Source organism: Mucilaginibacter flavus (assembly GCF_030409315.1).
GTDB lineage: Bacteria > Bacteroidota > Bacteroidia > Sphingobacteriales > Sphingobacteriaceae > Mucilaginibacter > Mucilaginibacter flavus.
The window spans coordinates 1-57,671 of sequence record NZ_JAUFPS010000024.1 but is presented as its reverse complement, the minus strand read 5'-3'; the positions used below and the strand labels follow the sequence as shown (position 1 = coordinate 57,671).

Below are 57,671 nucleotides of genomic sequence, written 5' to 3'. Positions count from 1 at the left end.
CGGCTGGCACAAAGTACGTACGCTAATGCGTTTTAATATTGATGTCGATAAAATACAGGATTTGCAGGTTATTGAACTGGCCGATAGATATTGATTGATTTTTTTTAATCGCTACCGCGAGTTTAGCGCAGCGTAACTCGTGGTATAAATAATTTAAGTTTCCAACTTAAATTATTTATAATCTGGTACACGAATTTTGTCCCTCCCTAAAACTAACCTCCTTATTATCCGTTGGATAATAACATGAAAAAGCTAATTGTTTTTGACCTGGATGGTACCCTTGCCGAAAGCAAGGCCGCTATCGATAAAGAAATGGCCCACCTATTTTCGGGGCTGTTGGAGGTGGCTAAAGTGGCTATTATATCCGGCGGGGATTGGCCTCAATTTGAAAAACAGGTAATAGCGCATCTCCCCAAGGATGCAAAACTATCCCGCCTTTCCATACTGCCAACCTGTGGTACCAAATATTATCAGTATAAAAATGCCCGTTGGAAAAAGATATATTCAGAAGATTTTACCGCGAATGAAAAGAAAAAGATCATCGATTCACTAAACCAGGCTGTAGAAAAATCGGGTTTTAAAGCTGACAAAACGTGGGGCGATCAAATTGAAGATCGCGACAGCCAGATCACCTTTTCGGCCCTTGGTCAGAAAGCCCCTCTCGAACCCAAAAAAGCCTGGGACCCCGATTTTAAAAAGCGTAAAAAGATAAAAGTGATCCTTGATAAACTCATCCCGGAGTTTGCCGTGCATTTAGGCGGGGCTACGTCAATAGATATTACCAAGCCCGGTATCGATAAAGCCTATGGTATGTACAAACTGCGAGACACGCTCAAAATAAAGATTAAGCAAATGCTATTTATGGGCGACGCCCTGTTTGATGGCGGTAACGATCAGCCCGCGCGCACCACGGGGGGCGACTGTATACAAGTACGCGACCCACAGGAAACCAAAAGGGTGATTGAAAGCGTAATTGCTTGTTTAAAGTAAAACAGGCTTGGTAAGTAGCATCTTGTGTTCCTTTGCAGGTGTTGTTATCAGCAAAGAATTTTCGAAGAGGCATTTTGATCGTTTTAGCTAAACGTGTTGATATGCGGTTGAGCGTTTTAACAAAGCAATTTGAACTTTACAGCAAAGTTGCCGGGCTTAAAGCTCCCGATATTTGTATCAACAAAAAGATAAAAACGACATGACAAAAATTTGGTTTATAACAGGCAGCTCCCGCGGATTAGGGCGCAGCCTTACAGCAGCAGTACTTGCAAAAGGCGATAAAGTAGCAGCAACAGCACGTAATACAGATCAGCTACAGGATTTTGTTGAGCAATATCCCAACCAGGTACTTCCAATTAAACTGGATGTTACCAAACAGGATGAAATCAACGACGCCGTTGAGGGCGCCATCAGGCATTTCGGCCGTATTGATGTGTTGGTTAACAACGCGGGGTTTGGCATAACCGGCGCCACCGAGGCGTTTACTGATGAACAGGTGCGCGATCAGTTAGAAACAAATTTGAACGCCCCAATTGCCATTACCCGCGCGGTAGTGCCTCATATGCGTAAACAACGTTCCGGGCATATTTTGCAAATCAGTTCAATTGGTGGCCGGGTTGGCAGCGGCGGGGTTACTATTTACCAGGCAGCTAAATTTGGTTTGAGCGGCTTTAGCGAAGGGCTGGCGCAAGAGCTTGCTCCCCTGGGCATCAAAGTAATCGTAATTGAACCGGGTGGCTTCCGTACCGACTGGGCCGGCGAGTCGATGACCTATGCCAAAACGGTTGAAGGTTATGAATCAACGGTTGAAAAAAGAGTCAAATACTTCCAAAGCGGGGAATTTAAACCATTGGGCGATCCGGATAAAGCCGCTAAAGTAATGCTTGATATTGTTGACCATCCGCAGCCGCCATTACACCTGGTATTGGGTAGCGAGGGCATAGCGATAGTAAGAGCATCAGAAACCGCTAAACTGGCCGAGCTGGAAAAATGGGCGCCGGTAAGTATTTCTACGGATCATGACGAAGCCCAAAACTTCTTTGAAACGGAACAGGGAAAATCATACCTCAACCTTAAAAAGTAATATTTGATTTTGATAAGCAGCATGGGCTATTGAATTGGCCTGTGCTGTTTTAATTTATAAATTTGCCCTGGCATGCTTAAGCAAGATAAAGAACCAGTACTACAACAAATTCATCATAATTGCTACCTCAGCAGGAGCAGGGAAGGAGAACAGTTTGTACCCGAGCATGTTTTTAGCTACCAGATCTCTGGTTCGCTTACCATTAATAATGGCAGCAAAACCTACCAGGTGCAACAGGGCGATTTTAGGCTAAGCAAACGGAATCAATTAATAAAATTTGTGAAACAACCGCCGCCAAACGGCGAATACAAAACGCTGTCCATATACCTTGATCAGCAAACTTTACGTGATTTTAGTTTAGAATACGGGTATAAAGCAGATAAGCATACCGATGAAGGACCGTTTATCACCTTAAAGCCAAATCCACTTTATAAAAGTTTCATGGAATCGTTGCTACCATACGCGCAAAGCGGGCATAGCATTAGCGGCGAGCTTCAGCGTTTAAAGCTCAGGGAAGCGATATTAATACTGCTACAGGCCAACCCCGAATTAAAGGATGTGCTTTTTGATTTCAGCGAACCGGGTAAAATAGACCTGGAGGGCTTTATGAACAAAAATTACCATTTTAATGTGCAGCTTAAAAGATTTGCGTACCTAACCGGGCGCAGTTTAGCTACGTTTAAGCGCGATTTTGAAAAGATCTTTCACCTAAGTCCAAGCAGATGGTTGCAGCAGCGCCGGTTGCAGGAGGGGCGCTATCTCATCAAAGAAAAGGGGCAGGCTCCCTCTGATGTTTACCTCGAATTGGGTTTTGAAGATCTATCTCATTTCTCGTTCGCTTTCAAAAAGACGTTTGGCGTTGCGCCATCAAAGATTTAATTTATCGGGAATTTGTGGTAAGGTATTCGTGGTTAAAGCGCCCCGATTTTCTCAATATGGGGTATTTTTTACACGAAGTGTTTCCCTCGTAAATCTTTGCGTAGGTCCTTAGGCTACAACCACTTGTTGTGTGTCTTTAAGAAATGAGTAGGCTTCCAGCTTTTGTAAAAACGATTGCACGTTGGCATCAATCAACTTCACCATATCAAGCGTTACAAGGCATGCCCTTAATATATTATCCTGTATGTATACAGTATAAAAGGCCTTCAATGTGGCTTGACCTTTATAGTTAAATTCAACCAAACCAATAGGGCTAAAACCTTCGGGATGATGAAAAGTAACCATACAGTTGTTGAAAAAATGGTTTTTTGCAGCTAATTCGTTAATAGCTTCGTTTTTTTGATCGGTTAGTTCAGGATCAGCTTCTGTCCTTAAAGCGTTATACAGAATAGTCATTTAAATGGGGTATGGTTAATAAATAAAATCAGTTATAACCCAACCATGCAACAAGAATACCAATAGATGTTCAAACGGTTATTCATTTTGTTCACTTTACACTAAGGGGTTTAAGTTAACAGTAGTATTCCTATAATTCCGGTTTGTAAGAAATTATTAAAAAAGCCATTATTTTATCGTAACTAATTAGCAATGAATATAATGGATAAATCTCCTTTTGTTTAAAAAACGTTACTTAAGGCATATCAAATTTAAAAATATGTACTTAGGCGGGATAAAAAACACAAAAGCAACAGATAAAATGATCCTGGAGCAAATAGCCAACAAGCTGTTTAATTACCCGGGCTTTTACGAAGGGGTGATGGAGGCTTCAAACTTGTATCAATTTAATAATCTCGATCAATTTGAAATAGCCTGGCGGGATATCCGGAAATTTCTAAAATATTATCAGTACTCGGCATCTACCGTATCAGATTATGGCGTTTGTGCAGAAACTATCTTCCCGTTTACCTCAAAGGAGGATGTTGAGTTAGTACGATTGATTATGATTAACTATTTGAAATGAGAATTATATTCTTTTTAGGAGTATTAAATAATATAGCACAATAAGCATTTGAGAATGTAACCATTACGCTTAGGTTGCCGTACAACAATATGTAAAAGTTAGTTAATTTATTGGTTTGAATTTGTTTAGAAACTCCCGGATTGCCAACCGGGAGTTTTCTATTTTGGGGGTAGAAAGATTCAAATGTAGAGACGCAATATCTTGCGTCTCCCGCGTGCAAATCAACCACGCAAATTAAATCGTCTTATATCTCATCAACTCGCCCTGTAAAGCGGGAGACGCAAGATATTGCGTCTATATATAAAATTCTCCCTTACAAATTCATACCACCAGATACCTCAATACGTTGCGCGTTAATCCAACGGGCATCATCGGTACATAAAAAGGCTACGACGCCGCCAATATCATCAGGTACGCCTACGCGACCTAAAGCGGTAACACCTGCAATGTATTTGTTCACCTGTTCGTTATCGCGTACCACGCCGCCGCCAAAATCGGTTTCAATAGCGCCGGGGGCAACCACGTTTACCACTATGCCACGCTTGCCAAGCTCTGCGGCCATGTAACGACTTAGAGTTTCAATGCCTCCCTTCATGGACGCATAGGCAGCGTAACCCGGAGAACTGAAACGTGCCAAACCACTTGATAAATTAATAATGCGACCGCCATCATTAATAATGGGCAAAGCTTTTTGTGTTAAAAAGAAAACGCCTTTAAAGTGGATGTTGAACAACATATCAAAATCTTCTTCTTTAGTTTCGGCAAAGGAAGCATGTACGCCAACGCCCGCGTTGTTGATCAAAAAGTCGAAATGTTCCGCATTAAAAGTTTCTTTCAAAACCACTTTCAGATCTACAAAAAACTGGTCGAAGGTTTTAACCTCGCCGGTATTCAACTGAAGCGCGGCGGCTTTAACGCGTGCTTTTTCAATTTCGGCTACTACAGCCTGGGCTTCATCCTGTTTGCTGTTATAAGTAAGTATTACGTTGATGCCTTTTTGAGCCAGGCTTAGGGCCATGTTTTTGCCCAAACCGCGGCTGCCACCGGTTACAAGGGCTATTTTATTTGTTGGTTCCATTTTGCTGTTTTAATTATAAAACAAAGGTAACGTGGCAGCAGGCTGTACTGTTTGCAAGCATCAATCCAATGTTTGCAAAAATCAATCTTTAGGTAAAAGGAGGTAAAAGGTTAAAGGCGAAAGGTAAAAGGTAAAAGGTAAAAGGTCTTTTAAGGGTTGCGAAGCGACCTTTCGCCTTTCGCCTTTCGCCTTTAACCTTTAACCTCCTTCAGCTTCTTCCTATACTCATTTGGCGAACTGCCCATAAGCTTAGTAAACATTCGTGAAAAGTAATATTGATCTTCAATGCCCAGGTTTAGGGCGATGTTTTTGATAGACATGGTGGTAAACGAAATGTATTGGCAAGCTTTCTGAACCTTCAACTGGTTAAAATATTCAATTGGCGAATACCCCGTTTTAGCCCTGAAGATAGCCGAGTAATGCGAGGTAGATAAACGGGCAAAGCTGCTAAGGTCATCCAGCCGGATCATGCTGTTAATATTATCCTGCATGTATTGTATCGTTTTTTCTACAATATCGTTATCGGCGGGTTGATCGTCAACATGGTTAAACTTATCCTCGTAAATAAGGGAGGATAAAAAATGAGAAAAAATCATGTTCACATAGCGTAAGGCGTCGCTGCTGTAGCCTTTCTCCAGGTTAAAACAGATATCCTCAAATAGTTTAATACGATCTTCATTGAAGGAAAGGTAAGGCTTGTAATTCTCGGAGTTTTTTAAAATTAAATCAACAATAAAGGCAGCAATTTCGCCTTTAAAGTGAATCCAGTATATCGTCCATGGTTTATCCATGTTGGCGGCATACTTATGCGGCGTATTAGCAGGTATGGCTATAAATTGTGAGGGTGATACTTCAATCTTTTTTTTGTTGATCTCCAGCCAGCCGTAACCTTCGGTACAATAAATAATAATGTGCTGGTTAATGCCATTGGGGCGCTCGGCGTAGTGGTGTTTGGCTTTGGGGTAGTAGCCAATATCGGTAATATAAATCTGTTTGGTAACCAGGTCTTTACTTAAAAAATTGGTGATGATCTTTTTGGGCAATACAATTAGTTTTTGCCCATCAAAACCGTCCCTGCGCCTTAAAACTGTGCTTTTAGCCATTTTTTATGAAGAAAGTGATTATAAAATACCCGGCAGGAGTAATTGGAAATTTCCGTAATACAAACATTGATAAAAAAAATTAAAATTTTATTATCCAATTGAAATAAGTTTCAAATTGGTGTCATAATATAGTCCATCATTTCCATAACATTACCTATTTTTTAATCTCATTTATTCCGTGAGATTTACATCGTAACCAATTAGCGATATCAGCAATATCAAACGCTTCCGGAAAATATCATTGTTAAGCAATTAACGGAACGGGCATGCCAAAGGTTGACCGGTTAGCTGTATAAAATAATACAGCTAACAACCGGGTAGCAATAAAAGACGGCGTTTATATTGAATTGTGAAGGGTTTTTAAAAAGTATAATTACACCAAATGCAGCATTTTTACGCAGTACTTAAAGGGAAAAAAATAAATGGCGTAAAGCTATCCGGCCTGGGCATTATGCTCAGCATTATGCATTTGGGCAATGCATCAACAGCCCAAATTACTCAGACTAAAACGGATCAAAGCATTTTTGGCAATGAATATGTGAAGATCACCGTTGATGGACATACCGGCCTGGTAGGTTACGCTTTTGCCAATGGCACTCATTTGTACAACACCGTGGCCTACGTTAATGATGTAAGAACCGGCCGCGTTACCAGTGCCGATTTTGCCAGCCATACAATTACTACCGAAGCAATTGACGATAAAATAGGCAAAGGCACAGCGCTGCTTATTAAGCACAGCGATAACAAGCATAAAATAGTATTAACGCAACGATTTACCGTTTATAAAGATCATCCTTATCTGCTCATCAATGTATCGGCTACCGCCGCGGGTATGCCTATAGAGACAAGAGATATCAGTCCGCTGGCTGTGTTGCCGCGGTATAAGGGGCAATTGGCTGTGCCCGGCAGCGAGCCACGGGTTTTAGATGTTCCTTTTGATAACGATGATTGGACGACAACCTTGGAAACAAGCTGGCCTAAAGCAAATGCGCCTGCTGTAAAAGGTATCAGTTATGAGTTTATGGCAGTGTACGATCAACTGAAAAACTCGGGCCTGGTAATAGGTAGTGTAAACCACGATTTTTGGAAAACGGGGCTTGCTTACCAAACCGGCAATAAATCGGGCGTGCTCGATTCCCTAAATGTTTTTGGTGGTGCGGCTACACCCGATAACCCGGCATTAAAATCGGCTTATGGCGGCCTGGATGGTACGCATGATCATGTAGAGCATGGCACCATGTTAGGTAAAACCGTTAACTCGGCCGATGTTTATTTATGCGCGTCAGATGATCTGCACGAGGCTTTTAAAGATTATGGCAGGGTTAACTCGGCCATCAATGGTAAACAAACCTGGGAAGGCGCAGCGCCGGTTTACTGGAATAGCTTTGGGGTTGAAGGCGTGTTGGGTTACGAAAAAGTGATGATGCCGCCTGCTGTAAACCAGATATCAGATTTTGTGCACTCCATGAAAAACTTTAGCGCCTACAGTAAACCCGTGCTGAGCATCGATTCGTACGATCAGGGTATTTACTCAACCGAAGTTTTAAAATCTATAGGCGAGTACGGCGCGAAAAACGGGCAGCAAATGGGCTTTTACTTTATTCCTTTTGCTATGTGGAGCTGGAAAGATGATATTAAAGGGCATAAACTACCCGGATCTGACTATTTGCTGCAGGATGTTTTGCTGCACGATAAAGCCGGTAAGCCCATTTTGTATAAGGAGGGCCAATGGGGTGCCTATGCTATGGACCCTACCCACCCGGCTATCCGTCTTTACATCATTCAGCAGTTAAAAAAGGCCAAAGCCATTAACGCTAAGTTTTTGAAAATAGATTTTTTAACGGCGGGTGCATTAGAAAGTACCAGCAGGTACGATGCTAAAACGCGCACAGGGATGCAGGCTTATAACTATGGAATGAAAACGCTTCGGTTCCTCGTCGATTCTATTATGGGGAAAGATATTTTTATTACCCAGGCCATTTCACCATTGTTTCCGCACCAGTACGCGCATACCCGGTTCGTATCTACCGATGTTTATTCGCACTTAAGGGACGATCAAAAAGGTTTTCCTAACTGGGGGAGTACGGAGTCGTCCTTAGCTACAGGGTCGCATATGAGCTGGGTACAGGGTACTTTGTTCCCATACACCAATTTGGATGTAAGCATCATGAAAAACTTTCAGCGCAATCCTGATCTAAACGAACGGGAAATAAAAGTGAGGTTATATGCTATGATGGTAATGGGCAGTATTTTGGGCGATGGATCTGACTATCGCAATCCCATAGCCGCTTACCGTGCGCAGGAGTTTTTGGATAATAAAAATATAGCGGAGTTCTTTAGCCATCCTAAAGCTTTCACTCCGTTAAAAACAGCCGATGGCGAAACTTACGATCAGCAAATGTCATTTTACCTGCCCGGCGATACCATTATGCTGGCGCTGTTCAATTTCGACCTGAAAAACAATTTTCAACAACAATTCAGCAGGCAAGCTTTACACCTCGATCCGCATAAAAAATATGAGTTTCATGATTTTATGACCGACGCGGTAATAGGTGAACTAAAGGCTGACGTGCAGACTTTTAGCATGGTAGCAGGCACCGGCGATACCCTATTAGTAAAATTAGTAGCGGTAAATTAATCACGTAAATAAATAGTAATATTATGCCACCAGTTAAAATATACAACCTAAAAAATGAGTAGTTCAAAAAACTTTAACAGCAGTTACATTATTGGCATTTCTTTTATTTCTGCATTGGGCGGGTACCTTTTCGGGTTCGATTTCGCGGTGATCTCCGGCGCTTTACCTTTTTTACGTACCCAGTTCTTGCTTACACCGGTATGGGAAGGGTTTTTAACTGGTTCGCTGGCTTTGGGATGTATTGTGGGCTGTTTATTTGCCGGCAATATAGCCGATAAATATGGCCGCAAACCAGGGTTGATCATCGCCGCGCTAATCTTCGCGGTTTCATCCATAGGGATTGCTTTTTCAGCATCGCTAACTTACTTTTTGTTGCTGCGCTTTGCGGCTGGAATAGGAGTAGGCATGGCATCTATGCTATGCCCTATGTACATAGCCGAGGTGTCACCAGCCGAAGTACGTGGCCGTAACGTGGCTATAAACCAGCTTACCGTAGTTATAGGGATATTGATTACCAATTTAGTTAATTACTTTTTAGCCGATCATGGTGCCGATTCATGGCGATGGATGTTTGGCCTGGGTGCTGTGCCATCGGCCATATTTTTAATTGGCGTTACCTGGTTGCCCGAAAGCCCAAGGTGGCTCATGAAATCGGGCCAAACAGATAAAGCGATGACCATCCTCAATAAAATTGGCTCAACGGATTTTGCCGAATCGACTTTTAAAGCGGTAAAAAAATCATTGGAAGGCGCAACCAAACAATCATATGCTATGGTGTTTGAGAAGGCCGTTCGCCCGGCTGTGGTGGTAGGCATTACGCTGGCGGTATTTCAACAGTTTTGCGGTATCAATGTGGTGTTTAATTACACCTCCACCATATTTGAATCGGTAGGGGCAAACCTAAACCGCCAGTTGTTTGAAACCGTAGCCATAGGCGTGGTAAACCTGGTATTTACATTATTGGCTATGTGGCAGGTTGATAAGCTTGGCCGTCGCCCGTTAATGTTATGGGGCGCGTTGGGTTTATCTATCCTGTATATTATACTGGCCTTTTTGTTGCAAAACCATTTCCCGGCAGGACTTGTTTCCATATTTGTGCTGCTGGCTATCAGTACTTATGCTATATCGTTGGCCCCGGTAACCTGGGTGCTCATCTCCGAGATTTTTCCTAATAAAATCCGCGGCGTAGCATCATCAGTAGCTATTGTATCATTATGGGGAGCCTACTTTATACTGGTATTTACCTTTCCGATACTGGCCAAGATATTGGGCGCTTACGGGCCATTTTACCTGTACGCCGGCATCTGTTTCCTGGGCTTTTTGTTTGTAAAAGCCAAAGTAAAAGAAACCAAGGGCCAAACCCTGGAAGAATTAGAAGATAATTTAATAAGACATTAATAACACCCAATATTTATGCAAAATTCAACTGTTTCCGTTTGGGAAGAGCAAGTAATTATCCCCACCTATAGAGTTGGTCAGCCCGATAAAAACCCTATGTTTTTTGAAAAACGGGTATACCAGGGCAGCAGTGGCGTGGTATATCCAAACCCTGTAATTGAAAAAATTGCCGATGAAAAAGAAGATAAAGCTTACACGGGTTTATTCCTCGAAAATAAATACCTGAAGGTGATGATATTGCCGCAATTGGGTGGCCGTATTCAAACCGCGTTTGATAAAATTAAACAGCGCCATTTCATATACCATAACCAGGTAATTAAACCTGCGCTGGTAGGTTTAACCGGTCCGTGGATTTCTGGTGGTATTGAATTTAACTGGCCGCAGCATCACCGCCCAAGCACTTTTGACCCGGTTGATTATAAGTTAGAGGAATATGCCGATGGCAGCAAAACCGTTTGGGTTAACGAGGTGGAGCGTATGTTTCATACCAAGGGTATGGCCGGTTTTACGCTACGCCCTGATACTGCCTATATCGAAATAAAAGCTAAACTGTTTAACCGTTCGGCTTTGCCGCAAACCTTTTTATGGTGGGCCAACCCGGCGGTGAAGGTGAATGATTATTACCAGTCGGTTTTCCCGCCGGATGTGAACGCTGTGTTTGACCATGGCAAGCGCGATGTATCCGATTTTCCTATCGCTACTGGTACTTATTACAAGGTTGATTATTCGCCGGGCACCGATATATCCATGTATAAAAACATCCCGGTGCCAACTTCGTACATGGCTATCAACTCCGACTATGATTTTGTGGGTGGCTATGAACACGATAGCGAAGCAGGTTTGCTGCACGTGGCCAATCACCATGTATCGCCCGGCAAAAAACAGTGGACCTGGGGGCACAGCGATTTTGGCCAGGCCTGGGACAGGAACCTGACCGACGAGGACGGCCCATACATCGAACTAATGACCGGCGTATTCACTGATAACCAGCCCGATTTTAGCTGGTTGATGCCTTACGAGGAAAAAACATTTACCCAATACTTTTTGCCTTACCGTGAGTTGGGGATGGTAAAAAATGCATCCAAAGATATTTTACTGGCCCTGAGCAAAACAGGCGACAAGGTTACGTTGAAGGTGCAGGTAACATCAGTTCAGCCTTCGCTAACCATTGATTTAAGTTACCGGGGGAAGCAATTGGTTAAAGAGACTGTAGATATCAGCCCCGAACATATTTTTGTAAAGGAAATAACTGTTGATGCCGGTTTGAATGGGAACGAAGTATTGCTTACCATAGCCAATAACAGCAGTCAGGAAGTACTGCGTTACGAGCCGGCCAAAAACAAAAAGAACGAAATGCCAACCGCCGCAAAACCGGCATTGGCACCAGCAGATGTGGAAAGTGTGGAGCAGTTGTTTTTAACAGCTCAGCACCTGGAGCAATATCGCCATGCTACTTATAGTCCGGTACCTTATTATGAAGAGGCCTTGCGCCGTGAACCTACAGACCTGCGCAGCAATAACGCGCTGGGTAAATGGTACATCCGCAAAGGGCAGTTTGCCAAAGCCGAACCATATTTAAGAACGGCGGTTGAAACAAGCATTGGTCGTAACCCCAACCCTTATGATAGCGAACCATATTACAACCTGGGCTTATGCTTAAAATACCTTGATCGTGCGGATGAGGCTTACACCGTGTTCTACAAATCAACCTGGAGCAATGCCTGGAAAGATACCGGCTTTTTCGCGGTGGCGCAGATTGATGCTGCCCGCGGTCATTTTGCTTTGGCGTTGGAACATATCAATCAATCGTTGGATAGAAATGCCAATAACAGCAAATCATACGTGATTAAAATGGCCGCTTTGCGCAAACTTAACCAGCCCGAAAAAGCGTTGAAAGTTGCCGGTGAAGCTTTGGAGCGTGATGGCTTTAACCTTGGGGTTATTTTTGAAAAGGTACAGGTTTATAAAAGTCTTGACGATTCCTTATTGGTAGCTAAGTGTATTGACGAACTGGTTGCCCTTTCAAGAAACGATGATCAAAACTTTTTAGAGTACTCCCTTGATTACGTTAACGCAGGCTTATATGAAGAGGCCGGTCAGTTATTGCAGCTCGCTTTAAAACAGGCTGGCAATAACCCAATGATTTATTATGCGCTGGGTTATATCGCCCATAAAAACGGATTATCGGATAATGCCACGTTGTGGTTCAAAAAAGCTGCCGCAGCTAATTCATACCTGTGTTTCCCTAATCGTTTGGATGAGGTTAAAGTTTTGCAGCTGGCTATACAGGTTAACCCTGCCGATGCTAAGGCTCCGTATTATTTAGGTAACCTTTTTTATGATAAACGCCAGTATGATGTAGCGGTTAATTATTGGGAACAATCTGTTAAGTTGGATGGAATTTTCCCTACGGTTTACCGCAACCTGGCTATAGCGCATTTCAATAAGCATAATGATCATACCAAAGCGTTAAGCTATTTTGAAAAGGCATTTGCCTTAGATAAAACTGATGCCCGAGTGCTGATGGAGCTTGATCAGCTTTATAAAAGACTAAACTATCCGGCGACCCAACGCCTGCAGTTCATTGAAAATAACCTGGAAGTTGCTTTGCAACGCGATGATGTTTACCTGGAAAGGGTAGCATTACACAATATGCTGGGCGATTATGAAAAAGCGCTAAGCTTATTAATGAACCGCCAGTTTCACCCATGGGAAGGTGGGGAAGGTAAAGCATCAGGTCAATATGTTTTTAGCCTGGTGCAATTGGCCAAAAAATATTTGGAAGAAGGTGATTACAGTAAAGCCATTACCAACCTAACAAATGCAAAAACTTATCCGCATAATTTGGGCGAAGGTAAACTCTACGGCACACAGGAAAACGATATTGATTACTGGCTGGGTCTTGCTTACGAAGGCTTAGACCAACAGGAAGTAGCACAAGGGTTTTATACGCAGGCAACCATAGGCTTAGATGAACCTTCGGCGGCGGTGTTTTATAACGATCAGCAGCCCGATAAGATCTTTTACCAGGGCCTGGGCTGGAAAAAACTGGGCGAGCAGGAAAAAGCAACGCAGATATTCAACAAACTGGTTAGCTACGGTAAGGCTCACGAAAACGACGAGGTGAAGATTGATTACTTCGCGGTATCATTACCCAACCTGTTGATCTTTGATGATGATTTAAACCTCCGCAATCGCATCCATACGTACTTTTTGCAGGGCCTTGGCCTGTTAGGTTTGCATGAGTTTGATGCTGCCCAAACTATGCTAAGTAAAGTTTTGGAGCTTGATGCTACCCACGCCGGCGCAAAAGCTCACCTGGAAATGACCCGGCAGCAACTGAATGTAAGTAACTACTGAAGAAGTTTTTACTGCAAATAAAATGAGTACCGATCATAAAATAAAGCGTGTAAAGGATGGTTTTGAAGGGCAGCGCATGTTTGTGCTGCCCCCTCATATCCGCCGTGCGGTTGCTGCCAACCCCATAAACCGCAATTTTTATGCCCCCGCTGTTGGCTATTATCCTAATGCCCTGGGGCATGAGCGTGAACGTAGGTATGGCAGCAGCGATTACATCCTCATTTATTGCGTAGCCGGTAGCGGCGAAATTAGCTTTAAAGGCTCAAAGTTAGCTTTAAAAGCAGGCAACTATTTCATTATCCCCCAGGGCTTACCGCATAAATACTGCAGTTCTGCAAGCGATCCGTGGAGTATTTACTGGATGCATTTTAACGGTGGCATGGCAGCCGAGCTTTTCGACAGATCGGGCCTGCGGGTGCATGAAGTTAGTTTTGATGAAGGCCGGGTTGCCGTTTTTCATAAACTATGTACCATTTTAAATCATAGCTACAGCAAGCGCGAAATGGAGATCAGCAACTTTAAAGCACTGCATTTTGTAACCTCGCTCATCTACCACCGCGAAATTGATCCTCAGGCTAATAACGTGGATGCTATCGACAGTTCCATCGCTTTTATGAAAGATAATATTGGTGTTAAGATTAGCTTAAAAGAGTTAGCCCAAAAACAAAACGTCTCCATTACCTATTACTCAAAAATGTTCAGGCAAAAAACGGGGAGTTCGCCGGTCAATTATTTTAATGAGTTGAAGATACAGCGGTCGTGCCAGGAGTTGTTTTTTACCGATAAAAGCATCAAGAAAATCTGTGCCGAATTGGGTTTTGAAGATCAATATTACTTTTCGCGCCTGTTTAGTAAGGTTACCGGTATTTCGCCATCTAAGTATAAACAATTACAAAAAAATAAGCCGGTTGATGCGGCATTGTCAAGCTAAAAAGTTTTAGCTTAATACTTGTACTTTTAACAATAATATAATCTATCTTGAACAATAAATTAAATGAAACCATGATTAAAGGCCAAATTACTATATCGCAACAGCATTGGGGCGATCATTTTGGCAAACCGGTATACTTGTTCAGGATAGAAAACACTTCCGGGGCTTATATAGAAATCACGGATTACGGTGCCACACTGGTAGCTGCTGTTATGCCCGATAATGCCGGTAATTTCGAAAACGTAATTCTTGGTTATGATTCTTTGGTAGGTTATGTTGCAGATGAATGTTACCTTGGTGCAACCATTGGCAGGTTTGCCAACAGGATAGGAGGGGCACAGTTTACCCTTGATGATAAAGCTTTTAAGCTGGATGCCAATGATGGAGAAAACTCCAATCATGGAGGCAGATCGGGGTTTAATACCCGGGTGTTTGATCACGAACTTGTGGAGGATGGCATAACTTTTACCCTCCAAAGCATGGCGGGAGATGGTGGTTTTCCTGGTAATTTAAATTTAACGGTTACCTATCGTTTTACATTCTATAATCAGCTAAGTATTACATATAGCGCGGATACAGACGAGGCCACTATAGCCAATTTTACCAATCATGCTTATTTCAATCTATCGGCAAAAGACGAGGGTGTTTTTGAACATTCACTGAAGGTTTACGCCGATGAATTATTGGATGTTGATGCTGCATATATTCCAACGGGGTTGATAAATGCGGTGGCCGATAAAGCTTTGGATGGTAGTGTATTACAGGGTAAATTAAAGTTTGCCGGGGATGAAATTACCGGTTTTAATGATTGTTTTTTGCTTCGCGATGCCGATGATAACCTAATGAAACCTGCCGCCAGGCTGGTACACGAAGCTTCCGGTCGTACCCTGGAAGTATCAACAAGTTATCCGGCAGTTTTGGTTTATACGGGCGATTATCTGCATAGCAAATCCAATGGAAGTTTTCAGCGCTCATTCAAACCCTTTGATGGATTATGCCTCGAATGCCAGTACTATCCCGATAGCCCGAATCATGCCCATTTTCCATCTACAACACTAAGGCCGGGGCAGGCTTATCACCAGGTTATCGTGTATAAATTTGGTGTTATTATTTAGTTTCTCTTCTCCGTTTCTTTATAACTGAAATTTTAAGGCGATAAATAGGTATCTTTTTGAAAGAGGTGGCTGTTTGTTGCCTTTTTTTCTTAAAAAAGTATTACAAGTGATTCGTTTTTGGCAACAGGCAATTGTTGTTGGTAAAAACGGTTAAGTGCTCTTTTCTCTTCGCTGAGCCCTAAAACGCGCAGCTTTTTTGCCAGATGGATGATTAATGGAGAAATCTGTTTTGATTGTTTAAAATCAGAAAATTATCCATCTTTTTTGAAAGTTTATCCATTTTTTGATGCACTATCTGCGCATACATTTACAATACCAATTATTAACCAAAACCCATAAATATGAAGCCATCCTGACTGTGGAGTGTAAAAGCATGTCAAATAATCGATTAAAATACGCATCCACGATAAGATTTATAGTAATGTATATACATTTATAGCAAACGTTATCCGGCGAAATAGTTTTTGAGTGTGTGGTAGTAAAAAACTGGTTGAATATGCTTCTTCCGAAACCCAATTCTATACGTTTCCTGCATCCCGGTAACCTATAACTGAATTGATCAACCCTAATTAACAACTAATAAATTATGAACCCAATTTTATGAAGCCACTTTACATTTTTAGTAAACTACTTTTAAAAAAAACTAAGCACATTCCGGCGGGCCGATATCTGCTGCTGTTTGTGTTTGCCCTGCTGTTTGGCAGCGCGCAGGCCCAAAACCGGGTTACTGTAACCGGTAAGGTAACAGATACCCTGGGCGTAAAAATACAAGGTGCTACCATCCTGGCCGAAAATACCAAAAGCAACATCTCTACCTCTACAGACGAGAATGGCCGCTTTGTGTTAGAGGTACCGGTAGGTACCACATTAAGGGTTACCTTCATCGGTTTTGTGGAGCAACGCCTAACCGTTACCGAAGACAAAAAAATCTTCAATGTAATCCTTAAGGAAAATAAACTGATAGCCGACGAGGTAGTAATTACAGCCTTTGGTAAAAAGGAGCGTAAGGAGGCCCTGGTAGGTTCGGTTACCAGTATTAAGCCCGGCGAGTTGAAGATACCGGCAAGTAACTTAACCAACGCGCTTGCAGGGCAGGCAGCGGGTATCATCGCCTACCAAAGGAGTGGTCAGCCGGGGCAGGATAATGCCTCGTTTTTTATCCGTGGCGTAACCACCTTCGGTTATAAACGCGATCCGCTGATTTTGATAGATAACGTGGAGTTATCAACCAATGATCTTGCCCGTTTAAACGTTGATGATATTGCCAGCTTCTCGATACTGAAGGACGCCAGCGCCACCGCGCTTTACGGTGCAAGGGGTGCAAACGGTGTAATTTTGGTGAGTACAAAAGAGGGTAAAGAAGGAGCGCCGAAAATCAATTTCCGCTCGGAGTATTCGTCTTCGCAATCAACCCAAACACTGCATTTGGTTGATCCTATTCAGTACATGAACCTGTATAACGAGGCCACGCTAACCCGCGACCCTACATTGCCATTGCCTTTCCCCGAAACCAAAATCAACAATACCAGAAACACTATCGCAGGTACACCCGGCAGTAACCAATATGTGTATCCGGCTGTTGACTGGCTTGGCCTTTTGTTTAAAAAACACGCCACTACCGAGCGTAATAACCTAAGTGTAAGCGGCGGCGGTAATATAGCACGCTACTACATTGCCGGTGCTTATAACGTTGATAACGGAGTATTGAAGAACGATATCCGCAACAATAACAACAACAACGTTAAGTTTAAAAATTACCAGCTACGGTCAAACATCAACGTAAACATGACTAAAACCACCGAGGTGGTGGTAAGATTATCGGGTACGTTTAGCGAATACAATGGTCCGGTTACTACCGATGGCTCTTTCGCGTCAGATTTATATAACGTAGCCATCCACACCAGCCCGGTATTATTCCCGGCCTATTTCCCGGCAGATTCTGCTAACCTTAACGCGCAGCACATTTTGTTTGGTAACGTAGGTTTAACAGGTGGTACAACCAGCAACAATATTTCTTACAATAACCCCTACGCGCAATTGTTAAGAGGGCATAAAAACTCTTCTGAATCGCGCATGTCGGCACAGTTGGAGCTAAACCAAAACCTGAAGTTTATAACCGACGGTTTAAAATTTAAAGGTATTTTTAACACCAACAGGTATTCTTATTTCGAATCTACATCGGCCTACTCGCCATTTTATTATAATGTAAATACCTATAATAAAGAAACCAACCAATATACCCTTACCTGGCTTAACCCGCAGCCAACAGGCTATAACGTGGCGCAGGAGTACCTTGGCTATTCGCCGGGAGCCACACAGGTAAATACCTTCCTTTATTTGCAAGCCGCTTTGGAGTATAACAAAGCCATAGGTAAAAGCAATATCAGCAGTACTATTATTGGTACCCAACAGCAAACGCTTTATGCCAATGCCGGCACTTTGTTAGCGGCATTACCATACCGTAACCTTGGTTTGGCCGGCAGGGCAACTTACTCATACATGAGCCGTTATTTTGCCGAGTTTAACTTTGGCTACAATGGGTCGGAACGTTTTTCGGCTAATCACCGTTACGGTTTTTTCCCAACCATCGGCGCATCATGGGTGGTATCAAACGAAAGCTTCTGGACACCTGGCTTTATCGATCGCTTAAAAATACGCGCCAGCTACGGTTTGGTGGGTAATGATGCCATTGGCTCTCAACGTTTCTTTTACCAGTCAGATGTGGCTTTTAACTCGGGCTATAACTATGCCCAGTTTGGTATCAACAACCAGTACGAGCGTAAAGGGGTTACCATTAACAACTATGAAAATACCGATGTAACCTGGGAAACTTCAAGGCAGCTTAACCTTGCTGTTGAAATGACGCTGGCCAAAAACTTTAACATTGTGGCCGAGTTTTATAAAAACCACCGCTACGATATTTTGCAACAGCGTACCAGCATCCCTGTAAGCGAAGGTTTGGAAGCCCCCATCAGCGCCAACTTAGGTGTGGTTGATTCAAAAGGTGTGGATTTATCGATGGATTACAAACAAAACTTCAGCAATGGGGCATGGGCGGCAATCCGCGGTAACTTTACTTACTCAAGCAACAAATACACTTATATTGAAGAGCCTGATTATAAAGAACCATGGCGCCATGCAATTGGTCAGCCTATTAGTAGGGGTTACGGCTACATTGCCGAGCGTTTATTTGTTGACGACCAGGAAGCAGCCAACTCACCAACCCAGATCTTTAACGGCAGCGGTATAAAACCACAGGGCGGCGATATCAAATACCGCGATGTAAATGGCGATGGTAAGATTGACGCGCTTGACGAGGTATACATGGGCTACCCCCAAACGCCCGAGATTGTTTATGGCTTTGGTTTTTCAACCGGTTATAAAGGCTTTGATCTTTCGGCATTTTTCCAGGGCCAGGCACGGGTATCGTTCTTTGTCGATCCAACGCGCGTTAGTCCGTTCATTCAAAGCCCGGATGCTTATGTGTATGGCAATACCCAGGTGTTGAAGGAGTTTGCCGATAACCACTGGAGCGAAGAAAACCAGAACTTATATGCTGCCTATCCGCGTTTAGGTACCAACTCAACCGTAATATCAAACAACCTGCAGCCAAGCACCTGGTGGCTGCGCGATGGTAGTTTTATGCGTTTAAAATCATTAGAGGTGGGTTATACTTTGCCTTCACGTATTTCAAAATCATTACGTGTAGCAAATCTGCGCATCTACTTTAACGGCTTAAACCTGGTAACCTGGAGCCCATTCAAATTATGGGACCCCGAGCAAGGCGGCAACGGCTTCGCGTACCCGATACAGAAAGTATTTAACGTAGGCTTAAACGTGAATTTATAATTAACAGAAAATATAAAGGATATGAAATCATCATATTATAAATTGATTTGTGTGATTGTGCTATGTTCTATGAGCCTTTCATGTAAAAAATACCTGGATGTTACGCCCGATAACGTGGGCACGCTTGAGTACGCGTTCCGTAATCGTAACGAGGCCGAAAACTACCTTTTCTCCTGCTACGCCACCATGACGCAGCTTAACAATGTAGTGAATGATCCGGGTTTTGTAACCTCGTCAGAAATTGTATACCCTAATACCTTAAATGACCACTACTTTAACGAGGTAGGTTTTAACCTCATCCGCGGGTTACAAACCAGTGCCAATCCCAGTCTTAACTATTGGGATGCTACCAATGGCGGTTCAAGCATGTTCCAGGCTTTGCGTAGGTGTAACATTATGCTCGAAAACATTGATAAACCTATCGATTTGAGCGCTTCAGAAAAAAAGAGATGGATAGCCGAGGTTAAGTTTTTAAAAGCCTACTACCACTACTTTATGATAAGGATGTACGGCCCAATGATATTGATTAAGGATAACAATGTGGTTAACGCCACTACCGACCAGGTAAAACGCAAAAGATCATCTGTTGATGATTCATTTGCCTATGTAATATCGCTTATGGATGAGGCCATCCCTGATTTGCCACCGGTTATTGAAAACCAGGCAACAGAGTTTGGGCGTATCACTAAGTTTATTGCTATGTCTGTTAAGGCCGAAATGCTGGTTACAGCTGCAAGCCCGCTGTTTAATGGCAACCCCGATTATGCCAATTATAAAGATAAAGACGGCAACGCTTTGTTTTCGGCAACTTATGACCCCAATAAGTGGAAGCTTGCTGCCGATGCCTGTAAAGCAGCCATCACCGAGTGCGAGGCGCAAGGTCTTAAGTTAAATACCACCGCTCCAACTGTTGGGATAGGCACTATATCTGATAATTTAAAAAAGGTTTTGACTTTGCAAAACACCATTACCGGTAAGTGGGAAGAAAGTCCCGAACTGATCTGGGCACTCAACTATACCTTCGGTTACCAGGGCTTTACTATCCCAAGGATGACGGATGCTTCAGAAAGCCTGGCTTCGACTTATCCATCCACATTCGCGGTTCCAATTTCAACTGCCGAATTGTATTACACCAATAACGGTGTACCCATAAATGAGGATAAAACCTTTGATTATGCCAACCGCTACACGCCGCAGGTTGGCGATGATGCCAACGGCTCGTACATCAAATCGGGCTATACTACTGCCAAAGGTCACTTTAACCGCGAACTGAGGTTTTACGCCAGCATTGGTTTTGATGGCGGTATTTGGTTTGGTAATGGTAAACGCGATGAAAGCAGCGCGTTTTATGTGCAGGCCCGAGGCCCTTACGCTTTAGCCGGCCCCAAGAGTTTAAGTGGTACCAATATTACCGGCATGTGGGCCAAAAAGCTGGCCAATTACTTATCTGTGTATGATAACGTTTTTACCTCTTCAGATTTTCATATGCCAAGGATGCGTTTATCGGGGCTTTATTTACTGTACGCCGAAGCGCTTAATGAATCGCAGGGACCGGTTGCCGAGGCTTACACTTATATTGATAAAGTACGGGCAAGGGCGGGGTTAGATGGTGTGCAGGCTTCATGGGCCAACTATTCTAAAAACCCTTCTAAACCAACTACTAAAGAAGGTTTGCGCCAGATTATACACCAGGAACGTAGGATTGAACTATGTTTTGAAGGGCAGGCCGGTTGGGATTTGCGCCGCTGGAAAGAGTTACAGGATGTTTTAAGCAGACCGATACAGGGTTGGAATATTAACGAAGGCGAGGCCGTAAATTACTATCGCCCGCAAACGGTAATTACACCGGTATTTGGCTTAAAAGATTATTTATGGCCTATTCAAACCAGTGATATTGTGGTTGATAATAACCTTAACCAAAACCCTTACTGGTAGTTTACCTGCGCCTTAACGTATTTCAAATGATTAATATTAAAATATAAATTATGAAAAAGATCACTAACCGTATAAAGCTAAGCTACTTGTTGCTGGCGCCGGTTTTACTGCTGATGTTTTTAAGCTCGTGCAAAAAAAATGAGTCGAACATTGAGGTGGTGTCAAACGATAAAACCAAGCCGGGTGTAGTTACTAATGTAGCCATACAAAACTTAAATGGCAGCGCCAGGATTACTTATACACTACCCAATTCAAAAAACCTGTTATACGTGTTGGCCAAATACGCCATAAATGATAACACCGTGCGCGAAACCAAGGCGAGCTATTATACCGATACTATTTTGGTTGATGGTTTTGCAAGGGCAAAGGAGTATGAGGTTACACTGTACGCGGTAAGCCGGGCCAACGTAATGTCAGATCCGGTTACTATTAAGGTAAACCCTTTAACTCCAAATTATCAGCTTATCAACGCGGCTCTGGCCGTTACGCCCGATTTTGGCGGTGCCAACTTCTTTGGCTTAAACCCCAATAAAGCACCTATAGCACTGCACGTACTATCGTTTAATACCAAAACCAATAAGTATGATGAGCAGGACCCTGAGTATATTAGTACCGATACGGTTAATTTTTCGGTGCGCGGCTTTAGCGCGGTATCTACCAAATTCGCGGTTTACACTACCGATAGGTTTGGCAATCATTCAGATACCCTAATTAAAACATTAACGCCGCTTTATGAAACCCTGTTAGACAAAAGCAAGTTTTTTGTATATCATCTGGCCAGCGATAGTCCTATAGGTTACGGCTGGGAGTTAAAATACCTGTTTGATGGTAGCACCAACGAGCCTGGCTGGCATACTTTAGGAGCGCCTACAAACCAATGTACCTTTGGCCTGGGCGTTACCGCCAAACTAAGCCGCTTTGTATTGTGGGAAAGGCTAAACAGTATTTACTCGTACCAAAATATTCAGAATTTTACTTTATGGGGCACTACGGTTGATAATCCGCAGGATTCTGTTTTGCCAAAAGGCTCGGCACCGGGTACCATATCTGGCGATTGGGTTAACCTGGGTAACTTTGTGTTTCCGCCGCCGCCATCTGGCTTACCAAACAACCAGGCCAACGCTTCAGATTTAGCCTTTGTGGCCGCGGGGGTTAGCTTTCCAATACCGTTCGCGTCGCCGGCAACTAAATTTATCAGGTTAGATGTTTCGCGCACGTTTGGCGGTTTAAACTATGTGAATGCTATTGAAGTATCACTGTATGGTAACCCTTTGTAAACAGTTTAATTAAAAAATCAACAAAATGAAAATCACTTTTAACATTGCTGTTTGCTTTTTGATAGGACTGGCTTTATCTGGCTGCAAAAAGTACGACACAGATTATAAATCTTATTTAGCTAATCACGAGGTAACTTATCCGGGCCTGGCAACCGGCGTTACCTACCATGCCGGCAATTTACGGGCAGTACTGGTTTGGCACCCCAGTCCAGATCCAAGTATAAAAAGCTATGTAGTTACCTGGAATAACGGCAGCGATTCGGTGGTAGTTGCGGCAACCAGCCATAGTCCGGCCGATTCTATTACCGTATCTATCCCAAATCTTAAAGAGTATGTTTACTCTTTTACCATTGTAGCGCATGATGGCGATGGCAATAAATCGGTGGGGCAGGATTTAAACAATGTACGCGTTTATGGCGCGACTTACATTAGCGGGCTTGCAAATCGGGCATACAATCAAGCCAATCCCTACCAGTTCAACGCCGATGGATCTTTAACGTTAAACTTCGCGCCAGCCGATACGGGCAATGTTTCCACAACTATTAAGTATACCAATAAACTGGGTGCAAGTGCCACGGCACAACTGGCTGCTAAAAGCAGCTCGGTAACGTTAACTGATTATAAGTTAGGCACCGATGTTAAATATCAATCATATTACATTCCTGAGAAAGGTTCTGTAGATCTGTTTAGTACTGGCACGGATGATAATTTTGCCAAAATTATTCATGTTGTTTTGTGCGATAAATCGTTATTTAAAGAATACAGGCTGCCAACAGATATTGAATCGGCCTATGGCTGGTATTTGCCATACATGTGGGATGGCAAAACAGACGAATCGCAAGGGCCGGGTTTCTATGCAAACTATCACGACTTCCCTACCTGGGTTACTATTGATATGGGGCAGCAGGCATCGTTATACAGTATGAAAATATGGCAACGAACTTCGGGGCTTTATGACCAGGGTAATCCAAAACGGTTTGAAATTTGGGGTAGCAATAACCCAAGCGCCAATGGCGACTTTAGTACCTGGGTAAAATTGTCAACCTTTAACTCGGTTAAACCATCGGGTTTACCAAGGGGGCAAAACAGCCAGGCCGATAAAGATTTTGCCGCTGCCGGCGAATCATTCACATTCCCTGCCGGTTTACAGCAATACCGTTACATCAGGATCAGCATGTTGGAAACATGGGGCGAAAGTAACTATTGGCATATGATGGAAATCAGCATGTATAAAGTAGATAACGGTAATTAAATAAGTTTATAAATTGGTTAAGTATAGCCGGTGACCGCAATGGTTGCCGGCTTTTTTTGTTTGGAGAAGGCAAGCCGGAGCTAAGACTGTTCATGACAGTTAAAGCAGCCCTGTCATGTAGTTTAGCCTTACATAAACCAATAAACAAAATTTCATAAGCCGTTATGTGTGGGCGATTAATCGTCCCGGCCGTATGATGCCTGTAAAGCTTGTATCTATGATAAAAAAGATTATCCTCCTTACTGCCATTTTCTTCGCGTTTATAAGGGTTAACGCTCAACAGGCATCTTTGCAGGATAGGTTTATTCACCCTGCCGATACCCTGCAAACCAGTGTTTACTGGTATTGGATGTCGGGCAATATTTCAAAGGAAGGGGTGATTAAAGATTTGCAGGCCATGAAACGCGTGGGGATTAACCGGGCATTTATTGGCAATATAGGTTACGATAGTACGCCCTACGGAAACGTAAAGCTGTTTAGCGATGAATGGTGGGATATTATGCACGCCGCGCTTAAAACCGCTACCGAACTTAATATTCAGATAGGGATTTTTAACGGACCGGGATGGAGCCAAAGTGGTGGCCCCTGGATAAAGCCGGAGCAATCCATGCGTTACCTGGCCTCATCAGAGGTTAGGGTAAAGGGTGGCAAAACTGTAAGCCTGCAACTCAAAAAGCCCGGTTCCGATTTTCAGGATGTTAGGGTCATAGCGTTTAAAGCGCCTAAGAGCTTTGGAACTTCTATTACCGATCAGAAACCGAAGATCAGCACTTCGGCTACTGTTGAAAATATTGGCAATATTACCGATGGAAACCTATCAACAGAAATAAAAATACCTGCCCAAAAGTCATTTTCCGTAGAGCTGGAAACCGTCCGGGATTTTACCGCAAGGAGTATCACCATATACCCCGCTCATAACAGGTTAAATGCAAAGGCCGAGATACTTGCAGAAGAAAATGGTACCTATAAAAGCATCAAAAACTTTGTTATCGACCGCGATAACGACGCCCTTAACGTAGGCTTTGATCCGTACGGACCAATTGCTGTGGCTTTACCTGCCACCACCGCCAAAAGGTTTAAAGTTATTTTTAGCGATGCCTCATCTGATTTTGGCGTTGCCGAGTTAAATATCTCTACCGCCCCGGTTGTAGAGCGTTATATTGAAAAAACATTAGCCAAAATGTTCCAAACACCGCTGCCGTACTGGAACGAATATCAATGGAAACCTGAGCCTGTTATCAACGATCAGCAAACAGTAATTGATCCTAACAGTATCATTGATATCAGTACCTCAATGACCGCCGATGGTACTTTAACCTGGAAAGCACCCGCAGGCGATTGGGTAATTATGCGCACCGGCATGTTACCTACAGGCGTAAAAAATGGCCCGGCAGCCCCCGAGGGTACCGGCTTTGAAGTTGATAAGATGAACAAGGATCATATTGAAGGGCATTTCAACGCTTTCCTGGGCGAAATCATGAAACGCGTACCGGCCGAAGATAGGAAAACCTGGAAGGTGGCCGTTGAAGACAGCTACGAAACCGGCGGCCAAAACTGGACGGATAACCTTGCTGCTAAATTTAAAGCCGTTTATGGTTATGATCCGTTACCTTACCTGCCTGCTTTGAAAGGCTACGTAGTCGGCAGTCAGGATCAAAGTGATCGGTTTTTATGGGATTTACGACGCTTTATTGCCGATAGGGTAGCCTATGATTACGTGGGCGGTCTGCGCGATGTAAGCCATCAACATGGGCTTACCACCTGGTTGGAAAACTATGGGCATTGGGGTTTCCCGGGCGAGTTTTTGCAGTATGGCGGCCAAAGCGACGAAGTTGGCGGCGAGTTTTGGAGTGAGGGTGATTTAGGAAATATTGAGAATAGGGCGGCTTCATCATCGGCGCATATTTATGGTAAAACCAAGGTATCGGCAGAATCGTTTACTGCCGGCGGGGGCCTTTACCTGCGCTATCCGTACCAGCTTAAAAAACGTGGCGACCGGTTCTTTACCGAAGGGATCAACAATACCTTGTTGCATGTTTTTATCTCGCAGCCATCTGATGATAAAATGCCCGGCATCAACGCCAATTTTGGCACCGAGTTTAACAGGCACAATACCTGGTTTAACTATATGGATTTGTTTACCGCTTATTTGAAACGTACCAACCTGATGCTGCAGCAAGGCAAATACGTTGCCGATGTAGCCTACTTTATTGGCGAGGACGCGCCAAAAATGACCGGTATAACCGATCCTAAACTGCCTTACAGCTATTCATACGATTATATCAATGCAGAAGTGATCAGGAATAGGGTGAAAGTGATTAATGGCAAAATAGTGTTGCCCGATGGCATGAGTTACAACCTGCTGGTACTCCCTAAACTGGAAACCATGAGGCCGGAATTATTGCAAAAGATTAAAGAACTGGTTGAAGAAGGAGCGAACATTTATGGCCCCGCGCCAGAACGTTCGCCAAGTTTACAAGGATACCCGGCTGCAGATGCTGAAGTAAAAAAACTGGCAGCCCAGCTTTGGGGCAAAGTTGACGGCACTACCACGCAACAGGCCACATTTGGCAAAGGGACTGTAATGGCGGGTATGGACTTGCAAGCCGCGCTGAATGCCCTGAATGTAGCGCCGGATTTTGAACTGAAAACAGATAAGCCGGTGTTGTACATTCACCGTACATTGCCGGATATGGAGATCTACTATGTGAGTAACCAAAGCGAGGAGACGATCAATATTTCGCCAGGTTTTAAAACTACAGGTAGGCAGCCCGAACTTTGGGATGCTGTAACAGGTGATACCAGGGTCTTGCCGGAATTTTCATCAACAGGTAAAACCACAACAGTACCGTTAACGTTGCAACCCTTACAAAGCTTGTTTATCGTATTCAGGAAGCCTGTGGGTGATATGGTTGCCAACGCTATAAACTTCCCTAAAGAACTTCCTGTAACCGAAGTTAAAGGCCCGTGGCAGGTAACATTTGATGCCAAAATGCGCGGCCCCAAACAGCCGGTAGTTTTTAATGAACTGACAGATTGGACGATATCAACAAACGATAGTATTAAATATTACGCCGGCACAGCGATTTATAAAAATACTATTAAACTACCCCAACCTGTTAAAGGGCAGCACCTGTACCTTAACCTTGGCGATGTTAAAATGATGGCTAAGGTAAAAGTAAACGGCGTGGACGTTGGCGGTGTTTGGACGTATCCATACAGAGTAGATATTACCAAGGCTGCAAAAAAAGGAGATAATACCGTAGAGGTATCGGTAGTAAATAACTGGGTGAACCGTTTAATAGGGGATAGCAAACTCCCGGCAGAGCAACGCAAAACCTGGACCAGTTACCCGATTTACGGTCCCGATACTAAATTGCAATCATCGGGCCTAATGGGGCCGGTTACTGTTACGGCTGTGCAGTATTAAATTTATTTTTATCCCAAATGCCAGTAAATGACAAAGAAAGGAAAGACTTACGAAGTTTTTAAAACTTCGTAAGTCTGGGTTCGGCAATTCGTATTACTAATTTCAGGAATGCAAAATTGTGGAATATTAGTTTGCCTTCTTGTCCTCAAAAAACCTTTTCTGCGCTTTCAAGGCCTCATCTAATGACTGTTGGATATAGGCTATGCCTTCTATCGCTTCAGGGGTAGTGGCTCTTTTTTCAAATTCTCCGGGTTGGGTAAAATCAATATCTTCAACGCGTTCGTTTATCCACCACAAATTGCCAAAGGGATCTAAAACCCGGCCAACTTTTTCGCCAAAATAAAGCCTGGTAATATTGGTTACCGGGGTAGCGCCAAGCTTTATCGCCTTTTGGTAAACGCTTTCAACATCGGCTACATATAAATTCAAAAAAGCCGGGGTAGATGCCCAGCCCGTTCTGGAATCAAAAAGCATCACCATCGCGTCGCCTATTTTTACCACTACGTGGATGATGATGCCATCCCGGTTGGTTATCCTGCTATTGGCAATTTCTTCGGCATTAAAAGCGGCCTTTAAAAACTCAATAAGCTTTGCCGAGGAAGGCGATATGATCCATGGCGTTACGGATGTATAATTTTCTGGTACGGTTTTGATTGTTTTCGCTTCGTTTTTCATGATCTCTTTTTTGAATACACGAAACTACCAGTGGCTGATGACAGCCCTATGTCAGGAGCGAATCCGATTATTTTTTTATTTTTTAATTGGCGAAACGCGCAGTTTTCGACAGTCATTATGCAGCGTTTTAATTAAGTTTGATAAAAACATTTTCATGAAAACTACTGTCCTTGTATCCCGGCTATTGCTTGGTTTTTTATACCTAACATTTGGCCTCGATTATTTTTTGCATTTTATTCCTTATCAGCCTTTGCATACCGGTGCGGCCGGGGCTTTTATAGCGGGTTTGAAGGGCACGGGGTACTTTTATCCTATTCAAAAGGTAATTCAAATTACAGGTGGGTTATCTTTATTAACCAATAGGTATGCGCCGTTTTCGGCGGTTGTACTTTTTCCCATCAGCTTAAATGTGTTGTTGTTCCATACATTCTTGGTGCCATCGGGCTGGTTAATGGGCGTTTTCCTGGTTTTGCCAAACCTGCTTTTGGGTGTGGGGTATTGGAAATATTATAGCCCTATGTTTGTTGCCAAGGCTGTAGCGTAAGTAAAATCCGACAATAAAAAAGGCGATGGTTTATTAAACTCATCGCCTTTTTATTTAAAACGAATACGCGGCTATTACGGTGCCGTCAACGTTTTCTGTTGCACCGTATGCACGCTAAAGTACCCCAGCGCCCCGCCTTGTATATTGCTTACCGGGTTTGATGGGGCGGCGTTATTGCCATCGCCATTGGCAGAAGAATTAAGACTAAAAAAGTACTTGTAAACAGCCGGATCAATACACTGCATCTCGATGGTTACTTTATTACCCGGGCGTATATCCCTCGCTGGGTTGTCGTTACTATTGGTAAAGTTTAACTGATCGTTCACTTCCTGCCCGTTGGTAAATTCATCATCGGATAACAATATCGATTCCTCCTTACGATCATTCACATATTGCACAAAGCGGTAGTAATTTTTGACGGCGGCAGGATCATGGTATTTAACGGTTACATACTTGCGTACCGTACCATCGGCATTATTGCCAAACGTGCTTTTTACCAGGTAAATGCTATCAAGCGCTACCTGTGCCTGCATGGCGCAGGTTGATGTAAATGTTTTACCGGCTACGGTAACATTCAGTTTGTAAATATGGGCGTACGCGCCTGTTAATGTAGCGTTTTGATAAATGCCGTTTCCAGCCGCGGTTAGCTGGTAGGTGTTGTTATCGTCGCTGATGCTTATCTGCGCGCCATCAATCCCAATAACATCATTATTATCGGTAAAGTTTTTGGTTTGGCTTAAGGTTACTTTACAGCCGCCTGCCTGGTTAGTTAATACACCTTCAATTACATATTGAGGAGTGGTATCACTTAGTTTTAAATTGATGGCTTTCTCGCATGAACATAACGTTGTGGCCATTAAAGCTATAGTAAGGTATTTTATAGTGCTGCGCATAGGTTAAAATTTAAAGTTGTAGCTTATAGATGGTACAAAGGTGAACAGCGTAGTACGCACCGCCTCGGTTCTGCTTGGATCATTCTTATTATCCCTGAAATAGATGCGATAAGCATTGTGGCTGCCATAAGCGTTGTACAAACTAAAAGTAAGGTCCGATTCAAACTTCGCGCTCTTTTTCAGCTGGTGGGTGGCACCCAAATCAAGCCTGTTATAAGCGGGTATCCTATCGGCATTGCGGCTGGTATAGTAGTAATAGGTACTGCCATCAACCTGGTATTTACCGCTTGGATAAGTTACAGCATCGCCGGTGTAGTAAACAAAATTGGCAGAAAATGTCCATTTTTCTGAAGCCTTATACATGGCCACAACGGCTATATCATGTGTGCGGTCCTGCCGGGCGTTGTACCATTGGTCATTGTTAATCCCGTCTATTTTACGTTCGGTTTTTGAAAGCGTATAACTTATCCAGCCGGTAAGCCGACCGGTTTTTTTCTTTAACAGAAACTCGGCACCATAAGCGCGACCGATACCGTAAAGCAGTTGGGTTTCTATAGGCTGATTGGTAAACACGTTGGCCCCATTGCGGTAATCAACCTGGTTTTGCATCTTTTTATAATAGGTTTCAATCGTAAATTCATACTGGTGATCTTTCAAATCGCGGTAGTATCCAACTGAAAGCTGATCGGCCAGTTCGGGTTTAATGAGGTTGGTACTGGCTACCCATTTATCAGTTGGCGAACCCGAGTTGGAGTTTGATATCAGGTGCAGGTTTTGGGCATTACGCGCGTACGATGCCTTAAGCGAGCTGAAATCATTTAGCGAATACGCTGCCGCGATCCTTGGCTCAGCATTAACGTAGGTTTTAACCGCCTGGCCGGCTGTGTAATGTTGTGTGCCGGTAATATTGCCATCGGCATCAAGGGTATAATAATCGCCCTCGCCAAGAATAGTAAATGCAGATACACGTAAGCCATAGGTTAAACTAAACCTATCTGTAGCTTTCCAGGTATTGGTAGCGTAGGCGGCGTTTTCTAAAGCATACCTGTTTTGCAGGTTTTGCGATTGAATACCCGAGTTACCAGTTGATGAAATTTCGCCGGGTTTTATGGTGTGATAAACAGCGTTTACCCCAAAGCTAATGGTGTTTTTATCACCGGCGTAGTATTGCAAATCTTCCTTAAAGTTAAGATCACGAATTTGTGAGTAGATGTTAAACTCGTTTACATCCTGCTTAATGTTTATCTTATAATCATAGTTGCTGTAAATGAGCGAAGTGTTGGAGAACAACTGGCTGTTAAAAATATGGTTCCAGCGTAGGGTAGCGGTGGTGTTGCCCCAGTTAATGCCCGCTATATCGGATGCCTTTAACACATCTTTGCCAAAATAGCCCGAGATGTACAAGCGGTCTTTATCGCCTAAAATATAATTGGCTTTGGCGTTTATGTCATAAAAATAAAGCTTACTCTTTTTGGCGATGGTATCTTTTGAAAGCGCCAGGAAAGCATCGGCATAAGTGCGCCTTGCCGAGATCAGGAACGATGATTTATTTTTTTGGATGGGCCCCTCTACGTTAATCCGGGCGGCTATCAAGCCAACGCCACCGCTTACGCCAAATTTTTGATTATTACCATCATTCATTTTAACATCCAATACAGATGATAGCCTGCCGCCATACTGGGCCGGCATATCGCCTTTATAAATGCTGATGTTTTTGATAGCATCAGAGTTAAAGGTGGAGAAGAAACCCAGCATGTGCGATGCATTGTAAACCGGTGCTTCATCCAGCAGGATAAGGTTTTGATCGGCCGCGCCGCCGCGTACATAAAAACCACCGCTACCTTCACCTGCCGATTTGATACCCGGCAGGAGTTGTATGGTTTTGATAATATCCCGCTCGCCCAATAACACCGGAATGTTTTTGGTTTCCTGGATGCTTAGGTGCTCAACGCCCATTTGTGGGTTACTCAAATCGCGCGTGCCGGGTGCTTTGGCGGTAATGGTTACTTCCTGTATAGATTGCTCGTTATTATTCATATTGATGGCGAGCTGCTGATTTTTTTGTAATGAGATGGGTATCAGCACGCTTTTTTGCCCCACTGCGCTTATGGCTAACTGGTGATCGCCGGCGGGTAAGGTAAGCGAGTAAAAACCATATTCGTTACTTGATGTGCCTTGGTTTACATCGGTTACCCTGATGCTTGCGCCAATTACCGTTTCACCGGTTTGCTTTGATCTAACGGTACCGCTTATGGTGTATTTGCCGCCGGCTGACTGGGCGGCTGCCGGCTTTTTTATTTTATCGGGATCGTATTTTACCATAATATCCTGGTCAAGTACCGAATAGCTGAACGGCAAAGCGGTAAATGCCTTTTTCAGTACATCGCCCAGTGGTTGATTGTTAGCCGTAATGTTGATGATCGTGGTGCTTTTGGCAACGGTTTCGTTGTAAGTGAAGGTTACGCCGCTGGCAACCGTTAACTTATCTAAGGCCTGTTTAAGCGGTTCGTTATTAATGCTGATGGTTACCGGTTTGTCAAGCAGCGATTGTGCTTTAGCGCCAGCCGATAAGCTTAACGCCAATGCAATGCAAAGCGCCGTTCGTAAACCAGCCGGGATTCGCATAAATTGGACTATCAGCATGGGTAAACCAGCCGGGTAATTGTTTTTCATTTGATGATTTTGGGGGTGATGATCTGTGTGAGCGGTGTTGATTTAAAAAAATTAATTTTTGGCTGCAATTGGCTCCAGGTAATACTGGTTGTTTGCTTTGTGCCATTGGGCATCCATAACCGCGCTTAGCTTATTAAAAGTTTGTGCTGCAGGTTGATTAGTATTTAAATGCCCGTAAAAGCCTTTTTGGGCGAGTGCAGCATCTACAGTAATACGGATACCATATTGCCGGGCCAGGTTATCTGCCACGTTTTGTACCGGTTGCCCGTTAAAGTTGAATAAGCCATTACGCTGGTCAAGAAACCGGGCCGCATCCGGGAAATCCTGTTTTACAAGTAAGCCGTTGGTTTTGTTAAACACAACCCGCTGATTAGGTGTCATAATTTGCCGATTTTTATCTGCCGCTACCGCAACCTTACCAGTCACCACAGTAACTTCGGTAACAGGAGCATCGGCGTAGGCATTTACATTAAAACTGGTGCCTAATACCGCGGTTTTGATAGCACCCGATTGAATGATAAACGGATGCGTGGCATCGTGTTTCACGTCAAAAAAAGCTTCGCCGGTTAACGTTACCAACCGTTGTTCGCCTCTGAAATTATCCGGGTAGCTTATCCGTGTAGACGGGCTTAGCCAAACCTGTGTACCATCGGGCAAAACAAAGTGCCTGTGCTGGCCTGCCGCACTATTTAGCTCCAACTGTTTAACCGGGTCTATCACATTTAAAACACTGTCCCTGTAAAATGCAGCGAAGCAAATGAGTGCTATTACAGCCGCTGCGGCAGCTATGCCGCGCCATAAAGTGATCACTTTGCGTTTAGGCTGCACCGGCGCTTCCATCTGCGCAGCAATACGATTAAAAATGCTATTCCTGAGTTCATCAGCAGACGAGTGTACAGCCGCTGAAAGCAATACTTCTTCATCATTGAACCCGGCATACCATTGCTCAAACCAGGCCAGTTCCCGGGCAGTAATGCTGCCTTGTTCCAGTTTATGGGCAAGCTCTTTAGGATCGTACGCGTTGTTTTCCATGTTAAACTATTTCAACCTTTACACATATAGTCAGCGGTTGAGATAAACACCCTTAGTGGAAAATGAAAATTATTTTTAACTCGCTACTTTCTTCGTTGATAACATGTTATGGATTACCTATTTTTAGAGGATCAACAGCACATTCAGTAAACCAGTACAATCGCAAAATGACAACCGACGCATTTAAAATAACGATACATATGGTTGCAAGTCTTGATGGCATCATCGCCAAAAAAGATAACAGCATTTCGTGGTTTGATACCGGCGATCATTATGAGGAGGGAGTCGTGCTTAGTGAGGAGGATACCGTAAAATTCCTCAAAACAATAGATTGTTACGTGATGGGTGCCAGCACCTATGAGCATGCTTTAGCGCTTTCAAAAGATTATGGCTGGGCCTATGGCGATATCCCCACCATTGTATTAACTCACCACGATCTGCCCATTAAAAGGCCGAACATTGAAACCTATGCCGGCGATTTAAATAAACTGGTAAATGAACGGCTGAAACCAAACTATAAAAACGTTTGGCTGGTTGGCGGGGCGGTACTTGCCAATGATTTTTTGAATTTGAAACTGGCTGACGAAATAAGGCTATCCATTATGCCGGTTATTTTAGGCGATGGCACGCTATTTTTTAAAGATATAGCAGCAGAACAAGCTTTACACCTCAAAAACGTAACGGCTTACAAAAGCGGCATGGTTGAGTTGCATTACGAGGTGAAAAAGTAACAGGTATGTTGGTTAACAATTTAGGCAATGAGTAACGTTTGATAATCAAATTATTCCGCTGTCTTTTAAGCGAGCTAAAACAGTTGCTACATCAACGGTATCATATTCGCTTTTTAAATAGATTTCAGACAAGTAAACTATTTCATTTAAGAAAATAATAAAAGTAATAATCCGCGCGCCCCCGGATTTTCCTTTATTCGTACCCGAAATAGGCAGTCGGATCTTAAATACATTTTGACCAAGATCAGTGCCCATAGTAGGGTTATCACTTAATTGATCAACTAAATGTGTTAAATCTCGTAAAATTTGTTTGTGTTTTTTTGCAATCTGTTTTAAGTCTCTCTTAAAACCAGGCGTTAGTACAACTTTAAAAGCCATCAGTCTTTAAGTGACGCTTCAATTTCTGCTAAAGCTTCTTTTGCATTTTGAAGTTCGATCTTACCTTCCTGGTGTAGTTTGATTTGCTCGAATGAGTTTTTTAAGTTTTTATAAACTCTTTGCTCAGCTTTGTTCAATGGCCGTTTGGTAGTTTCTGCGTGCTGCTCCAGCTCGTAATTTAATCCAAGTGCTTCCAAAACAGCTTTTACCGCCTTTTCAGATTTTTTGTTATTGATATCAACGGTAAGCCTTGTCATACTCAAAGATAAATAATTGTTACAAAAAGTGTAAGTATAATGCTTACAAAAAGCAATCAGCATTTGTACACAGCAAAATCAGCACACAGCCCGAAACCCCCATTGTTGCCCGTAATGTTGCCAGGGCTTTGCTCATGTGTGCCTCTACTGTTTTTGTGGAAATATTGAGTTGGGCCGCTATTTCGGTGTAGGTTTTATTTTCATCCCGGCTGAGCAAAAAAACAATGCGGCATTTTTCGGGCAGCTGGTTAATGCTGTGGTCAAGCAATTTGCGCAGCTCTTTTTCGGCAAGCCAGTTGGCTGTGGTATCTTCGGTTTGGGTGGGGTTAAGGCTTAGCTCATCAATATGCTGCTGCCTGCGGTGTTGTTTGGCCAGGTGATTGATCACTTTGTATTTAACCGCCGTTGAAAGATAGGTAGCTACGGCATGCGTTAGTTCGATATTGGCGCGGCGCTGCCAGATGCTTAAAAACACCTCCTGTACCACCTCTTCGGCCTCGTGTTCATCACCAAGGCGATGTAAGGCCACGGCAAAAGTTTTATCCCAATAGCGGTTATATAGTTGGGTGAAGGCCTCGCGATCATCATAACGCATGCGCTCCAGAAGTTGCTGATCGGTAAGCGGGTTTTGCGGGTTCAATACAGGCATATTTACGCTGTAGGTCATAAAAGCATTCTTAAATATGTCTCGGCTTAGTTTTGACAAACTTATTTATCGAATGTTACACAGCGCAAAAAAACAATAAATTTATCAACTTCATAACGTAGCATTAACCGATACCGTATTTTTATCGCATTGAAAATTTTTGATTGATATGATAGACCAACAATTTGCCAATACTTTCGCAGCGGAGTGGATTGACTGCTGGAATACCCGAAACCTTGACCGCCTGATGCAGCACTACACCGATGATTTTACCATCGAAACCCCATACGCGCTGAAAATCTATCCCGATTGTGGCGGAATCATAGCCGGTAAAGCACAGGTGCGGGAGTATTGGGAAACCGCTTTAAGCAAATTGTCGGCCCTGCATTTTGAACTGCTGGAAGTGCTCACCGGCGTAAACGTGGTCGCTATTTACTACCATAATACGGTTAGCGGAAAAAATGCCGTTGAAAATTTATTTTTTGATACGGATGGAATGGTGAAGCGGGTAGTGGTTACTTATAGCAATTGAAAGGTTATCCTCAATCGTTACCCATGACGTTTTGTAAAAAATGTTTGTCATCCTGAGGAACGAAGGATCTTCTTCGCCATGCTAATTGCAGACTTTTATAGCGAAGAAGATTCTTCGTGCCTCAGAATGACAGGGTGTAGAAGGTAGTTCTTACGTCATCTCCTCATTCAAAGTCCGCCGGATTTTATACCTCGCAATTACTTTGAGGATAAAGTAGTTTTTTAATTGTTTTTAAACAGCTGCTTAGAGTCTGATAGTTAATCTCACAAATTGCAGATTTATTGTCTCGATAAATAGTACATTGGCTTTAAACATTCTGCTTTTAGCTTCAATTTAGCAACTTTCACTCTTAATAAATGATAGTCACCGACCCACTCAACACCTGTTTAGATCCTTTTGCGCTAATTACATAATAATAAACACCCGCAGGTAGCTTTTGACCTTTGTAGCTGCCGTTCCACGGAGTGGAGTAGCCTTGCGATATAAATATCTGGCTTCCCAGGCGATTGTAAACTTTTACGGTGGTACTTAAATCGCCTTCCAGGCCCGCAATTACCCAGGTATCGTTATGCCCGTCGCCATTGGGCGAAAAGGCGTTAGGTACGTGGATGTCATCGCAATGGCTGCTGATCGTAATAGTTTGCGTAGCCCTGCAGCCGTTGTTATCGGTAACGGTTAAACTTACCTGTCCTAATTTATCGGTAGTAAAGGTAGTACTGCCTGCTTGTCCGTTCCATTCATATTTTACAAAGCCTGCCGGGGCAGTAAGCGTAATGCTTTCTTTGGTGTACTGGCAAAGTGTGGCATCGGGCACATTAAGCGTAGGGTTTGGCAAAAACTGTACTGTTGATGTAGTTACAACCGTGCAACCCGCAGGCGTTGTTACGGTAGCCTGGTATGTGCCGGAACTTTTAACGCTGATCTTATCCGTAGTTTCGCCGGTAGACCATTTGATGGTGCCGCTGGTATAGGAAGCCTTTAAATCCACCGTTTCGCCGCTACATAAACTTGAGTTCACAAACTGCTGGATGCTTAGGGTTGGTGGCGGTGTAAAGGTAAGGTTGTACGATGCCGAACTGATTTGGCACTGCTTTGTATTATCGAAAAGATTAACCACGTAGGTTCCGGGTTGGTTGGTGGTAACATTGGTTTTGTTTTGGGCATCGGTAAGTATCGCGCCATCCTTAAACCATATGATGTTTGTGGTAAATGGATCAAAGCTGATGTTGGTGTTTAGTTGCGCGTTATCACCAATGCAATAAGCGGCTTTATCGGCAGTGATAAGGGGTTTATCTAATTTTGCAAAATCAACCTGTAACTCGGCCGACGATACCGAACCAGAGCATCCCGATACTACCACTTTATATTTACCCGGCTGGCCTACTTTTATTGATGGCACGCTGCCAATTATAGGGCTGCCATCCTTAAACCAGCTATACTGATAACCCGTCCAGTTAATAATGTTTGAACCATCAATAGGAACACTTGCCGATAGTACAGCCAGATCGCCATCGCAATAGCTCGTCTTATCAGTAGTTAACACCGGCGTAGGTATCGAAATAAAATTTATCTGCACTTCCTTTGAGGCTACCCAGCTGCTTTCACATGCACTTACTTCTATCTTGTATTTGCCTGTTTCGGTAATGTTATCCTGTGTAGCTGTAGTGTTGCCATTCAATACGCCATCTTTATACCAGCGGTATTGGTAGTTAGGTTTATCATCGGTTTTTAGTTGTGCCGATGTGCCTGCGCAATAGTTTACTACGTCGGGGTAGTTGAAGGTGAAAACTGGGGCAGCAATTTGGGTTACAGTTAAATGATTGGTTTGCAGATGCAATGCCGAACAAGGATCATACAACAAAGCATAATAATCTCCCGGGGAGTTAATGGTTAGGGCGGTTTTGCTCTCACCTGGCAACTCTGTCCCGTTTTTATACCATTGTATAAGGCTGCCCGAATAAATATAGTTATTTACCGTTGCCTTTATGGTTGTGCCGTTGCAAATATTGTAGTTACTTACATCAGCATCTTGCCCGTCAAATTGTACCGCTTTAATTTGATTAGTGGTGTTAACATACTTTCCGTAATCAGGTTTTATCAGGTACAGGCCATCGGCCGCTCCAATCCATATGCCGTCTTCGCAAACCGGGCTGGTGTAACTGGTAGCATTTACGCATATATCATTGATAGTTTTATTACCCAATTCATCGTAATGAAAAAACTGGTATTTTGTAAGTTGGGCTTTTTTATAGTTGGAATTTGAAAAGTAGAGACCATTGTTGGTAGCAATCAATAAATTTTCGTGCGTAAGTTGGTCGTTAAAATCTGTAAGTCCCACCATCGATGTAATATAATTGATTGTTTGACCTTTTAAATAATGATTATGAGGGTATTGAGAACCGTAAGATTGCGACCATTTTAATTGGAACAAGCCATTTTCTGTAGCCCAAAAAATGTTGGCATAATATTCAAAATCGGTGTCATAATAAGTGTTACTGCTGTAACGGTTATAAAATGCCGATAACACATGTTTGCCAAACGAGTTTCCGCCAAGCCATACGTAACCTCCAAAAGTGGTGAATTGGCTACTGGTGGTTACGTTGTAATAATTTACAGTATCGCCATAATTAAGCGGATAGCCATAACCCGACATCCTGTTGCGATACGTGTGCTGGTAAAAACGCACGTTAGTGGTATCAACATTAGTTGGGGTTAAGGTATTTTCTTTAATAGCATAATACAAAAAACGTTTAGTGGTTGCGATGGCCAGTAAATCAGTATAAGGATAAAAAGGCGAGGATGGGAAACTGCCGGTCATGTTTTCAACGCCAATGCCTTGTACTTTGCCGCCGTTATTGTCATCAACATTAAAGGTTTTGACAGTGTTATTGGCATTGATAATAAGTGTGTTGGTATTGGTTGATATAACTACCGTATCCTTGCTGATGCCGGCAAGGTCTGTAAATTGTAAATTATGATAGGCATTAAAACTGCCGCTGTAATCATCAATGCTTTTAGTAATGCTATTTATGCGATAAACCTGATGGTTTTGCGCTAAAACCCACAAATACGGATCACGAAAATCGCGCTTTACCTTAAGGATATTTTTACCCGGAAAGAAGCTGTCATTTAAATGCAGATCTACATCCTGCTGAGCGTGAGCGGTAAACAAAAAAGTAGTAAATAATAACAGTAACCAATAGCGCAGCAGGTACATGACAGGGTTTTAGCCCCGGAAAGATAAGGCAAATATTAAAAATATTAAAGTGCTATTCTTTCCGGCTGTTGCTATACCCCATAAATGTTATGATTTAAAAAAGCGTTTCTGAATTTACCATGCGGGTCATAATCGTCAACTACTTTTTTAAACGCGGCTATCTTTTCGTACCGTGATGCCAATACTTTTGGATCAAGCGTAAATACTTTGCCCCAATGTGGCCGGGCGTTGAAAGGAGCAAGCGCTTTTTCAATAGTGGGCAGCAGTTTGGTAACTGCCTCGGTTTCTGGCTTCCAGGTAAAGTGGATGGTGACCGATTGCTGGTTGTGGCAGGGGCTCATCCAAAGGCTATCGGCCGCTATAGTTCTGATCTCGGTGATAAACAAATGCGGGCCCACTTGTTTACCCAGTTTAGCTATCGCTTCAATAGCCTCTACAGCGTGTTGCATCGGCACAAAATATTCTGACTGCAGCTCTTTACCGCTGCTTGGCGTAAACCCCATTTTAAAATGCGGCAGACGCTCATACCAAGGACCGGGTACCCCTAACTGATCGGTGCAGCTTTCGGCCGGATGATCATATATGGGATGCAGGTTTTTGGTAGCTGCTTTGGCACCGTAAAATTCGGGGCCGTCGTGGTCTTTTTCTTCCATGCGGCTTTTTATCCAAACCTCGTTTACGTAATCGTTTTGCCAATCGGTAAACAGGCTTACACTATATCCCGCAGATACTATGGCTTCAAAATGTTGTTTAACCTGCGCCATCGGCATTTTTAAAAATACGCGCTGGCGCATTATATAAGTAGGTTCAATAGCAAGGGTAACTTTAGTAATTACACCAATAGCACCCAAACCAACAACCACAGCGTTAAATTTTTCAGGGTCGGCAGCTTTTGAAAAGTGAACGATGCTGCCATCGGCTACAATAACTTCCAATGCCCGTACCGCGCTGGCCAGGTTACCATTTTTAACACCGCTGCCGTGAGTAGCAGTGGTGATAGATCCCGCTACAGAAATATGCGGCAGCGATGCCAGGTTATGCAACGCGTAACCTTCTTTATGCAGGTAGGGGGCAAGCTCGCCATATTTAATGCCACCTTCAACAATGACTGTCATGTCTTTTTTATCTATGGCGATAACTTTATTGAGTTCTTTGGTAGATAGCAGGTCGTCCTTACTATCGGCTATACGGTTAAAGCAATGCCGTGTGCCCAGGGCTTTAAGTTTGCCATGTTTTTTAACCAGCTGCTGTACTTCGGCCACCGATTTAGGGTACTGCACATTGGCCGTGCTATAAGTAAGATTGCCTGCCCAGTTTTGTAAAGGTGCCTGGCCTGCCAGGGATATGATAGGAGATAACAAAGGTGTAGCCATAAGTGTGCCGCCTAAACGGATAAAGGTTTTTCTTTTCATAACTAATTGGTTAATACAAGGTAGTATTTTAGTTTGGAGAAAAAGAAACAAATAAAGCTCTTCTATAAGGAAGAGCTTTATTAATATCGAACATCCAATATCGAATAATGAAGTGAAAATTCGATATTCAAAATTCATTATTCGATATTTGTTTTTCTCAAACCTTAATTCGCTGTCAGTGCCACCGGTGCCAGCTGCCTTGGTGAGCCATCGGGCCCTACGGCTATAATGTTATCAAAAATAACCCTTGCGCCGGGTTTAATGCTGCTTAGCGACGCCGTCATGGCATCATTAAGCGTATTGCCCGACCCTGTTTGTACCGATGCCGTTTCCCTAGGGTTGGCAATAATGAGGCTGAAACGGGTTATTTTAAACCTCGCGTCAAAATCAAAATTATCCAGCATGGCAAAAATGGCATTCTGGGCTTTTAAGGCCACAGTTGGTACATTCCCGCTTGATTTTCCCGAAAAGCGGGCAACAGGATCGGGGATACGCTTAGCTCTGAAAAGGGTATTGCTTAATACCTGGGTTTTTCCCGGCGAAATCTCGGCAGATACTGAAACCGTTACCGTGCCCGGACTATTTACCCTTGCTACATATTTTCCTTCGGAGCCACTGAGTGTACCCGCCGAAATCCCTATCCGGATGTTTTTGGATGGAATGCCCGGCACAGATACCGAAACCGGGTTATCTACACCGATATACAGCACATTCATTTTATCGGGCGATACTACGGCCGACGGCCTCGAAACAATATACCGCTGCTCTGGCGTGGTATAGGTTTTAACAGTGCCATCGGTTTGTTTTACGCTGATGGTTCCCCGCCAGTTAAATACACCTTCGCGACTGGTATTTGCGCTGTAAACTCCACGGCCATCCTTTACCGCTATGGTACTGCCGCCAACCTGTACCGTTGGGGTCGACCGCGAGTCATAGGCTGTTAAAAATACCTGGGCGGTGTAGGGTTGACCCTGTATCAGGTACGATGTAGGTGCAACCGCTACAGCCTCAAACTTATCCAGGTTCACCACGGCCTGGTCCATTTTACCCAGAATTTTTTTAACCACTTCCGATTCGGCATTTTTATTATCAGCCTGTATGCGCGATAATATCGTGAACGTGGCCGTTAAGGGGACACCCTCACCAAAGTTTAACTCCTCCCAATTACGGTGATTGGCACTTTGGCCTGTAGGGTCGTCGGCCTTCAGGGTGAACGATACCGTTTTACTATCCTGAGGACCCAACAGCGTGATCAACCGCTCGCGGGTGTCATTGATCTTTTGCTTAAGCGCTTTTGCCCGTTTTTTGTTGATCATTACATCAAAGCCTATATCGAGGTTGTCGCGCTGTTTAAGGTCGCCGGTTTGGATATCGTACCCGTTACTTTGATTGGTAAGCTCCAATTTAATGTCCCTGATGTAGTTATCCAGATCCTCGCTTGCTTCCCGGGCTTGTTTAGCCTTTTCATAAACGGGTTTTGCCCGCTCCGGCGATTCTTTAAGCCGGGTTTGCTCAAACGTGCTGAATAACTGCTGTACCGACGTCCCTACATTGGTTGCCGACGCGGTTAAGCTATCGTTGATGGTTTTAAAGGCATCCAATATGGTTTCTGATACATTGAGGGCCAGCATTGCTAACAAAACCAGGTACATGATATTGATCATTTTTTGCCTGGTGGTTTCTTTTCCTGCAGCCATTTTTTTAAATTTTTAATTTATGGTTTCATTAATGTATTATCTGTCATGCCGTCAGTTAGCCAACTGATCGGCACCCCACGTGCTGAGTATACTTCATGTGGATGACACTATATTTTGGGGTGCTGAAATAAGTTACTTATGACGTATCAATTGAACGTTGGTGACGACTCACCCCGGCAACGCTTCGCTGGCCGACCCTCTCTCCGGCTAAAGCCGCATAGAGGGTGAACTACATTTTCTTATTTTCCCGCCCCTCTATGCGACGCAGTCGGAGAGAGGGGCAAACGGGCGTAGCCTCGTTGGGGTGAGTCGTCTGCGCACATGTGATCTACGTTATTCAATCTACCTACTTCACTCAGTGACTGAATCCTATTGCTACCCCCGCTGTTGATTCATAGCCGATAACATATTAGCGTAGTAAACATTTAACGATGATATATTTTGCACCAGCTTATTCACCTCATCCTTAAACACCCTGGTTTCACCAGCCGACTCATGCAAACTGCTTAGTGTTCCATTTAGGCCATTGTAAAACTGGTTAATGCGGCGCAGGTTGGTATCTGCTCCGTGCAGTTCAGTTTCATACAGGGAGTTTAAATGCGCCAGGTTATGGGTAAGCTTTAACACCTGCTGCTGATAGGCCAAAGCATCATCGCGGCTATCGCTTATGGTAGCAAAGCCTGCCGATGCTTTCTCAAACATCATACCCAACAAATCAAATTTTGACGCTGCGTTTTTTAGTTTGGCCGAAAATTCGTCGGTATCTAATGAGGCATCGGCTGTGGCGTTGATGCGACTCATTTTATCCGAAAACTGTTTCAACCCTTCGCCCAGGTTGTTGATTTTTTCGGGGCTTAGGTCGGCTTGCGTTAACAGGCCATCCAGTGCGGCTGTGGTACCGGTGTTGACATGCACTTTTCGCAGGCCTTTGGGAGCGGGTTCGCCATCGTAATCAACGGCCAGTTCGGGGTAAACCTTTTCCCATTCCGGCTCTTCGGCGGGCGGGAAAAAGCCTAGGGTAAAAAACAGCATAGCCTCTACAGATAGGCCAAGCCCTATCATATAGGTACCCAGCTGACCGCCCCAGTGATTAATTTTAAACATAGCGCCAAGGATCACGATACTGGCACCCCATGATATGGCTATATGCAGCCAGTTGATTTTCTTTTTCTTTAACATGATATTTAATTTTTAATGGTTTTACAGATATACGTTTTGCAGTTTTTTAGTATTCCCTCCCTTGGGAGGGGCGCGACAGGAAACTTGCGCAAAGGCAGGGAGGGGTTTCTAAAAACGACGCCAATCATGCTAATGAATAGCTGATTTAACCCCTACCTCCTCCTTCCCCAAGGAAGGAATCGCACAATCCCGAGCTCTTTTTTATCCCGACGACTTAAATTTCAGACAACTAAAACTTTACATAAATGGTAACCGCCGAATTAAGCCCCGGCAACAACCCGCGCAGGCCGTTGCTTACCTTGCTTGCCTTGTCATCATAAGTTGATGTGGCCGAACTTGTAGGGATATACCAGCCCAGATCGGTACGCATACCTATGTTTTTAAACAAATGGATATTGCCCAGGCCCGTACCTATATAAGGCCGAACTTTCGACATGTAGATGGTGTAATTGGGCAGGCTACCTATACCTTCACGATATAAATTATTTGAAAAATAATAACCTACCCCTGTGCTGATGTACCACTTGCGCGCCAGCCATTCGCCTTGCCCGTACAGGGGCTGCCAATCGGCAATGGCGTATACAGATGTGCGGTTAAGCTGCAAATCGCGACCGTTGTATTTGATGTTAACATTGGGTACGGTATTGAACCCAACCCTGGCGTTAAACTGGTTCCAAAAGCTGTAGGAACCCTGCAATCCAATACCCTGGGTGCCCAGCTGAACGCCGAATGACGATGAGGGGAACGCGCTATACTCTGGCAGTACCTGGGCGCTCGCTTTGCCGCAGCAAAACAGCAGGCCGGAAATTAATAGCATCCATAAAAATTCCCGTAATAAATTCAATTGCGTTCTCATGGTTTATCCTCCTTTTTTTGATCAACTTTTACCAAATTCTTTTCATTTACCCCTTTGGGGTTTTGCCAGATATGCTTTTTCAAATCGGTTAACTTTTGTTCCAGCATCAGGGCTTCGGGGCTACCCGGATCAAGTTGCCCGGTTTGCACACCGCCCGGCGATGACTGCTTTACCAAATAGGCCGAAAACTTGTGCTGCATAAAAACATCATCCATGGTAAAATCAAAAATGCCTTTATCGGGGTTGCTCACATCCTCCTGCACCAGCGTGTATCGCAACTGCGGAAAGTACAGCCAAAAGGCAGGCGCGTACGCCAGGTTTTGCGGTAAGTCGGCCGAGGATAGGATCGACATCATGGGCGCTATGGCAACTATGCGGGTATCAACACGGCCGCGTTGCCTGTCAAAAAACACATCCTCCTTAATCCTGAACCGCCTGATCTTATCAGGGTTAAATTCATTGAGTGCCATGCGCGAGCCGGTTTGGTTGCCATCCTTATCAAAAATGGGGATCAGTACCGAGTCGGCAAACCGCAGTTCACCCTCTTTGGCGGTCATTTTCTTTTTAAAATCGTCGCGTTCATAGGGGGTAAGCTTGCCCAGTTTTATGCCCTTCATCACATCCTCCATTAATGATTTACCGGGGATGGTGAGTATGCTGTTGGCCGTATCGGTAAGGTCAATATCCCGCCACACCTGGGCGTAAAGCCTGATGCTGGCCTGGTTTATTTTAGGATAAGGGAACGGCCGGGCTTTACCCAAATCGGCCTGTTTAATGAAGTTATCGTAAGCCGGCAGGGTATCTGTTAATGTACTATCGGTTTGCATAGCTTGTGCAAAGCCCGCACTTCTGCCAAAACCCATCAGCAAAAGGGTTTCAATAATGATGATTATCTTTTTCATGAGTTTTATCGTTTAGCGTATTTTCTTGTTTTTACCTGTTCGCCGGGGAGTTCAAAGGCCGCCATTACGCAGCGGAAGCCAATGTAGGAGTGGGCGTTGCCCTGGTCTTCAAAACTGCGGGTATCGCTGTTCAGCATTTCGCCGTTATCTTTCCAGGACCCACCGCGCACTACCTTTCGTTTTAACAGGGGCGAATCTTTATCGGTGGCATCGTACAGCAATGCCGGGTTAAGGTCGTTTACCAGCTGCGATGCCGACGGGCTAAAAGCATCCAATGTCCATTCGCTTACATTGCCGGCCATATTGTAAATGCCAAACGCGTTGGGGGTATAAGAGGTAACGGGCAAGGTAAAAGTTGATCCATCGCTGGCATAAGCGCCTTCGCCCTGTTTAAAGTTGAGCGAGAGTTTTTCTTTACCGGTGGTTTTATCAACTATGGTTTTTACCGTACGCTCAACCGTATCTGCCGGGTCAAGTTTCGCTTCGGCAGCATATTGCCATTGGGCCTCGGTTGGCAGGCTAAAACTTAGTTTAAAGTTTTTGAGGTTGGGATTATTCCTGATGAGTATTTTAAGCTGGGTGCCGCGCCAGTCGGCATAAGCGCGGGCCTGTTTCCAGGTAACACCCACAACCGGGTTATACTCATAAATTTTATTGCCAAAGTAATTGGCATCCATCACCGTCATTTGGGCATTAGGGAAATCGGCCGACCATACATGCTCGTTGGGATATACCCCAACCGTATCCATCACATACTGGTTGTTTTTTTCGCCATCCATCCGCACGTAATAAAAACGGTAGTTCATTTGCGCTGGGTCTGGCACTCGTTGCCCGTTAATCATGGTCATCATGCCTGCTAACTTTTCCTTTACATCAGCCGGTGCTTTTTTCCATAAGGGCGAAATTTTGTTCACCTTATCCCAATCTATCAGCCTTACTTCTTTGCCGCTTTTGCCAACGGTGGCTCCGGTAGCAGGCAGGTAAAAAGCATCATCGTGCAGGTAATCGGTAATGGCAACAGAATCGGCCACCCAGTTTGTAAAGGCCTGGTATTGTTTATTGGTTACTTCGGTTTTATCAATAAAAAAGGCGCTTACACTAACGTTGCGTTTTTCGGCCTTATCATCATCTAATAATTTATACTGAAAAGTACCGGATGGAATGTAAACCATCCCCACCGGTGGGATGAGCCGTTTTGCCGACACTGCCCGTGTGGCCGGGGTGTTGTATAATTTGGATTGGCAGGAGCTGAACACTATTAACAGCAGGCCTGTAATTTGAATTGAGGATCTCATATTGACTTTCGGGATTTAGTGAAAAAAATAGTCGATGTGAGCTCATAGCGTTTTTTTTGAGTGGTGAAACAATGAGTCAAATATGAGCGGGATTGCATGCAAAGGCTCATTATGTGCCGACGAACGCACCAAATAAACCGACAAAGAATTATTAATTTTTGATGAAGATTTATTGTTGGGTGCTAATGTAATAATTGGTTATTGTTGAGCGTTTTAGCGCGGAAAAATGCGGTTTGGCGGGAGTAAGGCAGATAAGACGAGGCGTTGTTGCATTTATTTTTCTTGTATGGAAAGGGATTCATTTAGCCCTTACTACCCCCTCTGTATGCCGGCGACGACTCACCCCGGCAACGCTTCGCTGGCCGACCCTCTCTCCGGCAAGCCGCAAAGAGGGTTAGAAAAAATAAAAAATCTTTTAGCCCCTCTATGCGGCTTTAGCCGGAGAGAGGGGCAGAACGAGCGCAGCGATGTTCGGGGTGAGTCGTCCCTTGGTTAGTTTAAACTATGCAATCCCTCATAAATCAACAAAGGCCCCGCACATAGCGAGGCCTCCTGCATTGGATAGATTTAGGAAAAATATCGTTTATTTTTGAAAGATGCTGGCCGCGTAGCCTACCTCGGCACGCTCTGGCGCACGGTTGATGTAAAAAGACCTGTCTTGCGGTGCCCAGGTGCCAAGCCCATCTACGTAGCGGTTAAACATGCAGAACGAGGCTGCAATGAGTACCGTATCGTGAATTTCTTTATCCGTAGCGCCTTCGTTACGGGCGGCTTCAACTTGTTCGGTTGTAACGTGTTTGCCGCCTTTTTGTACGCTGCCTGCAATGGTTAATAAAGCTTTCATTTTGGGCGATAGGTTGGCCGAGTTGAAATCGGCTTTAATGGCATCTATCTGCTCCATGTTGCAGCTAAGGTAATGGCCTGCAATAGCGCCGTGCACGTTTTGGCAAAAAAAGCAGTCGTTTAAGTAAGATACATAGGTGCCTATCAATTCCCGGTCGCCCCGGCTTAAAGTGTTGTTGTCATCGCGAAGCAAAAGTTCCGCAAGGGCGTTTAGTGGGGCTTCCGTTTCGGGGCTGTAATACATTAAACCCCTTATGCCGGGCATTTCGTTATTCAATTCTATATGTGCCATAATGCGTTTATTTAATGGTGAATAATTTAAGGTTGAGGCACAGGCTGTGCCGGTAAAATATACCCCTTGGCCATACGTACCCCCATTTCGGCATAAGCTTCCGGTTCTGTTGGGGTAAGGCTGGCCAGGCCATCTACATAACGGTTAAACATGCTGAAGGCTGCGGCTATCAGCACCGTATCATGAATTTCCTTATCGGTAGCGCCCAGGTTGCGGGCAGCGTCAATATCGGGCTGGGTAACTTCCTTACCCAGTATCTGCACTTTGCCGGCTATATGTAGCAGGGTTTTTAGCTTGGCGCTTATGAGTGCTTCCTGCATATCTTTTAATACTTCGTCTACAATCAGCTCGTCATCCTCATATAAACATCTTGCCGCGGCGGCATGGCTGCTGTAGCAAAAGGTGCAGTTATTACGGTAGGATACATAGGTGGCTATCAGCTCACGGTCGGCGGGGCTTAGGGTCGATTCGCCCCTGAGTAATACCTGTGCCAGTTCGTAAAGTGGTTTGCCTGTTTCGGGCCTGAACATTACCAGCGACCGTATGCCCGGTACGCCCTCGGGTACATTGATGTGTGCCATATTCTTTTGAATTGTTGAATTATTGAATTGTTGAATTGTTGAATTATTGAATTATTGAATTATTGAATTATTGAATTATTGAATTATTGANTTGAATTATTGAATTATTGAATTATTGAATTATTGAATTATTGAATTATTGAATTATTGAATTATTGAATTATTGAATTATTTATTGCCTTAAGCACCCTGCTTTAAGCTTTAAGCTTTAAGCTTTCAGCTTTCTGCTTTGGGCTTTCAGCCTTTTCATGTCCGAATAATACTACCAGGAGGCCCACAATAAATATGAGCGAGAAGATAAAAATAGCGTTGCCGTAGCCGCCTAAGGTTGATACCAGTACACCTACAAATAGCACCGCTGTAGCAGTAAATATGCGGCCTATATTGAAGCAAAAACCGGTTGCCGTTGCCCTGATGCCCGTTGAAAACAATTGAGGGATATAGGCCGATAACACGCCCTGACTTGCGCCAAAAAACAGGGCGAGAACGGCTATTTCGACATAAATGGCCGGGGTAAAAGTGGTGTTGGTTTTAAACAGGATGAACGACATTCCCGCGCAAACAGCGAAGCAGATGATCATTGATCGTCTTAAGCTAAGCAGGTTAACCAGCCAGCCCGATAAAAAGCCGCCGGTTAAGCCTCCCATGCCCAAAAACATCATGCTCAGGCCGCGCTCCTTGGCAGCATCGTGCGTGGTGATAAGGCTTTGTATCCAGGTTGGCAACCATGAAAATATGGCCCATAAGCCTATTAGCATAGTACCAAAGGTAAGCGAACCTACCACCAATTCGCGGCGGTGGCTGGCCGAGAGTAGTTTATTAAACGGATTGTTGCGGTTGGCTATATCATCGCGGTAGCTTAACCAACTTGGCGACTCGTTTATAAGCCAGGCACCAGCCAGGGCAAGTGTCATGGGGATGATACCTACCATAAAGCCCGAACGCCATGACGATACCACGTAATTGATCAACCCGGCCGAAAATATGCCCACCGGGAAAGCTATCGACAAAATGCCGATAACTACCGCTTTGCTTTTGGCCGGCCAAACCTCGCTTACCAGGGTAATAGTGGTTACCAAAACACCACCAACGCCAAAGCCGCTCATAAACCGGCACAATACCACACCCCACCAATTGGGCATTTGCCCGGTTAAAATGGTAAAGATGCCGTAACAGCCTATTGCCATTAACAACGCGGCTTTGCGGCCCATTCTATCGCTGATTACGCCCCAGGTAAAGCCGCCCAATGCCCAGCCAAAAATGAAGATGGCGTTGATGTAACCGCTTACCGAGTTTATTTCATTGGGCGGCAGGTTGCCCTGCAAATCCTTTACCACAACGGGCAGGTAAACAGACATTAATGTAGATACCGTACCGCCAAAGGCGCTGCTAAAAAAACAAATCACAAATAATATCACCCGGTAGGCCACGGTGATATCTGCCTGTTGAGGTTTTGCAACCTGTTGATCAATTACGATGGTGCTCATGTTGTTTATTTTAAAAGGTCATCAAATACTATTGATACATAATAAATGGCGCCAATAGCCGGCGAACCATAGGATTGGTAGATGTGCTTGTTAAAAATATTGCTGCCACCTAATTTGATGGTCGATTTTATTTTGGGTAATCTTTTGCTCACCTGGGCGTCAAATACCGAATACGCGTCTACACGACCGGGCCGGGTACCATTAAAAGTACCATACCAGTCAAACGCGCTTTGCCAATGCCATGAAGCGTTAAAGCCAAAATCATTTACCACATTGCTGTTACCCAGCGTTGCATTGGTGCTCCATTTTGGCGTATTGAAAGCGGCTATGTTATTAGGGTTGGCATTACGCAGGTTAAAGGTTGATAGCGTAGCGTTGCCGCCTAAAGCATAGCCTTTATCAAACAGGTAAGTTAAGCCCGCGCTTGCACCCTGTGCCGATACTTTATCGGGCGCGTTGGTGTATAATTGAAAGGCATGAACTTTACCACCGGGGATATCACTTGCCGATGCGGTTGTTACTTTACCATCCGATCCTAAAATTTGATCTTGCGGTTGTATAACTACCGTGTTGAGGATAAAGTTGGTATAGCTGCTGTAGTAGTAATCCACATCAACCAGCAATTTATCCATCAGTAAGCCTTTGTAACCTACTTCAAAAGCTTTCTGTTGCTCGGGCTTAATATAGGCTACGCTTGCTTTTTGCAGCAAACCTTTATTTTGGTCAACAGCTTGCGCATATGGTGTGCCGCTTGCCATAGCCGCCCCGAACGCCGCGCCGAAAGCGCTTACAGACGACGAAGTGAACGAATTTTCATACACATTTAGGCCCGCGCTGTTTTTTGGCGCGCCACCTAATATGGTGATAGGGCCTACGTTAAGATGGATAAACTGATCAACCGGGGTAGGGTTCCTGAAACCGGTTTGGTATGATGCCCTGAGATTGCTGGTTTTATCAACTGTATACACTGCCGAAAAGCGGGGCGTAAAGCTACCTGCAAAGTTTTCGTTTTTATCGTAACGTAATGAAGCTGTAAGTTTAAGATTATCATCAAACAGCTTTTTGGCGGCTTGAATAAACGCGCCGTACTCGGCAATAGTTACCTTGTTGGTTTTATCATCAAATAAGCTGCCGTTGGTAAACATGCGGTAATCGCGGTAGCTGCCGCCGGCAAGTAACTCAAATACTTTAATGGCGCTGGTAAAATCATACTGACCGTCGCTGTGATAAAACTTGCTATTACTAAATACACCAGCACCGCTTAAGCCATAGTTATGGATAGATGCATCCTTGGCGGCATTAAATGCCGCGGTGCCCGGTAAAAAGCGACCCATATCGGCAAATGTGCGGGCGGCATCGTTGTTTTTTGCGGTAACACCACTTACGCTTCCGTTATAGGCAGCGGCGTAGCGGGTAAACCAGGTATCGTCGGCTTTATCGGGCGTTACTGTATTACCGTTTAAATCTTGTACCCAATCACGGTTAATGAACTGCGCAAGTGAACGGGTGTTGTAAGAGTCGTGCGAGTTTTCGGCAACGGAATATCCGCGGATAAAGAAATTGCTTCCTTTTAATTCAACCCGGTGTGTTTGCAGCACAAAGTTGTTCAAATCAAAACGGCTGCTACCAGTATAACTTGCTGTACCGCGGCCGTAGTTATATTGATATATAGCCTCCAGGTTGTTGCTAATACGATACTCTAAAGCGCCGTTAAGTTTAAGGCTGTAAACATTGTAGTTCATCAGGTCTTTTTCTTCATAACCTGTTCTGGATACTAAGCCAATGCCGGGTAGGGTACGTGATACCTCGTCGCCATAAATATTCAGAGCGTCGCGGCCGGGATTGTTTGGTCCGCGCTGCGCGGCTGGGGTAGAGGCGCTTACATCGGTATAATTATCGGCATACCAATCGCGGCCTGTTAAGTATGAGGCATTCAGCTTAAATGCGAATTTGTCATTAAAAGCCTTGGCATAGCGGACTGCAAAGTCATACAAGCCCTGCGGTTTTACTACCGATTCGCCAAAATGGTTCAAGCCGGTTTTTACCTGTACAGTTAAGCCCTGGTATTTGAAAGGATCTTTGGTTTTAAGCGATAATAAACCATTGAAAGCCACCGGACCGTATAAAGCTGAAGCCGCGCCGGGGATAACTTCCACGCTTTCGATGTCAATATCCGATGCGCCAAAAAGGTTACCTACAGAAAAGTTAAGGCCCGGTGTTTGGTTATCAACGCCATCAACCAATTGCAAAAAGCGGCTGTTACCTGTGCTGTTAAAACCGCGGGTGTTGATCTGTTTGTAAGTTAAACCGCTGGTAACCGCTTCAACGCCTTTCAGGTTTTGCAAACCATCGTAAAATGTAAAAGAAGGATTTTCTTTGATAGCCTTCAAACTCATTTTTTCAATACTAACCGGTGATTGCAAAATGCTTTGATTAACACGGGTGGCCGAGGTTACCACCTCATTTAACACAATAGATTTTGGCTGCAGTTTTAAGCTGATGCCGCCGCTTAGGTTACTAACCGGACTTTCCTGCACCTCGTATCCAACAGCCGAGATCACCAGGATGAATGGAGGTTTGATTTTGTTAACGTTAAGGCTGTAATATCCTTTTGAATCGGTGATGGTACCGGTAAGTTTATCTTTAATGTTAATGCTGGCACCTACCACCGGGCTACCTGTAGCGGCATCGGTGATGGTACCCGTTAGCTTGGTTTCCTGTGCAAACAGGTTTACGGACGAGAGCAGTAATATGATAAATAAAAGTTTCTTCATTGTGGTTTGAGTTTAAATTAGGATAGGGATTGGGTTTTATTTTTTTAAATGGTCATAGCCTTGTGGCAGGCGGGTATATCCATGGTTTACCAGGCGATCTGCCAGCACATTGTAGTAACCGGCATCCGCAGGCAGGGCGGTACCCATACCGTCCACATAGCGGTTGTACAGGCAAAACAGGGCCGCAATTAACACGGTATCATGTATTTCAATGTCTGTAGCGCCGGCAGCTTTGGCTCTATTAACGTGTTCTGTGCTTACATTTTTACCGCTTTGACCGGTTAGCTTGGCAATGGTGAGCAGTGCCTTCATTTTTTCGGATACAGGCGCGGTTTCTATATTTTCCTTTACCTTTTGGGCTGTATCGCTTTCGCCTATGTACAGGTCAGCGGCGGCGGTATGCGCGGTGGTGCAAAATTTACATTGGTTACCGTGGGATACGATGGTAGCTATCAGTTCACGGTCGCCTTCTGATAACGTAGATGGACCACGTAACAGGATTTGCGTAAGATCACGAATAGGCTCGGCAGTTTCTTTACTGTATTCAAGCAGACCGGTAATGCCCGGCAAATGTGATTCAAGAGGGATATAAGGCATTTTATTAATTTGAAAATTTGGTGATCTGAAAATTTGAAAATTTCCAGGGAATGGCTGAAAGCCCAGTGATATAATGTTGCCGACAATTGATGTTTTTCTCTCTATAAAGGCGCGTAATTGCGTCTCCCGCTATACAGAGCGGATTTGCATATTGAATTTGCAAACGCGGACACGCCATTATGCGTCTCTACGAGAAAAAAACATCAAAATTTTAGCAGCGCCATAAAGCACTACCCCGAAAATGAATTAAATGAGGAGGGTATTAGCAGGTAGTTTTGGGTGGTTGCTCCGGAATATCCAGGTGGTAATGAACCAAAGGCTGCACGGGTTGCACAGCGCTTATCTGTAAATTTTTTACAGGGCAATAAAACACAACCTGTGCAAATGAAAAACTGATGTTTTCCTGCATAATGGTTTTGCCATACGGTACATGATCTTTTTGGGGTACCGGAATATCTTTTACGCCTTTGGCGTTCAATACGTTTTTATTAACCAGTTTGGTGGTTTCGTAATTAGGAATGCACATGAGGTGAATGGCAGTCCGGGTGAGTTTCATTTTAACGTAGTTGTAGCTGGTGTTGTTAAACTGAATTTGCCCGGCAATGTTTTCAAAGCGGCTCCAATCGTGAATGCCGGGCATGTTAATAGGCACAGCTATTTCCGTAAGATCTTTAACATTGTATAGGCCTTTGCGGGTTTGTTCGGTAAAATATTTGTCTGTTTTATAAACCAGGTATTGGTGAAATGCCAATTGCCCGCCAATGTTTAGCAGGTGAATGTTTAATAACATTAAGGCAATAAATTTTTTCACAATGTGGTTTATGTACAAAGGGTTAGCTAAAGGTGTGATTTATATATAAACTTTCAAAATTTTATTTAATAATTGTTTAAATGACAAGAGGGGGACGACGGCTCTGTATGCTGGCGACGACTCACCCCGAACATCGCTACGCTCGTTCTTCCCATGTCTCCGGCAAGCCTAATGTGATTAAGTTAAGGATTTAATGTTGATTTTAATATCGAACACTGAATGTCCAATATCGAATAATGAAGTAAAACCCTTCAGTGTTGGACATTCGAAATTCATTATTCGATATTATTTTTAATTCTGTTTTTTTAGCCCTCTCTGCGGCTTGCCGGAGAGAGGGCAGGCCCAGCGAAGCGTTTGCCGGGTGAGTCGCCCCTTGGTTAGTTTCTTCAACGCCCCCTTTGTAATCTTCATTTAATTTGTACTTTTAACACTAAACCAACTATCCCTGAAAAACCTGTAATATGTTAAAATCAATTATTTATGGCCTTGCGCTTGCTACTGTTGCAACCCAGGCTTTTGCCCAGGAGGTGCCTACACCGCAATGGCGACCGGCCTATCACTTCACCCCACCCAAAAACTGGACTAACGACCCTAATGGCCTGATTTTTTTAAACGGTAAGTACAACTTATATTATCAAAACAACCCTTTTGAAAACAAATGGGGCCACATGAGTTGGGGGCATGCCACCAGTACCGATCTGGTGCATTGGGATAACCTGCCCGTTGCCATCCCCGAAATTGTAACTAAGGATACCACTACGTATATCTATTCGGGATCGGCCGTGTTGGATAAAAACAATACCAGTGGCTTTGGTAAAAACGGCAAGTCGCCCATAGTAGCCATTTTTACGGCCGATAAACCCAAACAACAAAATGAATCGCAATATATAGCCTACAGTAACGATGGCGGTTTAAGTTATACCCAATACGCCGGTAACCCGGTTATCAACCTCAATAAAAAAGACTTCAGAGACCCTAATGTGTTTTGGCACGAACCCACCAAACAATGGATCATGACGGTAGCCATGGTTGATGAGCATATGGTGCGGATTTATGGCTCAAAAAACCTGAAGGAGTGGACCAAGCTGAGCGATTTTGGTCCGGCAGGATATACCAAAAGCGGTTGGGAGTGCCCATCTATGGTGCCACTAATAGTTAATGGCGATAAATCAAAAATTAAATGGGTGCTGTTTGTTTCTGCGTTTACAGATCGCGGCCCGGGGATGCAATATTTCGTGGGCGATTTTGATGGCACTACTTTCAAAAATGATAATCCTGGCGCAGCAGCCTTGCCGGTTGATGGCGGTGATGCTTTTTATGCCGCGATACCATGGCGTTTGGAAAACCATAAAGCTATCCTGTTGGGCTGGTTGGTACCGGGCAAGCCGGATACTTACCCATGGCGCGGCCAAATGTCTATCCCCCGTGATCTTTCTTTACGTACTACCAGCGAAGGCTTAAGGCTGATTCAACAACCAGCGGCAGCTATTAAAGATAAGCTTGCCACGCTATCATCCGGTGGAGTTATAAGTTTAAATAATATCAAAAAAACAGGTGCCGACGTAGCCCTGCCACAGGTTGGTACTACCAATGCTTATTGGATTGACGCCGAATTTGCAATGGCCGATGTTAAGGTAGCCGGTTTTAAAATAGCCCAAAACAAAGACGTACCGGGCAATGATATCGTTGTAGGATACGATGCTACCAAACAACAGTTGTTTATTGATTGCACCAATGCCGAAAAAAGCAATAAACCGGCAGCTAACCATATCCAGGCCGTACACATGGCACCCATGAAGCTGCTGAATGGACTGGTGAAAATTCAATTACTGGTAGATCGCAACTCGGTTGAAGTTTTTGGTAACGACGGCGAAAAGGTAATTACCACCGAAATTTACCCCGATTCTAAATCAACAGGCGTATCTGTATTTGGCGATTACGTGGACGTGAGCCTGAAGCTTTGGAGGATGGATAAGTAGGTCAGTCGCTTTTTAATAAGCTTAAGTCAATATTAAAACAAAACAGGAAAGTTTTTAGCACGATACAATACATCACCTATGGATCAAAAACCATTAAGAAGCCGGGCCTGGTTTGGGCGTAAAGGTAAAGACGGTTTTATTTACCGGGCCTGGATGAAAAACCAGGGCATTCCTGATCATGAATTTAATGGCAAACCGGTAATTGGCATCTGCAATACCTGGAGCGAACTTACGCCCTGCAACGCTCATTTTCGTGAACTGGCCGAATCTGTTAAACGCGGCATCCTTGAAGCAGGCGGTTTCCCGGTAGAGTTCCCGGTAATGTCATTAGGTGAAACGCTGATGAAACCCACTGCCATGCTGTACCGTAACCTGGCCAGTATGGATGTAGAGGAATCCATCCGGGCAAACCCTATTGATGGTGTAGTGCTGCTTTGTGGTTGCGATAAAACCACGCCATCGTTGGTTATGGGGGCCTGCAGCGTAAATATCCCCACCATTGTAGTTTCGGGCGGACCGATGTTAACCGGTAACCACCGTGGTGCCAGCATTGGCACAAGCGATGTATGGCGCTACCATGATGATGTACGTACCGGCAAAGTACAGGAAGAAGAACTGGTGACCATTGAGGCCGCCATGTGCCGCAGCCGGGGCCATTGCGCCGTAATGGGTACGGCCTCATCTATGGCTTGTATGGTAGAGGCTCTGGGTTTGTCGTTACCCGGCAATGCCGCTATCCCCGCTGCCGACGCGCGACGCAAAGTATTGGCCCAGTTGTCGGGCTCGCGTATCGTGGAGATGGTTAAGGAAGATCTGAAATTGTCTGATATCCTTAAACGCGAGGCTTTTGAAAACGCTATCCGTGTAAACGCTGCCATTGGCGGTTCAACCAATTTTGTGATCCACCTGTTGGCTATTGCCGGGCGCATTGGTGTGCCTTTGGAGTTAAAGGATTTTGATCCGTTATCGGCAGATATTCCCCTGATCGTCAACCTGCAACCATCGGGAAAGTACTTTATGGAAGATCTGTTTTATGCCGGTGGTTTGCCTGTGGTGCTTAAAGCGCTTAATCACGTGCTGCACCGGGATAGCATCACCGTAAACGGAAAAACTATTGCCCAAAATTACGCTAATGCGCAGGGGTATAATAACGATGTAATTACCACTACCGATGCTCCTTTCAACACCGCCACAGGTCTTGCCATTTTAACCGGTAACCTTTGCGAAAACGGAGCGGTTATCAAACCATCTGCAGCGAGCGCGCATTTAATGCAGCATACCGGCAAAGCCGTGGTGTTTGAAGATATTGAAGATTTTAAAGCCCGCATTGATTCGCCCGATCTGGATGTGAACGAAAACAGCGTGCTGGTATTAAAAAACGTAGGCCCCAAAGGATATCCTGGTATGCCTGAAGTTGGGAATATGGGTATCCCCGTTAAGCTACTGGAAAAAGGGGTGACAGACATGGTGCGCATCTCTGACGGACGCATGAGCGGTACCGGTTTCGGAACGGTGGTATTGCACGTATCGCCCGAGGCTGCTGCCGGCGGCAATTTTGCCATGATTAAAACCGGCGACGTCATCACACTTGATGTCCCCAATCGTACCTTAAATGTTGATTTAAGTGACCAGGAATTTGCTGAAAGAAGAAAGCGATACCAATCTTTACCACCCGTTGCAAGCCGTGGCTATGTAAAGCTATATGTAGATCACGTACAACAAGCCCACCTTGGGGCCGATATGGATTTTTTAACCGGAAACTCGGGAAGCGAAGTGGTGAGAGATTCTCATTAGGATTTGTGGGACTGTGGGATTGTTAGACTGTGGGATTTTTTGACAAAAGACAAACTATAAAAAGCGGGGGGGCGATGCGCGATTCCCCTCTTGAGAGGGGCGGAGGGGTGTGTTATAAAAGCGATGTGAACGCAGCAGAACACACCCCTGCCACCACTCAATCCAACGCACCCCCTCTTGAGAGCAGGGTTGTTGCATTCTAAATATAATAATGTAACTTGATGCAAAAAAAAGCGGATGGAGAAGAGTCTATT

At 44.2% G+C, this 57,671-nt stretch carries 43 protein-coding genes (1 of these 43 running past the window's edge); 20 read left to right on the top strand and 23 right to left on the bottom strand.

The window, feature by feature from the left end; genetic code table 11:
- The 4 genes from QWZ17_RS08390 to QWZ17_RS08375 form a co-directional block, all read left to right on the top strand.
- Nucleotides 1-94 carry the end of a metallophosphoesterase family protein gene (locus QWZ17_RS08390; RefSeq protein ID WP_290304692.1) on the top strand. Its footprint begins 404 nt before the window's first position, so the window shows 94 of its 498 coding nt (coding positions 405-498); its start codon lies off the left edge, out of view; its stop codon occupies nucleotides 92-94.
- Between the two features lie 149 nt (nucleotides 95-243).
- Nucleotides 244-990: an HAD-IIB family hydrolase gene (locus QWZ17_RS08385; RefSeq protein ID WP_290304691.1), complete on the top strand. Its 747-nt coding sequence runs from the start codon at nucleotides 244-246 to the stop codon at nucleotides 988-990.
- A 199-nt stretch (nucleotides 991-1,189) separates the two neighbouring features.
- Nucleotides 1,190-2,074: an oxidoreductase gene (locus QWZ17_RS08380; RefSeq protein ID WP_290304690.1), complete on the top strand. Its 885-nt coding sequence runs from the start codon at nucleotides 1,190-1,192 to the stop codon at nucleotides 2,072-2,074.
- A 72-nt stretch (nucleotides 2,075-2,146) separates the two neighbouring features.
- Nucleotides 2,147-2,953 (top strand): AraC family transcriptional regulator, encoded by an 807-nt coding sequence (locus QWZ17_RS08375; RefSeq protein ID WP_290304689.1) that lies wholly within the window; start codon nucleotides 2,147-2,149, stop codon nucleotides 2,951-2,953.
- A gap of 108 nt (nucleotides 2,954-3,061) precedes the next feature.
- Here QWZ17_RS08375 and QWZ17_RS08370 read toward each other — a convergent pair whose 3' ends face one another.
- Complete coding sequence (locus tag QWZ17_RS08370; RefSeq protein ID WP_290304687.1) at nucleotides 3,062-3,409, bottom strand: hypothetical protein; 348 nt, start codon at nucleotides 3,407-3,409, stop codon at nucleotides 3,062-3,064.
- 259 nt (nucleotides 3,410-3,668) lie between these two features.
- On the opposite strand from QWZ17_RS08370, the gene QWZ17_RS08365 reads away from it, so the two are divergent.
- Nucleotides 3,669-3,974 (top strand): hypothetical protein, encoded by a 306-nt coding sequence (locus QWZ17_RS08365; protein WP_290304686.1) that lies wholly within the window; start codon nucleotides 3,669-3,671, stop codon nucleotides 3,972-3,974.
- 313 nt (nucleotides 3,975-4,287) lie between these two features.
- On the opposite strand, the gene QWZ17_RS08360 is transcribed toward QWZ17_RS08365, so the two are convergent.
- On the bottom strand, nucleotides 4,288-5,052 hold the full coding sequence (locus tag QWZ17_RS08360) for an SDR family NAD(P)-dependent oxidoreductase (protein ID WP_290304685.1): 765 nt from the start codon (nucleotides 5,050-5,052) through the stop codon (nucleotides 4,288-4,290).
- A 191-nt stretch (nucleotides 5,053-5,243) separates the two neighbouring features.
- Nucleotides 5,244-6,155, bottom strand: coding sequence for an AraC family transcriptional regulator (locus QWZ17_RS08355; protein ID WP_290304684.1), 912 nt, complete (start codon nucleotides 6,153-6,155; stop codon nucleotides 5,244-5,246).
- Between the two features lie 382 nt (nucleotides 6,156-6,537).
- Here QWZ17_RS08355 and QWZ17_RS08350 point away from each other — a divergent pair, with 382 nt between their 5' ends.
- The 10 genes from QWZ17_RS08350 to QWZ17_RS08305 all read left to right on the top strand — a co-directional run bounded on the left by QWZ17_RS08350 (nucleotide 6,538) and on the right by QWZ17_RS08305 (nucleotide 27,340).
- Nucleotides 6,538-8,793: an alpha-amylase family protein gene (locus tag QWZ17_RS08350; RefSeq protein ID WP_290304683.1), complete on the top strand. Its 2,256-nt coding sequence runs from the start codon at nucleotides 6,538-6,540 to the stop codon at nucleotides 8,791-8,793.
- Between the two features lie 54 nt (nucleotides 8,794-8,847).
- Nucleotides 8,848-10,191: a sugar porter family MFS transporter gene (locus QWZ17_RS08345; RefSeq protein WP_290304682.1), complete on the top strand. Its 1,344-nt coding sequence runs from the start codon at nucleotides 8,848-8,850 to the stop codon at nucleotides 10,189-10,191.
- A gap of 15 nt (nucleotides 10,192-10,206) precedes the next feature.
- Complete coding sequence (locus tag QWZ17_RS08340; protein WP_290304681.1) at nucleotides 10,207-13,551, top strand: tetratricopeptide repeat protein; 3,345 nt, start codon at nucleotides 10,207-10,209, stop codon at nucleotides 13,549-13,551.
- Between the two features lie 22 nt (nucleotides 13,552-13,573).
- Nucleotides 13,574-14,482 (top strand): AraC family transcriptional regulator, encoded by a 909-nt coding sequence (locus QWZ17_RS08335; RefSeq protein ID WP_290304680.1) that lies wholly within the window; start codon nucleotides 13,574-13,576, stop codon nucleotides 14,480-14,482.
- Between the two features lie 47 nt (nucleotides 14,483-14,529).
- Nucleotides 14,530-15,597: an aldose epimerase family protein gene (locus QWZ17_RS08330; RefSeq protein WP_290304679.1), complete on the top strand. Its 1,068-nt coding sequence runs from the start codon at nucleotides 14,530-14,532 to the stop codon at nucleotides 15,595-15,597.
- A gap of 600 nt (nucleotides 15,598-16,197) precedes the next feature.
- Complete coding sequence (locus QWZ17_RS08325; protein WP_290304678.1) at nucleotides 16,198-19,446, top strand: SusC/RagA family TonB-linked outer membrane protein; 3,249 nt, start codon at nucleotides 16,198-16,200, stop codon at nucleotides 19,444-19,446.
- A gap of 21 nt (nucleotides 19,447-19,467) precedes the next feature.
- Nucleotides 19,468-21,381: a RagB/SusD family nutrient uptake outer membrane protein gene (locus tag QWZ17_RS08320; protein WP_290304677.1), complete on the top strand. Its 1,914-nt coding sequence runs from the start codon at nucleotides 19,468-19,470 to the stop codon at nucleotides 21,379-21,381.
- A 50-nt stretch (nucleotides 21,382-21,431) separates the two neighbouring features.
- On the top strand, nucleotides 21,432-22,658 hold the full coding sequence (locus QWZ17_RS08315) for a DUF4959 domain-containing protein (RefSeq protein ID WP_290304676.1): 1,227 nt from the start codon (nucleotides 21,432-21,434) through the stop codon (nucleotides 22,656-22,658).
- Nucleotides 22,659-22,683: 25 nt separating this feature from the next.
- Nucleotides 22,684-23,910: a DUF4998 domain-containing protein gene (locus QWZ17_RS08310; protein ID WP_290304674.1), complete on the top strand. Its 1,227-nt coding sequence runs from the start codon at nucleotides 22,684-22,686 to the stop codon at nucleotides 23,908-23,910.
- 217 nt (nucleotides 23,911-24,127) lie between these two features.
- Nucleotides 24,128-27,340 carry a glycosyl hydrolase gene (locus tag QWZ17_RS08305; protein ID WP_290304673.1) on the top strand — a complete coding sequence of 1,071 codons (3,213 nt, stop codon included), beginning with the start codon at nucleotides 24,128-24,130 and terminating at the stop codon, nucleotides 27,338-27,340.
- A 126-nt stretch (nucleotides 27,341-27,466) separates the two neighbouring features.
- Here the strand turns inward: QWZ17_RS08305 and QWZ17_RS08300 are convergent, their stop codons facing one another.
- Nucleotides 27,467-28,015: a VOC family protein gene (locus QWZ17_RS08300; protein ID WP_290304672.1), complete on the bottom strand. Its 549-nt coding sequence runs from the start codon at nucleotides 28,013-28,015 to the stop codon at nucleotides 27,467-27,469.
- A 154-nt stretch (nucleotides 28,016-28,169) separates the two neighbouring features.
- Between QWZ17_RS08300 and QWZ17_RS08295 the strand changes: the two genes are divergently transcribed.
- Nucleotides 28,170-28,559 (top strand): hypothetical protein, encoded by a 390-nt coding sequence (locus QWZ17_RS08295; protein WP_290304671.1) that lies wholly within the window; start codon nucleotides 28,170-28,172, stop codon nucleotides 28,557-28,559.
- A gap of 74 nt (nucleotides 28,560-28,633) precedes the next feature.
- Here QWZ17_RS08295 and QWZ17_RS08290 read toward each other — a convergent pair whose 3' ends face one another.
- Genes QWZ17_RS08290 through QWZ17_RS08280 form a run of 3 tightly spaced genes read right to left on the bottom strand, consistent with a single transcriptional unit; the run spans nucleotide 28,634 to nucleotide 33,157 of the window.
- Complete coding sequence (locus QWZ17_RS08290; protein WP_290304670.1) at nucleotides 28,634-29,452, bottom strand: DUF4249 domain-containing protein; 819 nt, start codon at nucleotides 29,450-29,452, stop codon at nucleotides 28,634-28,636.
- A 3-nt stretch (nucleotides 29,453-29,455) separates the two neighbouring features.
- Nucleotides 29,456-32,125 (bottom strand): TonB-dependent receptor, encoded by a 2,670-nt coding sequence (locus tag QWZ17_RS08285; protein WP_290304669.1) that lies wholly within the window; start codon nucleotides 32,123-32,125, stop codon nucleotides 29,456-29,458.
- Nucleotides 32,126-32,176: 51 nt separating this feature from the next.
- Nucleotides 32,177-33,157: a FecR family protein gene (locus tag QWZ17_RS08280; protein ID WP_290304667.1), complete on the bottom strand. Its 981-nt coding sequence runs from the start codon at nucleotides 33,155-33,157 to the stop codon at nucleotides 32,177-32,179.
- 167 nt (nucleotides 33,158-33,324) lie between these two features.
- On the opposite strand from QWZ17_RS08280, the gene QWZ17_RS08275 reads away from it, so the two are divergent.
- The gene (locus QWZ17_RS08275) at nucleotides 33,325-33,888 is read left to right on the top strand and encodes a dihydrofolate reductase family protein (RefSeq protein ID WP_290304665.1); all 564 of its coding nucleotides are present in this window, start codon (nucleotides 33,325-33,327) and stop codon (nucleotides 33,886-33,888) included.
- A gap of 45 nt (nucleotides 33,889-33,933) precedes the next feature.
- Here QWZ17_RS08275 and QWZ17_RS08270 read toward each other — a convergent pair whose 3' ends face one another.
- The 3 genes from QWZ17_RS08270 to QWZ17_RS08260 are packed head-to-tail and all read right to left on the bottom strand — an operon-like array spanning nucleotide 33,934 to nucleotide 35,190.
- Nucleotides 33,934-34,266 carry a type II toxin-antitoxin system RelE/ParE family toxin gene (locus QWZ17_RS08270; RefSeq protein ID WP_290304664.1) on the bottom strand — a complete coding sequence of 111 codons (333 nt, stop codon included), beginning with the start codon at nucleotides 34,264-34,266 and terminating at the stop codon, nucleotides 33,934-33,936.
- Nucleotides 34,266-34,523, bottom strand: a complete 258-nt coding sequence (locus QWZ17_RS08265) for a hypothetical protein (RefSeq protein WP_290304663.1) — start codon at nucleotides 34,521-34,523, stop codon at nucleotides 34,266-34,268. Before QWZ17_RS08265 ends, QWZ17_RS08270 begins: the two co-directional genes overlap by 1 nt.
- 43 nt (nucleotides 34,524-34,566) lie before the next feature.
- Complete coding sequence (locus tag QWZ17_RS08260) at nucleotides 34,567-35,190, bottom strand: RNA polymerase sigma factor (protein ID WP_290304662.1); 624 nt, start codon at nucleotides 35,188-35,190, stop codon at nucleotides 34,567-34,569.
- A 148-nt stretch (nucleotides 35,191-35,338) separates the two neighbouring features.
- Here QWZ17_RS08260 and QWZ17_RS08255 point away from each other — a divergent pair, with 148 nt between their 5' ends.
- Nucleotides 35,339-35,701 carry a nuclear transport factor 2 family protein gene (locus QWZ17_RS08255; RefSeq protein WP_290304661.1) on the top strand — a complete coding sequence of 121 codons (363 nt, stop codon included), beginning with the start codon at nucleotides 35,339-35,341 and terminating at the stop codon, nucleotides 35,699-35,701.
- 349 nt (nucleotides 35,702-36,050) lie between these two features.
- On the opposite strand, the gene QWZ17_RS08250 is transcribed toward QWZ17_RS08255, so the two are convergent.
- The 13 genes from QWZ17_RS08250 to QWZ17_RS08190 form a co-directional block, all read right to left on the bottom strand.
- On the bottom strand, nucleotides 36,051-38,918 hold the full coding sequence (locus QWZ17_RS08250) for a T9SS type B sorting domain-containing protein (RefSeq protein ID WP_290304660.1): 2,868 nt from the start codon (nucleotides 38,916-38,918) through the stop codon (nucleotides 36,051-36,053).
- Between the two features lie 71 nt (nucleotides 38,919-38,989).
- Nucleotides 38,990-40,330, bottom strand: coding sequence for a D-arabinono-1,4-lactone oxidase (locus QWZ17_RS08245; protein ID WP_290304659.1), 1,341 nt, complete (start codon nucleotides 40,328-40,330; stop codon nucleotides 38,990-38,992).
- Between the two features lie 164 nt (nucleotides 40,331-40,494).
- On the bottom strand, nucleotides 40,495-42,027 hold the full coding sequence (gene porM, locus QWZ17_RS08240; protein WP_290304658.1) for a type IX secretion system motor protein PorM/GldM: 1,533 nt from the start codon (nucleotides 42,025-42,027) through the stop codon (nucleotides 40,495-40,497).
- A 375-nt stretch (nucleotides 42,028-42,402) separates the two neighbouring features.
- On the bottom strand, nucleotides 42,403-43,206 hold the full coding sequence (porL, locus tag QWZ17_RS08235; protein WP_290304657.1) for a type IX secretion system motor protein PorL/GldL: 804 nt from the start codon (nucleotides 43,204-43,206) through the stop codon (nucleotides 42,403-42,405).
- A 229-nt stretch (nucleotides 43,207-43,435) separates the two neighbouring features.
- Nucleotides 43,436-44,062, bottom strand: a complete 627-nt coding sequence (locus QWZ17_RS08230) for a hypothetical protein (protein ID WP_290304656.1) — start codon at nucleotides 44,060-44,062, stop codon at nucleotides 43,436-43,438.
- The gene (porN, locus tag QWZ17_RS08225) at nucleotides 44,059-44,964 is read right to left on the bottom strand and encodes a type IX secretion system ring subunit PorN/GldN (protein ID WP_290304655.1); all 906 of its coding nucleotides are present in this window, start codon (nucleotides 44,962-44,964) and stop codon (nucleotides 44,059-44,061) included. Before porN ends, QWZ17_RS08230 begins: the two co-directional genes overlap by 4 nt.
- Before the next feature lie 5 nt (nucleotides 44,965-44,969).
- On the bottom strand, nucleotides 44,970-46,259 hold the full coding sequence (gene porK / locus QWZ17_RS08220) for a T9SS ring complex lipoprotein PorK/GldK (RefSeq protein WP_290304654.1): 1,290 nt from the start codon (nucleotides 46,257-46,259) through the stop codon (nucleotides 44,970-44,972).
- 583 nt (nucleotides 46,260-46,842) lie between these two features.
- On the bottom strand, nucleotides 46,843-47,394 hold the full coding sequence (locus QWZ17_RS08215) for a carboxymuconolactone decarboxylase family protein (RefSeq protein ID WP_290304653.1): 552 nt from the start codon (nucleotides 47,392-47,394) through the stop codon (nucleotides 46,843-46,845).
- Between the two features lie 26 nt (nucleotides 47,395-47,420).
- Nucleotides 47,421-47,975, bottom strand: coding sequence for a carboxymuconolactone decarboxylase family protein (locus QWZ17_RS08210; RefSeq protein ID WP_290304651.1), 555 nt, complete (start codon nucleotides 47,973-47,975; stop codon nucleotides 47,421-47,423).
- A gap of 194 nt (nucleotides 47,976-48,169) precedes the next feature.
- The gene (locus QWZ17_RS08205; RefSeq protein ID WP_290304650.1) at nucleotides 48,170-49,462 is read right to left on the bottom strand and encodes an MFS transporter; all 1,293 of its coding nucleotides are present in this window, start codon (nucleotides 49,460-49,462) and stop codon (nucleotides 48,170-48,172) included.
- A gap of 5 nt (nucleotides 49,463-49,467) precedes the next feature.
- Nucleotides 49,468-52,236, bottom strand: coding sequence for a TonB-dependent receptor (locus QWZ17_RS08200; RefSeq protein ID WP_290304649.1), 2,769 nt, complete (start codon nucleotides 52,234-52,236; stop codon nucleotides 49,468-49,470).
- Between the two features lie 36 nt (nucleotides 52,237-52,272).
- On the bottom strand, nucleotides 52,273-52,833 hold the full coding sequence (locus QWZ17_RS08195) for a carboxymuconolactone decarboxylase family protein (protein WP_290304647.1): 561 nt from the start codon (nucleotides 52,831-52,833) through the stop codon (nucleotides 52,273-52,275).
- 262 nt (nucleotides 52,834-53,095) lie between these two features.
- A complete protein-coding gene (locus QWZ17_RS08190) occupies nucleotides 53,096-53,644 on the bottom strand; it encodes a hypothetical protein (protein WP_290304646.1) in 549 nt (182 codons plus the stop codon).
- A 461-nt stretch (nucleotides 53,645-54,105) separates the two neighbouring features.
- On the opposite strand from QWZ17_RS08190, the gene QWZ17_RS08185 reads away from it, so the two are divergent.
- On the top strand, nucleotides 54,106-55,623 hold the full coding sequence (locus QWZ17_RS08185; RefSeq protein ID WP_290304645.1) for a glycoside hydrolase family 32 protein: 1,518 nt from the start codon (nucleotides 54,106-54,108) through the stop codon (nucleotides 55,621-55,623).
- A gap of 78 nt (nucleotides 55,624-55,701) precedes the next feature.
- Nucleotides 55,702-57,417: an IlvD/Edd family dehydratase gene (locus QWZ17_RS08180; RefSeq protein ID WP_290304643.1), complete on the top strand. Its 1,716-nt coding sequence runs from the start codon at nucleotides 55,702-55,704 to the stop codon at nucleotides 57,415-57,417.
- Nucleotides 57,418-57,671: the final 254 nt, after the last annotated feature.

What these genes read in the sequence shown, in the direction of transcription:
- QWZ17_RS08385 (WP_290304691.1), top strand. Translation starts at nt 244, where the DNA reads ATGAAAAAGCTAATTGTTTTTGACCTGGATGGTACCCTTGCCGAAAGC.
- QWZ17_RS08380 (WP_290304690.1), top strand. Translation starts at nt 1,190, where the DNA reads ATGACAAAAATTTGGTTTATAACAGGCAGCTCCCGCGGATTAGGGCGC.
- QWZ17_RS08375 (WP_290304689.1), top strand. Translation starts at nt 2,147, where the DNA reads ATGCTTAAGCAAGATAAAGAACCAGTACTACAACAAATTCATCATAAT.
- QWZ17_RS08370 (WP_290304687.1), bottom strand. Translation starts at nt 3,409, where the DNA reads ATGACTATTCTGTATAACGCTTTAAGGACAGAAGCTGATCCTGAACTA.
- QWZ17_RS08365 (WP_290304686.1), top strand. Translation starts at nt 3,669, where the DNA reads ATGTACTTAGGCGGGATAAAAAACACAAAAGCAACAGATAAAATGATC.
- QWZ17_RS08360 (WP_290304685.1), bottom strand. Translation starts at nt 5,052, where the DNA reads ATGGAACCAACAAATAAAATAGCCCTTGTAACCGGTGGCAGCCGCGGT.
- QWZ17_RS08355 (WP_290304684.1), bottom strand. Translation starts at nt 6,155, where the DNA reads ATGGCTAAAAGCACAGTTTTAAGGCGCAGGGACGGTTTTGATGGGCAA.
- QWZ17_RS08350 (WP_290304683.1), top strand. Translation starts at nt 6,538, where the DNA reads ATGCAGCATTTTTACGCAGTACTTAAAGGGAAAAAAATAAATGGCGTA.
- QWZ17_RS08345 (WP_290304682.1), top strand. Translation starts at nt 8,848, where the DNA reads ATGAGTAGTTCAAAAAACTTTAACAGCAGTTACATTATTGGCATTTCT.
- QWZ17_RS08340 (WP_290304681.1), top strand. Translation starts at nt 10,207, where the DNA reads ATGCAAAATTCAACTGTTTCCGTTTGGGAAGAGCAAGTAATTATCCCC.
- QWZ17_RS08335 (WP_290304680.1), top strand. Translation starts at nt 13,574, where the DNA reads ATGAGTACCGATCATAAAATAAAGCGTGTAAAGGATGGTTTTGAAGGG.
- QWZ17_RS08325 (WP_290304678.1), top strand. Translation starts at nt 16,198, where the DNA reads ATGAAGCCACTTTACATTTTTAGTAAACTACTTTTAAAAAAAACTAAG.
- QWZ17_RS08320 (WP_290304677.1), top strand. Translation starts at nt 19,468, where the DNA reads ATGAAATCATCATATTATAAATTGATTTGTGTGATTGTGCTATGTTCT.
- QWZ17_RS08315 (WP_290304676.1), top strand. Translation starts at nt 21,432, where the DNA reads ATGAAAAAGATCACTAACCGTATAAAGCTAAGCTACTTGTTGCTGGCG.
- QWZ17_RS08310 (WP_290304674.1), top strand. Translation starts at nt 22,684, where the DNA reads ATGAAAATCACTTTTAACATTGCTGTTTGCTTTTTGATAGGACTGGCT.
- QWZ17_RS08305 (WP_290304673.1), top strand. Translation starts at nt 24,128, where the DNA reads ATGATAAAAAAGATTATCCTCCTTACTGCCATTTTCTTCGCGTTTATA.
- QWZ17_RS08300 (WP_290304672.1), bottom strand. Translation starts at nt 28,015, where the DNA reads ATGAAAAACGAAGCGAAAACAATCAAAACCGTACCAGAAAATTATACA.
- QWZ17_RS08295 (WP_290304671.1), top strand. Translation starts at nt 28,170, where the DNA reads ATGAAAACTACTGTCCTTGTATCCCGGCTATTGCTTGGTTTTTTATAC.
- QWZ17_RS08290 (WP_290304670.1), bottom strand. Translation starts at nt 29,452, where the DNA reads ATGCGCAGCACTATAAAATACCTTACTATAGCTTTAATGGCCACAACG.
- QWZ17_RS08285 (WP_290304669.1), bottom strand. Translation starts at nt 32,125, where the DNA reads ATGAAAAACAATTACCCGGCTGGTTTACCCATGCTGATAGTCCAATTT.
- QWZ17_RS08280 (WP_290304667.1), bottom strand. Translation starts at nt 33,157, where the DNA reads ATGGAAAACAACGCGTACGATCCTAAAGAGCTTGCCCATAAACTGGAA.
- QWZ17_RS08275 (WP_290304665.1), top strand. Translation starts at nt 33,325, where the DNA reads ATGACAACCGACGCATTTAAAATAACGATACATATGGTTGCAAGTCTT.
- QWZ17_RS08270 (WP_290304664.1), bottom strand. Translation starts at nt 34,266, where the DNA reads ATGGCTTTTAAAGTTGTACTAACGCCTGGTTTTAAGAGAGACTTAAAA.
- QWZ17_RS08265 (WP_290304663.1), bottom strand. Translation starts at nt 34,523, where the DNA reads ATGACAAGGCTTACCGTTGATATCAATAACAAAAAATCTGAAAAGGCG.
- QWZ17_RS08260 (WP_290304662.1), bottom strand. Translation starts at nt 35,190, where the DNA reads ATGACCTACAGCGTAAATATGCCTGTATTGAACCCGCAAAACCCGCTT.
- QWZ17_RS08255 (WP_290304661.1), top strand. Translation starts at nt 35,339, where the DNA reads ATGATAGACCAACAATTTGCCAATACTTTCGCAGCGGAGTGGATTGAC.
- QWZ17_RS08250 (WP_290304660.1), bottom strand. Translation starts at nt 38,918, where the DNA reads ATGTACCTGCTGCGCTATTGGTTACTGTTATTATTTACTACTTTTTTG.
- QWZ17_RS08245 (WP_290304659.1), bottom strand. Translation starts at nt 40,330, where the DNA reads ATGAAAAGAAAAACCTTTATCCGTTTAGGCGGCACACTTATGGCTACA.
- porM (WP_290304658.1), bottom strand. Translation starts at nt 42,027, where the DNA reads ATGGCTGCAGGAAAAGAAACCACCAGGCAAAAAATGATCAATATCATG.
- porL (WP_290304657.1), bottom strand. Translation starts at nt 43,206, where the DNA reads ATGTTAAAGAAAAAGAAAATCAACTGGCTGCATATAGCCATATCATGG.
- QWZ17_RS08230 (WP_290304656.1), bottom strand. Translation starts at nt 44,062, where the DNA reads ATGAGAACGCAATTGAATTTATTACGGGAATTTTTATGGATGCTATTA.
- porN (WP_290304655.1), bottom strand. Translation starts at nt 44,964, where the DNA reads ATGAAAAAGATAATCATCATTATTGAAACCCTTTTGCTGATGGGTTTT.
- porK (WP_290304654.1), bottom strand. Translation starts at nt 46,259, where the DNA reads ATGAGATCCTCAATTCAAATTACAGGCCTGCTGTTAATAGTGTTCAGC.
- QWZ17_RS08215 (WP_290304653.1), bottom strand. Translation starts at nt 47,394, where the DNA reads ATGGCACATATAGAATTGAATAACGAAATGCCCGGCATAAGGGGTTTA.
- QWZ17_RS08210 (WP_290304651.1), bottom strand. Translation starts at nt 47,975, where the DNA reads ATGGCACACATCAATGTACCCGAGGGCGTACCGGGCATACGGTCGCTG.
- QWZ17_RS08205 (WP_290304650.1), bottom strand. Translation starts at nt 49,462, where the DNA reads ATGAGCACCATCGTAATTGATCAACAGGTTGCAAAACCTCAACAGGCA.
- QWZ17_RS08200 (WP_290304649.1), bottom strand. Translation starts at nt 52,236, where the DNA reads ATGAAGAAACTTTTATTTATCATATTACTGCTCTCGTCCGTAAACCTG.
- QWZ17_RS08195 (WP_290304647.1), bottom strand. Translation starts at nt 52,833, where the DNA reads ATGCCTTATATCCCTCTTGAATCACATTTGCCGGGCATTACCGGTCTG.
- QWZ17_RS08185 (WP_290304645.1), top strand. Translation starts at nt 54,106, where the DNA reads ATGTTAAAATCAATTATTTATGGCCTTGCGCTTGCTACTGTTGCAACC.
- QWZ17_RS08180 (WP_290304643.1), top strand. Translation starts at nt 55,702, where the DNA reads ATGGATCAAAAACCATTAAGAAGCCGGGCCTGGTTTGGGCGTAAAGGT.